We start from the raw sequence: 48,835 nt of genomic DNA on the forward strand, positions 1-48,835 counted from the left end.
GTGGCCCTGGCGCGCGGCGCGCGCCAGGGCCACGGTGAGCAGGATGTAGACGAGCGCGGCGAACGCCGACAGCGAGTAGGCCAGCGGCGCCTCGTCGAAACGCAGGACGACCTGCACGGCGGCGCGCGCCCCGGCGGCCAGCGCGAACAGCCCGTAGACCGCGAGCAGCGCCCGCCCCGGCCCCGTGCTGATGGGGGACGTCATGCGCCGCCCTGCCAGATCTGCAACAGCCGGCCCGTCATCACCGCGATCGCGAACCCGGCCACCACCAGGATCGCGGACCCCCACCGGCTCCGCTCGGCCAGCGCCAGCACGACCCCGGCGGGCGGGATCACGATCTGGCCGCCCACGTACCCGAAGAGTGTGACCTTGTCGGCCGGGCCCTGCCCGCCGGCCACGGCCGCGATCACGAAGCCCGCCTGGACCAGTACCGCGACCTCCAGCACGGCGAACCCGACGAGCAGGACCATGCCCATCGGCCGGTTGCGGATCGCGACGACCAGGCTCGCCACCGCGAGCAGCAGCGACCAGACGATCACGATCGTGGAAACGGTGGTGTTCATCGGGGGAAAGGCTATCGCCCGCGTAGGTCGCCCTCGATTCCGTCCAGGAGCCAGTTGAGCCCGCGCTCGTAGTTGTCGTCGAAGCCGGCGACCCCTCGCTCGATCATCGGCGCGAGCCGGGGGAACTCGCCACTGGCGATCAGCTCCCGCATGTAGGGCTCGGCGACCGCCGCGCGCTCGGCGTCGTTGACGCCGTCGGTGCGCGGCGCGGCGCGTTCGAGCGACTCCCGGATGGTGAAGCCCAGCGAGTAGTCGTCGATCGCGGCGAGGATGCGCCACTTGGTCAGCTCGTCCACGGCGAGCCCGTCGAGGGCGGCCAGCGACTGCTCCACGTGGCGCAGCCCGTTCGGCCCCACCGAGACGCGCTGCGGCACCAGGTCCACCCGCCACGGATGGCGCCGGACGGCCTCGCGCTCGCGGCGGGCGATCACCAGGGTCGCCTCGCGCCAGTCGGCGGGCAGCGCCTCCTCCACCAGCACCTCGGCGGCCACCTCGTCGGCCATCAGGTCGAGGAGGTCCTCCTTGCGCTCGATGTGCGTGTACAGGCTCATGGCCCGCGCGCCGAGTTCGGCGGCGACGCGCCGGATGGAGACGGCGGCCAGGCCCTCCGCGTCGGCGATGGCGACGGCCGCGGCCACGATCGCCTCACGGGTCAGCGCGGGACGCCGCTGCGGCGCAGGACGCGACCAGACAGAACTCATGCACCTCACGATACAGCGTACGGACATCGCTACACCTCCGCTTGGCCGCTACGCCGTAGCGGATGCCTGCTACGCTGTACGGCATGCGATACAGCGTAGCGCTCTCGCTTCGAACCACCGGTCTCGTCGTACTACTCGGCGTGATCATGACGATCCTCGACACGACGATCATGAACGTCGCCGTGAACGCCCTCACTCGCGACTTCCAGACGACCCTCGCCACCATGCAGTGGGTGATCACCGGCTACCTGCTGGCCATGTCGATGACGATCCCCATCACCGGCTGGGCCGTCGGACGGTTCGGCGCCAAGGGGGTCTGGCTGGCCTCGCTCGTGCTGTTCACCGGAGGGTCGGTGCTCAGCGCGGCGGCCTGGTCCGTCGGCAGCCTGGTGGCGTTCCGCGCGGTGCAGGGGCTGGGCGGCGGCCTGCTCATGCCGGTCGGCCAGGCAATGATCGCCCAGGCCGCCGGCCAGGAGCGGATGGGCAGGGGGATGGCCATGATCTCGGTGCCCGCCATGCTGGCCCCGGTCCTCGGCCCGGTGCTCGGCGGCGTGATCGTGGAGAGCCTCGACTGGCGCTGGCTGTTCCTGGTCAACGTCCCGGTCTGCGCCGTGGCTCTCCTGGCCGCGATCCTCCTCCTCCCGAACGCCGCCCCGACGAACACCGAACCGACACACAGCAGGCGGACGGACGCCGAGCAGCGGGGTGATGAGCACGCAGGCGGTGTACGCACGAATGGGCAACACACAGCAGGCCTGCACGCAGATGGCCAGGACACAGCAGCCGCGCACGCGGGAGGCCAGGACACGGAGGCCGCGCACGCGGAAGGGCAGCACGCGGGGGCCGAGCTTGTGGAAGACCAGCGCACGAGCGGTCGGCAGCGGCGCGGCGGGAGGCTCGACGTGGTGGGTCTCGTGCTGCTCTCCCCCGGGCTGGCCGGGCTGGTCTTCGGCCTGTCGGAGGTGGGCAACGGCGCCTCGCTCGCGCATCCGGCCGTGTGGATCGGGCTGGCTCTGGTGGCGGCCTTCGTGATCCGCGCCCTGCGCACCCCGGGCACTCTGCTCGACCTGCGGCTGTTCGGCGACCGGACGTTCGCCGCCGCCGTCGGCACACTGGTCTGCTACTCGGCCGCGCTGTTCGGCGTCACCGTGCTCGTGCCCCTGTACAGCCAGCTCTCCTCGGGCGGCAGTGCGCTGGACGCGGGTCTGCTGATGGCCCCGATGGGCGTCGGCGCCGCGCTGACCATGCCGATCGCGGGCAGGCTCACCGACCGCAGCGGCCCGCGCGGGGTCGGTGCGGCGGGCATCGCGGTGGCGGTCGCCGGGATGCTGGCCTTCGTCGCGTTTCCCGGGTACGTCCCGATGTTCGTGCTGGGGCTCGGGCACGGCCTGGTGGCGCCGTCGGTCGCGGCGGCGGCGTTCAAGACCCTCGACAGGGCGGCCATCCCCGCCGGATCGACGCTGAACAACATCGCGGTACGCCTGGCGTCGTCGTTCGGCGTGGCGCTCCTGGCCGTGCTGCTGCAGGTATTCACCAGGTCAGGAGTGGCGCAACCGTTCACGTACACGTTCTGGTGCGCGATCGCCCTGGCGGCCGTCTCGCTCGCCCCACTCACCCTGATCCGCCGCACCTAGAACCCCCGCCCACACATCAACCGACCAGCGCGGACACCCGCTCCACAGACAGCACCGCGCCACCGCACACGCCTCCAACCCGTCAGGCGCGGACGCCCCACGCCCAGCCGGCGGCCCGTGCCTCGCCCGTTGCACGCGCATAGGATCGACTACGTGGAACGGATCCTGGTCAGTGCCTGCCTGATGGGCCGGAAGGTGCGCTACGACGGTCGTGCGAAGACGAGCCACGACGCGCTGCTGGCCGCCTGGCGCGACGAGGGCCGTCTGGTGCCGTTCTGCCCTGAGGTGGAGGGCGGGCTGCCGATCCCCCGGCCCGCCGCCGAGATCGAGGGCGGCGTCGGCGGAGCCGCCGTGCTCTCGGGCGCGGCCCGGGTGCTGGCCACCGACGGGTCGGACGTGACGGCCGAGTTCCTGGCCGGAGCCCAGGCGGCGCTCGCCGTGGCCCGCTCGTCCGGTGTCAGGCTGGCGGTGCTGAAGGAGGGCAGCCCGTCGTGCGGCGCATTGTCGATCTACGACGGGACGTTCAGGGGCCACCGCACGCCCGGCAAGGGTGTCACCACCGCGCTCCTGGAGCTGAACGGGATCCGCGTGTTCAACGAGGAGCACCTCACCGAGGCGGCCGACTACCTGCGCACCCTCGAGACGTAGAAGGCGCCGCCGAGGCCGGCCGTGAGTAAGGTCGCCATGATGCGGTGGTACCAGGTGTTGAGGGTGGTGGCCTCCCCCGCGCCGAACGCCAGGGCCAGGATGCCGAGCAGCACCCCCGACAGCGCGCCGGCGTGCGTGTAGATCAGCCCGTCCCAGCCCCAGGGGCGCCCCGACAGCGCTCCGTACGCGCCGACGGCCACGGCCACGGCGCAGAGCGTCTCGGCGATCGTGGCCGGGGGGATCACCGGCTCGCTCAGCGGGCCGATCGCCACGCCGGTGTGCAGCACCGCACCGACGCAGAAGACCAGCGCGTACACCACCGAGAGGGCTCCCAGGGCTTTCCGCAGTGCGTCCATGCCGACGAGGTTCCCACCATGCGGAGGTCCGGCGAATCAGACTGTGGGCTGATCCTTCGGCTACACCCTCAGCAGTAGCGGCTCCCCAGCAAGAGACTGGAAATCGAAACATCCGGAATTACCGGAAACTTTGCCGCACCCCTAGGAGTCATATAAATGGGGCGCGTTGGAATTACCGGGATATCGGACTCATTCACAGCTAGCCGCGCTGTGCCCGATTCCCGATGACGCGACCAGGGGGCTCGGATCGTCGTCACGGGGAGAGGACTCGGCAATGCCTGTCGATCTGACCAACGCACAACCCCTGGCCTGGGACTCGGCCACGCTCGACACGGACACCAAGGTGATGCTGGACAACCTCCAGCCCAACATCCTGCGCGCGCACGTGCGCGAGCACTTGTCCGTCCTGTTCATCCGCTTCAATGACATTCCGGAGGGCCGGCGCTTTCTCCGGCACCTCGCCGAAACCAGGATGAAGTCGGCCCGCAAGCACCTGGAAGAGATTCGCGACTTCGCCACCAGCCGCACCAGCGGCAGCCCCTACGTGGGCGTCGGCATCAGCAAGGCCGGATACCGCGACCTCGGCCACTCGGTCGAGGACATGCGCAGATTCGGCGACAAGGCCTTCCGCGACGGCATGAAGCGCAGGGTCGCCGAGGTCAACGATCCGGCCGTGGAGCAGTGGGAGAACTGCTACCAGCGGGAGATCCACGCCGTGATCCTGATCGGCGACGCGACCCCCGAGCCGGTGGCCGCGCTGCGCGAGGAGATCCTGGGCGAGTTGCCCGCCGGCGCCAGGCTGCTGGGCGAGGAGACGGGCCAGGGCATGCGCAATCCGGCGGGCGACGGCATCGAGCACTTCGGCTACGTGGACGGCCGCAGCCAGCCGCTGTTCGTCAAGGACGAGGTGGACAGGGAGCCCAAGAAGCACTGGAACCCGGCGTTCCCGCTCGGCAACATCCTGGTGGCCGACCCGCTGGCCCCGAATCCCGGCAGGCACTTCGGCAGCTACTTCGTCTTCAGGAAGCTGGAGCAGGACGTCCGCGCGTTCAAGGTGATCGAGCAGGACCTCGCCGACACCCTGGGCCTGGCCGGCGCCGACCGCGACAGGGCGGGCGCCATGCTCATCGGACGCTTCAAGGACGGCACCCCGATCACCGCCAAGGCCAGGCCCGCGGGCGGCCCGGTGAGCAACGACTTCACCTTCGACGCGGACGACGGCGGCAAGTGCCCGTTCAGCGGCCACATCCGCAAGACCAACCCGCGCTCGTTCGGCCGTGAGGTGCTCATGGCCCGGCGGGGCCAGACCTACGGCGTGCGCACCGACGACCCGTGGGACGACTCCCCGCCGGAGACCCGCCCGAGCGGCGAGGTGGGGCTGCTGTTCATGGCGTTCAACTCCAGCCTGGTCAGCCAGTTCGAGTTCACCCAGCACACCTGGGCCAACAACCCGGACTTCCAGCAGCCGGGCACCGGCCACGACCCCGTCATCGGGCAGGGAGAGCGGGACGTCAAGGTCACCTTCCCGAAGGTGTGGGGAAGGCCGGAGCAGTCGCCCCCGCAGGCCCAGGTGGGCCAGACCGTCACGATGAAGGGCGGCGAGTACTTCTTCATGCCGTCCCTGGCGTACCTGCGCGCGCTGTAGAGGCGGACGCGGGCCGTCGAGTGCACGCTCGGCGGCCCGCGAGCGTCCGCCGTGCCCGGTCGTCACGGCACTCCCGCCTTGGCCACCGATCCAGTGGGGAGATCCCTGGCGCGTGTCGGCCGGCACCTGCAGCGTGCCACCGAACAGAGCGCAATGTCCGCGCCTGTCTGACCGACTGAACTGTACGAAAGGGGTAGCTCTAGGATCATCCGGGGGGTTTGGGCATGTTGCGGACGTTCTTCAAGACCGAGGCGGGCAGCACCAGCGTGCTGCTCGTCGCGACGGCGCTGGCGCTGCTGTGGGCCAACTCGCCGTGGGGTGACACCTACGAGACGTTCTGGCACACGCCCATGGGGCTGTCGTTCGGCGGCGCGGAGTTCTCACTGGACCTGCGCCACTGGGTCAACGACGGGCTGATGACGGTCTTCTTCTTCGTCATCGGGCTGGAGATCTCCTACGAGATGCGCCTCGGGCAGCTGCGGGACCGGCGGCTGATCGCCGTGCCGTCCGTCGCCGCGCTGGGCGGGATGCTGGTTCCCGCCGCCGTCTACCTGGCGCTGAACGCGGGCGGGCCCGGCGCGGGCGGCTGGGGTGTCCCCATCGCGACCGACACCGCGTTCGTACTGGGCCTGCTCGCCGTCGTGGGGGCGAGGTGCCCGGACCCGCTGCGCGCGTTCCTGCTGACGCTGGCCATCGTGGACGACGTGCTGGCGATCATCATCATCGCGCTCTTCTACACCGCCAGCCTGTCCATCCCCGCGCTGGTCACGGCGGCCGTGCTGCTGGCGGCGATCATGACGTTGCGGTGGCTGCGGATCTGGCGGGCGCCTGCCTACATCGTGCTCGGGTTCGCGCTGTGGGTGGCGACGCTGGAGAGCGGGGTGCACCCGACGCTGGTCGGCATCGCGCTGGGCGTCCTGGTGTTCGTGTACGCGCCCAGCGACCAGAAGCTGCTGCTGGCGGGCGAGGCCGTCCAGGAGTTCACCAGCGACCCGTCGGCGCGCGCCGCGCGGGAGGCGACCCGTCGGGTGCGGCTGGCCGTGTCCGTGAACGAGCGGCTCCAGCTCCGGCTGCACCCGTGGAGCAGCTACGTGATCGTGCCGATCTTCGCGCTGGCCAACGCGGGCGTCCGGCTCGACGCCGAGTCGCTGCGCACCGCCGTCACCTCGCCCATCTCCCTCGGGATCGTGGCCGGGCTGCTGCTCGGCAAGTTCGCGGGCATCTCGCTCGGCACCTGGCTGCCGCTCAGGTTCGGCTGGGGCGTGCTGCCGGGGAACCTGGTGTGGGGCCAGCTGCTGGGCGGCGCGGCGGTGTCCGGCATCGGGTTCACGGTGGCGCTGTTCATCGTGGACCTCGCCTTCGACGACCCGGCGGTGCAGAGCCAGGCGAAGATCGGCATCCTGGCCGGGTCGCTGCTGTCGGCGCTGTTCGGCTGGGTGATCTTCCGGATGGCGTGGGACCGGGGCGGGGTGTGCGCGCCGCCCGAGGCGGAGCCCGAGGAGGAACTGCCCGAGCTGCTGTCGGTGCCGGTCGGCTCCGGCGACCACGTGCGCGGGCCCGCCGACGCCAAGGTGACGCTCGTCGAGTACGGCGACTTCGAGTGCCCGTTCTGCGGACGGCTGCACCCCATCCTGGACGAGCTCCGCCAACGCCATCCCGAGCTGCGGACCGTTTTCAGGCACTACCCGCTGCGCACCCTGCACCCGAGGTCGGTGCCCGCCGCGCTGGTGGCCGAGGCGGCGTCCGACCAGGGCAGGTTCTGGGAGATGCACGACATCCTCTTCGACAACCAGCGCTTCCTGACCGACGCCGACCTGGCTCACTACGCCGCCGAGCTGAACGTGGAGCCCTGGACGGAGGTGCGCGAGCACAGGCGGCGGGTGGCGCGCGACGAGGAGTCGGGCATGGCGAGCGGAGTACGGGGCACGCCCACGCTCTTCCTGAACGGCAGGCGCTACCAGGGCGGACTGGACCTGGAGTCGATCAGCAAGGCAGTGGCGGAACTGATCAGATCCCCGTAACGTCGGTGCGGTCGGGCTTACATATGGAGACAAGGTATGGCGGAAGCGAGCGTGAGCATGGTCACCTTCCTGACCACCGGGATCTTCGTCCTGGTACAGGGCAGCGTGCTGGTCACCGGGATCGTGCTGACAATCGGGAAGAGACGCCAACACGGCAGGGCGGCGATGCTGGGCCTGGCCGGGTGCCTCGTCCTCCTGCTCGAGATCGTGTTCAACGTCGTCCGCAGTCTCACGTTCCCCTCCCTCGTCGACTCCATGGGCATCAAATCGGCGAACACCATCGTCGTGGTGGAGACGGCCGTCTCCAGCCTGCTCAGCGGAGTCGGCATCGGACTCCTGATCATGGCCGTGGTCGCCCGCCGCTCGTCGCCCCAGCAGCCGGCGGCTCCCGGCTGGCAGCAGCCGCCGCCCGCCTGGCCGCAGTATCCCCAGCAGGGAGAGCAGGGCCGACCGCCCGCGCCCGGCTGGCAGCCGTCCCAGCAGGGAGAGCAGGGCCAGCCGCCCGCGCCCGGCTGGCAGCCATCTCAGCCGGTAGAGCAGGGCCAGCCGTCCCCGCACGGCTGGCAGCCACCCCAGCAGGGAGAGCAGGGCCGGCCGTCCCCGCACGGCTGGCAGCCGCCTCAGGGCCTCTGAGCGAGGTACCCACCCCAGGTGATCTTCCCGGCGGGCTGCGCCGCCGTGGTCAGGTGCCCTGCCCTGAAGGCCCGTCCCAACCTGCCGGGCAGCCGCACCCGCAGCACGCGGCGCCGCAGCCCGCGCGCCCGCAGCCACTGCTCGGCCGCCTCGGCCATGGACAGCACCTCCGGCCCGCCGTACTCCTCGATCGTCTCGGCCGGGCCGCGCCGGACCGCGGTCAGCAGGCGGTCCGCGACGTCGCGCACGTCCACCGGCTGGGCGGGGACACCCGGGTCGGCGACCATGAACCCGAGCCGGGCGAGCCCGGTGAACGCCTGGTCGACGAACTGGTGGAACTGCGTCACCCGGACGATCGTCCACGGCACGCCGCCCGCCGCGACGAGCCGCTCGGCCCGCACCTTGGTCTGGAAGTATCCCCACTGCACCCGGTCCACGCCGACGATCGAGGTGTAGACGAGGTGCCTTACCCCGGCGTCGCGCGCCGCCGCGAGCAGCGCGGACGTCCCGCCCAGCTCGACCCTGCCGGTGTAGCGCCCCTTGTACGGCGCCGCCGCCAGGTGGACGACCACGTCCGCTCCCCTGACGGCCTCGGCGACACCCTTGCCGGTGGCGAGGTCGGCGACGAACCAGCGCACGCCGCCCGAGCCGGGTCGCGGGACGCGGCTCACCGCGCGCACGTCGAAGCCGGATTCCACCAGCCTGTCCAGGACGACCCGACCGAGCCGCCCGCTTCCACCTGTTACCAGAACGCGCATCATGCGCACTGGACGGAGCAGACGCTCCAGATGTGACAATGTTGCGGTAAAACAACCTGATGCGCGTCCGAGGGGACCATGACACCAGAGCACCCGGGAGACCAGGACCCCAACCGGACCGTCAGGCACCGCTGGCCCGCGCCTCCCGGACAGCGGCCCCCGCAGCGGCCCTCGCAGCAGCCCTCGCAGCAGCCCCTGAGCACCCGGCGCCTGCCGTACACGCCGGACATGTTCCCCGACGTGCACCAGTATGAGGCCAGGCCGTCGAGGTCCGGCTGGTGGTGGGTGATCATGATCGGCGGGCTGGCGTTACTGATGGCGGCGATCGCCATCGCCGCCATCCTGTGGCTGCGCGGCAACGCCGCCGCGCCCAGCAAGCCGAGCGCGGGTCCGCCGCGCATCGCCGACACCACGGCCCGCGTGTCCTATCTCCTGCCCGAGGGCTGGAAGCAGGCCGCGAGGCGGCCGTTCACCTCCGGCATCTCCGCGGGCGGATCGGTCGTGCTCGCCTTCCCGCAGCAGCAGGGCGGGGTCGGTGGCGTGCAGAGCTCCGTGCTGCTGCAGAGCCAGGCGAACGACGTCGCGCTGCAGACCGCGCGCACCCTCATGCCGGACGTGAGCAGCCGCGACGACCTGCGCACCCGGGCGCTCCAGCTCGGCGGTCGGCCCGCCGCGACGGCCTCCTTCCGGGTGCTGTTCAGGAGCGCCACCAAGGACCCTGCCTACGTCCGCATCGTGGCGGTGCACACGCCCGACGGCACGCTCTCCTACGTCTACGGCAGCGCCGCGCCCGACAGCGAGGCCGCCCGGCACGCCCTCGACCAGGTCCTCGACAGCGTCACACCCGCGTGAAGTCCATCGTCCAGTTGGTCTCCCAGCTCTCGCCGTCCTCCGCGTACGCCTGCTCCCAGCGGGCGGCGTCCCCGCCACGGACGGTCCAGATGAAACGGCAGCGCACCGGCCTGCCCTCGTGCTGGTCCTCGCCGTAGAACTCGCCTCTGTCGCCGTCGAACGCGCCGATCATGGGCGGCAGGTCGAGCACTCCTCTGACGCTGCTCGACCAGTAGATCGCCCACTGCTCGGTGGCCGGGTTGTAGACGCGCACGGTCAGGCCGGAGAACCCCTTGGTAGGGAAGGTGATCTCGTCGAAGCTGGCGGCTCCGTCGAAGTGCCGGGTGGCGACGCTGGTGGCGGGGAACTCGTCCCATTCGTCGCTGCCCGACAGCGGCTTGACGAGCCTGCGGTTGAGCACGTTCCAGGAGCCTGCGAGGAAGTCGAAGTCGTTCATGCCAGGACCGTAGGCCTGGGTCACTGACAGGTAATGTCAGTGGGTGCGCGCTTCCCGTCTCGTCTCGATCCTGCTGCTCCTGCAGACCCGCGGCCGGATGACCGCTCAAGACCTGGCAGAGCGGCTGGAGGTCTCGGTGCGCACGATCTACCGCGACGTCGAGTCGCTGCACTCCGCCGGCATCCCGTTGTACGGCGACGCCGGGCCGAGGGGCGGCTACCAGCTCCTCGACGGCTACCGCACCAGGCTCACCGGGCTCACCACCGACGAGGCCGAGTCGCTGTTCCTCGCCGGGTTGCCGGGGCCGGCGGCCGAGCTGGGGCTGGGCGCCGTGGTGACGGCGGCGCAGCTCAAGCTGATGGCCGCGCTGCCGGTCGAGCTGCGTGACCGGGCCGGACGCATCCAGGAGCGCTTCCACCTCGACGCCCCCACCTGGTACCGCGACCCCGAGCCCGTCACCCACCTGCCCGCCGTGGCCGACGCCGTGTGGAACGAGCGGCCGATCCAGGTCAGGTACCGGCGGTGGAAGGCGCCGCAGGAGGTGCAGCGGCGGCTGGAGCCGTACGGGCTGGTCATCAAGGCCGGGCGGTGGTACCTGGTGGCGCGCTCCGGCTCGGACGTGCGGACGTACCGGGTGTCGCAGATCCTCGACCTGCACCCGCTGCCCGGCCGCTTCGCCAGGCCCGGCGACTTCGACCTGTCGGCGTACTGGCAGGCGTACCTGGCGGAGTTCGAGGAGCGGCTGCGGTGGGGCGAGGCGGTGGTCCGGCTGTCGCCGCGCGGCGTGGAGCGCCTGGAGCTGGTGATGACGCCGGGCGTGGTGGCGGCGGCGCGGGCCACCGCCACGCCCGACGGGGAGGGCTGGACCCGGGTCACGGTCCCGATCGAGTCGATCGAGCACGCGCTGGGCGAGTTCCTGCGGCTCGGCACCGACGTGGAGGTGCTCTCCCCCGCCGAGCTGCGCGACGGCCTGGCCGCCACCGTCGCCGAACTAGCCGGGCGCTACGGGCGATAGCGCGTCGTCCTCGGCCGCCTGCCAGCAGTGCGTCCAGCGGCCCTCGCCCAGCTCGGTGCGTGCGGGCACCTCGGTGGAGCAGACCGGCAGCGCCACCGGGCAGCGTGGGTGGAACCGGCATCCGCCCGGCGGGTCGATCAGGCTCGGCGGCTCGCCGTGCCGCTTGCCCTCCGGTGGCGTCACCCGGTCCGGGTCGGGGGCCGAATCCAGCAGGAGCTGCGTGTAGGGGTGCCGTGGCGACTGGGTGAGCTGCTCGCTCGGCCCGCTCTCGATGAGCCGCCCGGCGTACATGACCGTGATCTCCTCGGCGAAGTACCGGGCGCTGGCGATGTCGTGCGTGATGTAGAGCAGCGCCAGGCCGCTCTCGTCCGCCAGCTTCTCCAGCAGCCGCAGCACGCCCAGCCGGATGGACACGTCCAGCATGGACACCGGCTCGTCGGCGATCAGCGCGACCGGCTGCACGGCGAGCGCGCGGGCGATGGCGACGCGCTGGCGCTGCCCGCCCGACAGCTCGTGCGGCAGCTTGTCCATGAACTGGTCCACCGGGGTCAGGCTGACCCGCTCGAGCAGCTCGGCGACCAGCTCGCGCTCGTGCGCCGCGGAGCGCGCGTGCCCGTGCACGCGCAGCGGCCTGGCCAGGTGGTAGCGGACCCGGTGGAACGGGTTCAAGGACGCGAACGGGTCCTGGAAGATCAGCTGCACCTGCCGCCGATAGTCGCGGAAGGCCGGGCCGCGGTGCGCCCGCACGGGCTCGCCGCGCAGCAGCACCTCTCCCGAGGTGGCCGGGTACACCTGGGCGAGCAGCCGGGCGACCGTGCTCTTGCCACAGCCGCTCTCGCCTACAAGCGCGGTCACCGACCCGGCCCGCAGCGCCAGCGACACGTCTTCGACCGCCCGCACGGGCGGGCGCTTGCCGAAGCTGCCGCGCGGCCCGCGCGCCGCCGTGAAGTGCTTGGTGAGGTTCCGTCCCTCCAGCACGATCTGTCCGCTCACGGCCCCTCCTGTCCTCCAGCCGGGACGGGAGCCACGCCGGCCCCGTCGTTGAGCAGGCACGCCGCCGCGCCCTCTGGCCCCTCCAGCAGCGCGGGACGGGTGACGGCGCACTCGTCCATCGCGTGCCGGCAGCGCGGGTGGAACGCGCACCCTCGGGGGAGCGACCGCAGGTCGGGCGGGGTGCCGGGGATGCCGAGCAGCTCCTCGCGCGGCCCGCGCAGCCGTGGGAACGACCGCAGCAGCCCCAGCGTGTACGGGTGCCGCGGCGCCCTGTGCAGGCCCTTGGCCGAGCCGGTCTCCACCACCCGCCCGGCGTACATGATCGCGATCCGGTCCGAGATCTCCATGAGCAGCGACAGGTCATGCGTGATGAACACGACCGCGAAGCCGTACTCCTCCCGCAACGTCCTGATCTCTTGGAGGATGTCGCGCTGGACCACCACGTCGAGGGCGGTGGTCGGCTCGTCCATGATGATGATCTCGGGGTTGAGCGCGAGCGCGATGGCGATCGCGGCGCGCTGGCGCATGCCGCCCGACAGCTCGTGCGGGTAGCTGCGCCGCCGGTCGGCGCTGATGCCGACGCGCTGGAGCAGTTCCACCGCCCGCTCGGCGCGCGCCTTGCGCGGCAGGTCCGGCGCGTGGACGCGCAGCACGTCGTCGATCTGCGCGCCGACGGCGCTGACCGGGTTGAGCGCGTTCATGGCGCTCTGGAAGACGACGGCCAGCTCCTTCCAGCGGAAGGAGCGCAGCTCCTCGCGCTTCAGCCCGAGGATGTCCACCTCGGTGCCGTCCCTGCGGTGGTAGACGACCGAGCCGGACGTGATCGCGGCGGGCGGGCGCAGCAGCCGGGCCACGGCGTTGGCCAGCGTCGACTTGCCGCTGCCGCTCTCGCCCGCCAGGCCGAGGATCTCACCGCGGCGCAGGTCGAGCGAGACGTCGGAGACCGCGTGGACGGCGCCCGAGTTCGACTGGTAGTCCACGCTGAGCCCGTGGATCTCGAGGATGTTCACGCCGTCGCCTCCGCCTTGCGCTTGCGCGGTGCCTTGATCGTGCGCAGCCGCGGGTTGGCCAGCTCGTCGATGCCGAAGTTGACCAGCGCGAGCCCGGTGCCGACCAGCGCGATGCACAGCCCCGGCGGGATGAACCACCACCACGCGCCGATCAGCAGCGCCTGCCCGGTCTGCGCGAAGTAGAGCATGGTCCCCCAGCTCACCGTCGACAGGTCGGCCAGGCCGAGGAACGACAGCCCGGCCTCGGCCAGGATCGCGCCGACCACGGTGGCCAGGAAGCTGGTGGCGATGACGGGCAGCAGCACGGGCAGGATCTCGAAGAAGACGATCCTGAACGGCCTCTCGCCGCTGGCCTTGGCGGCTTCGACGAAGTCGCGCCGCCGTACCGACAGGGTCTGGGCGCGCAGTACGCGCGCGCCCCACGCCCAGCCGGTGACGGCGATCACCACCGCCACCGAGGCGACGCCGCGCTGGGGCAGGTAGCCCGCCAGCACGATGATGAGCGGCAGCGCCGGCAGCACCAGGAAGATGTTGGTGAGCACCGACAGCGTCTCGTCGATCGCGCCGCCGAAGTAGCCGCCGACCAGGCCGACGGCGACGGCGAGGATCGTGGCGATCACCGCCGACAGCAGGCCGACGCCCATCGAGATCCGGGCGCCGTAGACGATCTGGACGAGGATGTCCTGGCCGGTCTGGGTGGTGCCGAGCCAGTGCTCGGCCGACGGCCCCTGGAGGCCGTCGCTGCTGGTGGCGGCCGGGTCGGCGCCGATGAGCAGCGGCCCGAGCAGGGCCATCAGGGTGAAGAAGACGAGGATGCCCGCCCCGATCTTGATCTTCATTGGCCCTCCTGCCTGGTTCTGGGGTCGAGCACCACGTACGCGAGGTCGGCCAGGAAGTTCGCGACGAGCACGGCCAGCGAGATGACGAGGAAGATGCCCTGCATGAGCGGGAAGTCCTCGTTCTCCACCCCTTTGAGGAGCATCGAGCCGATTCCCGGATAGGAGAAGACGATCTCCGTCAGCACCGAGCCGCCCACGACGAAGCCGAGCGACAGCGCGAAGCTGGTGATGTTCGGCAGGATCGCGTTCCGCGCCGCGTACGCCCACATGACCCGGCGGCTGGTCAGGCCCTTGGCCTCGGCCATCACCACGTAGTCCTCGCCGAGCGTGGTCACCATGACGTTGCGCATGCCGAGGATCCGGTCCGCCATCGAGGCGAGCACGATCGTGACCGCGGGCAGCACCGCGTGGTAGACCACGCTCCCGGCGAACTCGCCGGTGAGGCCCGGCTCGACCTCCAGACCGTAGGCGCGGCTGGCCGGAAACCAGCCCAGTGTCACGCCGAAGACGAACGCCAGCGCCAGCGCCACCCAGAAGTACGGCACCGCGTGCAGGAACGTGGCGGCGGGCAGCACCCCGTCGAGCCAGGTGCCGCGCTTCCACGCCATGAGCACGCCGAGCGAGGTGCCCACCAGGTAGCTGATCAGCGTCGCGACGCCGACCAGGCCGATCGTCCACGGCAGGCTGTCGGCGATGACCGTGGACACCTCGGTGGGGAAGAACGTGATCGATCGGCCCAGCTCCCCGTGCGCGAGGTTGGACAGGTAGCCGAGGTACTGCTGCCACAGGTTCGCGTCGCTGATCCCGAACGCCCGCTTCATCGCGTCGATGGCGGCGGGGTCCACGTTGCCCTTCATCCGGGCGACCAGCAGGTCCACCGGATCCCCCGGCATGAGCCGGGGGATCAGGAAGTTGAGCGTGACGGCGGCCCAGGCTGTCAGGATGTAGAAGCCGAGCCGCCTGGCCAGAAACCTCACTTGGCCGCCGGCTTCAGGTGCAGCAGGACCACGGCCGCGTCAGGCGAGGTGTACGGCGACGGCATCGCGTACGGGTCCTGCTCCGACGGCCAGCCGACGTACTTGGTGGTGCGGAACTGCGCCCACGAGGGGCTGTAGAACAGCGGCACCGCCGGCAGCTTCTCCACCATGATCTTGCCGAGCCCCTGGGTGGCCTCCTGCTGCTTGGCCAGGTCCTCGGAGGCCGCGTACGCGTCGATGAGCTTGTCGGTCTCGGCGTCCTTCCACCGCTCGTAGTTGCCGGTCGCGGACTTGCCGACCGGCGTGGCCAGCCCGCTGTAGAGCAACGTGCGCATCTGGTAGTACGGCGTGGGCCCGGCCGGGGTCGACCTGATCGACAGGTCGTAGTCGCCCTTGCCGACCTTGGACACCCAGTCGGCGAACGCCACGCCGCGAGTCTCGATCTTGATGCCGACCTTGGCCAGGTCCTCCCTGATGAGCTGGGCGACGTTGACCCAGTCGGTGAACGGCGAGGGCACCAGCAGGGTGAAGCTCAGCTTGGCCGGGTCGACGCCCTTGAGCAGTTCCTTGGCCTTCTCCACGTCCACCTTGAAGGCGGCGTCCTTGTACTCGGGCGGCAGGTAGGACTCGCCGCCGGGCATCGGCACGGTCGTCGGGTGGGCCACCTTGGTGTAGCCGCGCTCGGCCACCTGCACGATCTTGTCGCGGTCGATGGCCAGGCTGATCGCCTGCCGTACCTCGGGCTTGGCCAGGATGGGGTTGGTCAGGTTGGGCAGCAGGTTGACCACGCCCTCGGGCGGGAAGAAGAACTTGTTCTGGTCCGGCTTGCCCTGGACGTAGATCTTCTGCATGTCGGGCACGAAGGCGCCGGCCCAGTCGAGCTCGCCCTGCTGGAGCGCCGTCTGCACCGCGTTGGCGGTGTAGGCGGGGAACTTCAGCTTCGGCACCTCGGGCTTGCCCGGCTGCCAGTAGTTCGGGTTCTTGTCCATCTCGTAGAGCTGCGCGCTGAACTTCGACAGCTTGTACGGCCCGGTGCCGACCGGCTTGGGGTTGGTGAAGGTGACCGGGTCCTGCTCCTTCTCCCAGATGTGCTTGGCCACGATCGGCGAGCTGCCCGCGATGTTGAACAGCTTGGCGTACGACGTGCTCTTGAAGTCGATCTGCACCTTGTCGGGCGCGAGGACCTTGGTGCCGGCGATCTCCAGCGCGCTCTTGTTCAGCTCCGGGTGCTTCAGCAGCAGGTCGAAGGTGAAGGCCACGTCGTCGGCGGTGAACGGCTGGCCGTCGGTCCACTTCACGCCCTGGCGCAGGGTGAAGGTGAGGGACTTGCCGTCGTTGGACCACTCATGCTTGAGCGCCAGCCACGGCGTGATCTCGCCGGGCTTGAGCTTGTTGAAGAACTCGAGCGTCTCGTAGATCATCCCGCTCGTCCCGAAGTTCACGCCTTCGAGGTGGAACGGGTTGAAGTCCTCCTGGAACGTGCCCGCGTCCACGGCGTGGATGACCAGCGGCGGGGCGTTCGAGCTGCTCTTGCCGGTGGAACCGGAGCTGGAGCAGCCCGCGATCGCGAGGGTCAGGGCCGTGACGGCCACCAGGGTTCGTCTCATTGGGGGGTTGCCTTTCCGAAGTAGCTCGTCCGGAGGTTCCGCGAGCCCTTCGGGGCGGCGAAGGCCTGCGCTCGGCGGAATCCGGCGGGAGCGCCGCGCACGATCGTGAGTGCGCGGTAGTAGTCGACGTACGGGAAGCCGTAGGTCTCTCCTCTGGCGTACGCGTACCCCGTGATCGCCTGCGACCAGACCTCGTAGGCCTCCTCGCTCAGGTCGACGAAGACGTCAGGCGTGTAGCCCTCGGCGTCCTCCCAGTTGTCCGCGTAGTACAGCTCGCCCGCCCAGTAGGCGGGCAGGTCGCGTTCGAGCGTCTTCAGCCCGCCGTAGAAGCGGGCGTCCTCCACGATCCGGTGGGTGCGGGCGTGGTCCTTGTGGATGGAGGCGCTCCAGTGGGTCAGGATGACGTCCGTCCGCAGCTCCCTGATCAGGTCGCCGACACGCATCTTGACGTCCTCGTCCTCGGGCAGCAGGCCGTCCTCGTAGTCGAGGAAGCGGACGCCCGCGCCGATCCTGTCGGCGAACGTCTCCGCCTCGTCGCGTTTCTGCTTGGCGTAGTCGGCGACCGACATGCGGGGGTGACCGCGCTCGCCGAGGGTCAGGTGCAGGAGCGTCGCGCGGTCGCCGCGCATGACGTGCTGGGCGAGCACGGCGCCCGCCGTCAGATCGAGGTCGCCCGCGTGGGCGCCGATGGCCAGGACATGCGTCGTGCTCTGGTCAGACTCGCTCACTGGACCGCCTCATCACGTGGAACCGCCTGGTGATCTCGTAGCCCGCCCGGGTGTAGAGGTGGCCCGCCGGGCTGGTCTCGCCGGTCCACAGGAACCAGGACGAGTGCAGGCCCTCCGCCCGCATCCTGGTCATGGTGAGGTGCAGCAGGATCTTGCCGAGCCCGGTGCCGCGCAGCTCCGGATCGACGCCGAACGGCCCGAACCGCTCGGGGATCCCGCGGTAGGCGCCGTACAGGGCGAACCCGGCTATCCGCTCCCTCTTCGCGATGATCATGCGCCTGGGGTCGCGGTGGTGCCTGATCGCCTCACCCCAGTCGGGGTTGAAGACGTCCGCGGCGTAGCGGATGAGCTCGGGCAGCTCGCCGTCCTCGGGGCTGCGGAAGACGTACCCCTCGCTCTCGCGCTTGGCTCGTAGTTCGTGGACGTCGTCCGGCGTCGCGTAGCCGACCAGCGTGCGGTCCATCGCGACCGGCGAGTAGAGCGTCCTGAAACCCAGCGCGCCGAGCAGCCGGAACCCGTCGGGATACAGCTCCTGATCGGCACCCGGCAGCACGTAGTTGGGCGTGTAGGAGGCGAAGTCGATCCGTGTCCTGCCCTGCTCTTCCAGGAAGGCCAGCGCCTGGCCGACCAGCCGCCGCCCGAGCCCGCCGCCCCGGTGTTCCGGCGCCACGAAGAAGAACGGGATCCAGCCCGTCTCCGGCTCCAGATCGGTTCCGGGGGCGAGCGGCGTCAGCCTGCGCACGGCGTAGGCGCAGCCCACCACCCGCTGGTCCACCACGGCGACGCGGAGGCCCTCGGGGTCGAAGTTCGGGTCGAGCAGCACGCAGTCGCGTAGCCACCCGGAGGTCGTGGGATCGCCTGGCATGCTCCGGTTCCATGCGTCAACCAGGGAGCTCTCATCACCTGAGACGAACGCGCGGACTGTGACCATCGGGGTCCTTTCGCAGGTCTCTCCTGGCCCAGCTTTCCCTCCTGTTTACGGTCAGGTCAATAAGTTCGGGGAAGAAAGTTTCTCTGATGGACGCCCTCTAGAAACTTTCCTTCGCGTGCGGTAGACATGATCTCCGGCGTCTCCACCCCCATCTCCACCATCTGGCGGTGCCACTCCACCCGTCCCGGTTCCTAGCGTTGCCTGCGTGAACAGACACGATCTGATCAGGCACGCGGCAGACAAGATCATGGAATCGAACCGGGGAGGAAAGATGAGCGGCAAGAGCTGGATCGCGGTGGCGGCGATCGGCGCCGTCGTGGTGGTGGGGTTCATCGCGTACCGGCTGATCCTCATCGAGTTCATCACCCGTATCCACTGACGGCTCCGGCGCCTGGTGGAATCGACCTGTGAGAAGACGGACCCTGACGAGACAGGCGCTGACCGGGCGGGCGCTGCCTGACACCATCGCGCCCGGCTGGCTCGTCGTGCAGGTGTTCGGCACGGTGTTCATCGCCGTCACCCTGCTCACCGCGCGGGAGGACGCCGCGCCGGTCTGGGCCCTGTACGGCGCCGCCGCCGGGTGCTGGCTGGCGTTCGTGGCCCTCGACAGGCGCCGTCCGGGGCCGGCGGCCGTCTGCCTGGCCATGGGCGCGCTGCTGTCGGCGGCGGCGCTCGGGCCCGCCGGGGACGGCTCCGCGATCATCCTGACCGCGGTCGTCCTCGGCCGGTTCGCCGCGCTCGCGGTGCCATCCGTGGCCGCGATCATGGCGACGGGCGTGGCGGCGATGGCGCTGTCCGTCCTGAGCTGGCCCCTCTACGGCGCCTCGGCCGCCGACGCGTTCGGGCAGGCGGCACTGCTGCTGGCGCTCACACTCATCGGGATCAACCACCGCCAGCACGTCGTCCAGCGGCGGCACGCGGAGCTGTTGCTCGAACAGACCCGCCGCGCGCAGGCCGAGCACGCCCGCGCGGCGGCGCTCGACGAGCGCACCAGGATCGCCCGCGAGATCCACGACGTGCTGGCGCACTCGCTCGGCGCGCTGGGCGTCCAGCTGGAGCTGGCGGAGGCGGTGCTGGAGGAGCGCCGTGACGTGCCCACCGCGCTGGTCACCATCAGGCGCGCGCGCAGGCTGGCCACCGAGGGCCTGGCCGAGGCCCGCAACGCGGTCGCCGCGCTGCGCCAGGACATCCCTGCCCTGAGCGACGCCCTCGCCGCGCTCGCCGAGGCGCACCGGCGCGACCACCGCTCCGCCGTGCGCTTCGACCCGTCCGGCACACCGCGCCCGCTGTCGTCGGGGGCGGCCGTCTCGCTGCTCGGGACCGCGCGGGAGGCGCTCACGAACGCGGCCAAGCACGCGCCGGGCGAGCCCGTCTCCATGACACTGGACTTCACCGGCGACCGGGTGCGGCTGCGCGTGGCCAACCCGCTCACCGGCGGCGGTGCCCCCGCGGAGTCCGCCGGATTCGGCCTGGCCGGAATGCGGGAACGCCTCGCGCTGGCCGGTGGCACACTGACGTCCGGACAGGACGGCGGGCAGTGGCAGGTGACAGCGGAGGTGCCTGAGTGATCACCGTGGTCGTGGTGGACGACCAGCAGCTGATGCGCGAGGGGCTGGCGGCGCTGCTCGGCATGCTCGGCGACGTCGAGGTCCTGGGCACCGCCGCCGACGGCCGGCAGGCGCTCGACCTGCTCGCCGCCCGCCCTGCGGACGTCGTCCTGATGGACCTGCGCATGCCCGTGATGGACGGCGTCGAGGCCACCCGCCGGATCGTCCGCGACCATCCGGGCACCGCCGTCGTGGTCCTGACCACCTACACCGACGACGAGTCGATCGTCCAGGCCCTGCGCGCGGGCGCTCGCGGCTACCTGACCAAGGACGCCGGACGGGCCGAGATGGCGGCGGCACTCCGCTCGGCGGCCGCCGGCCAGTCCACCTTCGACGCCAAGGTCTCCGACCGCCTGGTGGCGGCCCTCGACCGCCTTCCCCCGCGCCCGCCGATCACCCTGCCGGACGGCCTGACCGCCCGCGAGGCCGAGGTGCTCGGCCTGATCGCCCGCGGGCTGAGCAACCAGGAGATCGCCGGCGTCCTGTTCATCGGTGAGGCCACGGTCAAGACGCACATCAACAACGCGTTCGCCAAGATCCACGTCCGCAACCGCGTGGAGGCCACCCGCTACGCCGCCGACCACGGCCTCGGCCTTTGACACGGCGCCGAGGACGCGCGAACCCCCGCCCCGCCATGCCCGCCGATTTCCGCACTGTCGACCCGGCTCCTGCGACAGGGAGGCTACCCGGACTTCTCGGGCACGTAGCGGAGCAGGTCTCCAGGCTGGCAGTCGAGGACCTCGCACAGCCTGATCAACGTGGAGAACCGGATGGCCTTGCCCTTGCCGGTCTTCAGGATGGAGAGGTTGGCGATCGTCACCTCAACCCGGTACGAGAGCTCGGTCAGGGTCATACCCCGCTCAGCGAGCAGTTGGTCGAGGCGGATCTCGATGCGGCCGCCCGACTCGCCTGGCGGCATTCAGATCGTGCCTTCAAGCTCGTCGAACATGACCATCCCCCGCCGGATCACCTCTGCCACGGCGAACACCCCCACCCCTGCGAACACGGCGAGCACCGGCAGGTCACCCACGCTGGGAAGCACGTACCCGTCATTCATCATCATCCGGGTCGCCACGGCCTTGGCACCGGCGTCCAGCAGGAAGGACACCAGCGACCCGATGACGAGAACCGCGCCGATCCTGCGCAGTTGGGAGATGGTGACCTGAGAGAACAGCGCCCGGTCGCTGAACCGGCAGTGCCTGGTGATCCGGCGCAGCGAGAAGCAGACCAGCAGCGCGGTCAGCGCGCCGGGCATCCAGGTGAGCAAGGAGAGCACCGCGATCACGGGCGCCTGCCCGGCGTTGTACAGGCTGAGGTGGACCTTCGTCTGGACGACCTCGGTCCCGCGGGTCAGCACCCCGTCGAGCGACACCCTGGCCCCCTCCGGCCACAACCCCTCGACCCCGAAGTCGCGACTGCCCGGCAGCACCATCAGGACGCCGGCGACCACCCCCGCCACCAGCCCCAGCACACCGATGGCCAGAGCGGCCTGAAGCAGCGCATCCAGCCTCCCAAACCACCGGCTACTCCTCAGAACCTGCGCACCCGACCGACTCGAGGCGGCGTCCACCACGATCACCCCATATCGTTTTTCGATGAAACCTAGGGATCAGCGTAGCATCGAAAAACGATAAACCAAGAGCGATCGGCGTACACCAGCGCCCACAGGCAAGGAAGAACGCCCGAGCGAAGCGAGGCCCTACAGGAGTCGGGCCCCCGGCCCGAAGAACCGGCCTGAGCCGACAACGCGCGAAGCGCCGCCCGGCGAAGCCAAAGCAGTGCGCCAAAGGCGCCAAAAAAGAAACAGCCCGAGCGAAGCGAGGCCCATCGGCCCGACGCTGGGGGGCCGGGGGGTTATCCCCCCGTTTAAACGACGAGGGGACCGAGGGAGCCAGCCCAAAAGGCTGGCGACCATAGGTCCCCTGTCACCCGAGTGGAGCTATGGGGATTCGAACCCCAGACCTCCTCCATGCCATGGAGGCACGCTACCAACTGCGCCATAGCCCCTGGTCACCGCTCGAAGCACACTCCTTGCGGCGCTCCGAGAGCATATAGCCATCCGCACGATTCGCCTAATCGCGTCTCGTCCGTCCCGCCTGTTCCACCAGAACCACTCGCGGGCCTGCGAGAACAGCCGGGCCACAGCCTGTGCGGTGGGAGCCGCTCAGGCTGTGAGGCCTTCCACGTCGGGGCTGTCGTCGCTGCTGATCGGTTCCGGCAGTGTGCCGGCGTTGTGTTCGAGCAGGCGCCAGCCTTTTCGTCCTTCCTCCAGCACCGACCACGAGCAGTTGCCGAGCCCGCCGAGGGCGGACCACAGCTGTTCGGGCAGCCCGAGCAGCTCGCAGATGCCGAGCCGCAGCGCGGCCCCGTGGGAGGCGACGACCAGCAGGCCGTCGTCGCCGAGTTCGGCGGCCCAGCGCCGCAGGGCCGTGGCGACGCGCGCGGCGACGTCGGTCACCGGCTCGCCGTCGGGGGCTTCCCAGGCCAGGTACTCGTCGGGCCAGCGCGCGGCGATCTCCTCGCGGGTCAGGCCTTCCCACTGGCCGCCGCCGCGTTCGCGGAACTGTTTGTCGACGGCGACGTCGAGGCCGACGAGGCGGCCGAGCGCGAGCGCGGTGTCGTTGGCCCGTTGCAGGTCCGAGGAGACGATGAGGGTGGGACGCAGCGACGCGAGCAGTGAGGCCGCCCTGGCGGCCTGGGCGTGCCCGATCTCGTCGAGGGGGATGTCGGAGTGCCCCTGGAAGCGATGTTCTACATTCCACAGCGTCTGCCCGTGACGCAGGCAGACGATCCGCTTGCTCACGCGCGGGCCCGCTGGATGTTCGCCTGCACGACGCTTTCGGGCAGCGTGATGGCCGGGCAGTCCTTCCACAGCCGCTCCAGGGCGTAGAAGGTGCGGTCTTCCTCATGCTGGACGTGCACGACGATGTCGATGTAGTCGAGCAGCACCCAGCGGCCTTCACGCTCGCCCTCGCGTCGCACGGGCTTGGCGTCGGCCTCGGTGCGCAGCCGGTCTTCGATCTCATCGACGATGGCGCGGACCTGGCGGTCGTTCGTGGCGGAGCAGAGCAGGAAGGCGTCGGTGATGACGAGCTGCTCGCTGACGTCGTAGGCGAGGATGTCGTCGGCCAGCTTGTCGGCCGCGGCCTCGGCGGCGATCTGGACGAGCTGGACGGCTCTGTCGGATGCGGTCACGATGCGGGTCGGTCCTCCTGTGTCGGCAATATGCCCTACGTTGAGGGTACCCGTTGGGCGTCCGACGCCCCACGTCCGGCACGACGACGCATTCAGCCCCCGGCGTGGTAAAGACCCCTTTTGTTGATGTATTGCACGATTCCGTCCGGTACGAGGTACCAGATGGGCTCGCCCTTCGCCACGCGCTGCCTGCACTCCGAGGACGAGATCGCCAGCGCCGGGATCTCCAGCAGGGTCACCTTTCCCTCGGGCAGACCGGGGTCGTGCAGGGTGTGCCCGGGGCGGGTGCAGCCGACGAAGTGGGCCAGCTCGAACAGCTCGTCGACGTCCTGCCAGGTGAGGATGGCCCCCAGGGCGTCGGCTCCGGTGATGAAGTAGAGGTCGGCGTCCGGCCCGTAGATCTCCGCGATGTCGCGCAACGTGTCGATGGTGAAGGTCGGCCCCGGACGGTCGACGTCCACGCGGCTGACGGAGAAGCGCGGGTTCGAGGCGGTGGCGATCACCGTCATCAGGTAGCGGTCCTCGGCCGCCGACACCTCGCGCTCGGACTTCTGGTACGGGCGTCCCGTCGGCACGAAGACGACCTCGTCGAGGTCGAAGTGGTGTGCCACCTCGCTGGCGGCGACCAGGTGACCGTGGTGGATGGGATCAAACGTCCCACCCATCACGCCCACACGCCGCTTTCCCCGGACACCGGGCGCATTCATCATGAAACGGACCTTACGCGGATGCCATCTCACAACATGACGGCACCCCCCGGGGTGATGACCGCGCATCACTCCCGTTGCGGACGTAGCATGCCGGGCATGACGACCACCCCGGACCGCAACCGCGTCCAACTGCCCGGCATCTCGTCCCGTGCCTACGAACACCCCGCAGACCGGTCCGCCCTGGTCGCTCTGCGTAAGTTGAGTGGGTTTGACACGGTTCTCAAGCAGATGTCCGGTCTCATCAGCGAGCGCCGCCTGCGCCTGATGTACCTGGCCTCGGCCGTGCGCGTGAGCGAGACCCAGTTCCGCTCTCTCTACGACATGGGCCGCGACGCCGCATACACGCTCGACCTGCACCGGGTCCCCGAGATCTACGTCCAGCAGGATCCGCAGGTCAACGCCAAGGCGATCGGCTTCGACGACCCGTTCATCGTGGTGACCACCGGTCTGCTCAACCTCATGAACGAGGAGGAGCAGCGCTTCGTCATCGGCCACGAGACCTCGCACATCCTGTCGGGTCACGCCGTCTACCGCACGATGCTCGACATTCTCACCCGCCTCGCCTCCCGCGTCGCCTGGATCCCGCTCGGCTACATCGGCCTGCGCGCGATCGTCGCCGGCCTGGAAGAGTGGTACCGCAAGTCCGAGCTCTCCTCCGACCGCGGCGGCCTGCTCACCAGCCAGGACCCCGAGGCGGCCAAGCGCGCGCTGATGAAGCTCGCCGGCGGCGACTACACGCACGAGATGAACATCGAGGCGTTCCTGGAGCAGTACCAGGAGTACGACACCGCGGGCGACCTGCGCGACGGCTTCCTCAAGGTGCTCAACCTGCTCGGCACCACCCACCCGTTCGCCGTGGTGCGCGTGGCCGAGCTCGACAAGTGGCAGCGCAGCGGTGAGTACGACCGCATCCTGGGCGGCGACTACCCGCGCCGCGAGGACGACGCCGACGCCAGGGTGACCGAGGAGATCAAGGCGGCGGCCGAGTCGTACCGCACGTCGTGGTCGCAGTCGCAGGACCCGTTCATCGGCGTGCTGCGCGACGTCGCGGAGGGCGCGGTCAACGCGGGCGAGCGCATCTTCAACCGCTTCTCCCGCCGCGACGGCTGAGCAGGGGCCTCACAGCAGCAGGGCGATCGCGCGCACGGCCGCCGCGCACAGGGCGACGAACCCGCCCAGCACGGCCAGCGCGCGCAGCCCTTCACGGCGCAGATCGGGCAGCCGGGCGCCGATCCGTTCGATCTCGCGGCCGGTGATGCCGCCGCACAGCATGCCGAACACCACGCCCGCCGCCGTGACCGGCGCGGGCTGCTGCCACCAATCGGAGCTGATCTGGCCGCCGCCGGTGAGCCAGAGCGCCCCGGCCGCCGCCACCGCGACGGGCGCGCCCGGCCAGACCACGCAGGTCAGGGCCGCGCCCGACAGCGCGCCCGGGAACAGCAGCACCCGCAGGAACACCCGCATCCGGCGTGACGTGCGCTTCTTGACCATCCAGTGGCTCATCCAGACGGTCCTGGTGAGCACCACGAACGCGGCGGTGATGCCGATCGTCGCGATCGGCCAGATCACCGAGGCCACCACGCACGGCACGGCCAGCACGGCGAGCATCAGCAGGGCCGCGTTGCCCGCCGGCAGCGTGGTGGCGCTCGTCTCCGACCGGTTCGCGGCAGTCCGCGCCTTGCCCGTGGTCCGGCTCCTGGACCCCGCCGCCTCGGCGCCGGCGCGGGTCCGCGGCGTGGGGGTCTTGCCTTCCGCGCGGCTCCGCGTGGAGGTGATCTTGCGCGGCCCGGTGGTCTTCCCGTCCGTGCTGGTCCGGCTCCGGGGCGCGGGGACCTTGCCGTCAGCGTTCGTGCGGGCCCGTGCGACGCCGGCCCCTCCGTCCGTGCCCGTCCTGCTGCGCGGCGTGGCGGCCCCTCCGTCCGTGCCTGTCCGGGCTCGGGGCGTGGCGGCCGATCCGTCCGTGCCTGTCCGGGCTCGGGGCGTGGCGGCGGATCCGTCCGTGCTCGTACGCGCCCGTGGCGTGACGGGCTTCGCCTCCTCGCCCGCCCGCTTGGCCTCCTCCCCCGTACCTGGACGCGACGCGTCATCGGCGGTGGTGGCGCGGCCGCGTTCCTCGGCAGCACGGGCGCTCTTGGCCGGGGCGTCGGCGTCGGCAGGGCTGGTGGCCTTGGCCAGCCGCGACAGCCGGTCGGCGAGCAGCGCCGCGGTCGGCCGCTTGCCCGGCTCCCGGTTGAGCGCGGCCCGCACCAGCGGCAGCAGCGCCACCGGTACGCCCTTCAGGTCGGCCTGCCCGTTCAGCACCGCGTACATCTGCGCCTCGGCCGTGCCCCGCCCGAACGTGGGACGCCCGGTCGCGGCGAACGCCACCGTCGCTCCCCAGGCGTGCACGTCGGCGGGCGAGTTGACCTCCTCGTCGGCGAAGATCTCGGGAGCGGTGTAGCCGGGGGTGCCGAGGAAGGTGCCGGTCATGGTGAGCCGGGTGGCGTCGAGCACCTGCGCGATGCCGAAGTCGATGAGGACGGGCCCCTCGGCTCCCATGATGACGTTGGCGGGCTTGAGATCGCGGTGCACCACCCCGGCCGCGTGAATGATCGCCAGCGCGGTCGCCAGGCCCTGCGCCAGCTCGACCAGCTGGGCGACGTTCAGCGGGCCGTCCTGCCGGACTCGGTCGAGCAGGTTGGCGCCGTCGATGTGGTCCATGACCAGGTAGGGACGGGCACAGTCGAGGTCGGCGTCGAGCACCTTGGCCACGTACGGGCTCTCGACCCGGCGCAGCGCGCGAACTTCGCGTTCAAGCCTTATCCGGGAGGAATCGTCCTCCGACAGGTTGTGCAGGACCTTGAGCGCGACTCTCTCGCCTCGGCGGGCACTGGCGAGGTAGACCTCGCCCATGCCGCCCCGGCCGAGCCGCTCGACCAGGGTGTAAGGCCCGACCTTGCCGAGCTTGCTCACCAACCCTCCCCGCCCGGCGCGCCCATAGGGGACACAACCCTAGCGCCGGTACAGCGGAGAACGCCTGCGACGCGCCGAAGCTTTACCCCTGCGACTGGTCGGACAGCATGCCGTCGATCCCGGTCGTCGGCTCCTCCGACAGGTCCTTGCGGCCCTTCCTGCGCCAGTTGACGTGGCCACGACTCTCCAGCCAGAGCATCAGCCGGTCGGCCCCGAACAGCACGGCGACTGAGGAGGCGAGAGCGAGGACGATCTCCATGCCTCCCAGTCAAGCCAGCGACCGCGTCACCAGACACCCGACACGCCGACCCGCGCCCGATCCGGTCAGCTCCCTGACCGAGCGATGACCGTGCCCTCCGACGTGCGCAACTGGCCCTCGCCTGTGTACACCCATTTGGTGGACGTCAGCTCGGGCAGCCCCATCGGGCCGCGCGCGTGGAGCTTCTGGGTGGAGATGCCGATCTCCGCGCCGAACCCGAACTCGCCGCCGTCGGTGAACCTGGTGGACGCGTTCACCGCCACGGCCGCCGAATCGACCAGCGACACGAACCTGCGGGCCGCCCCCTGGGAGCGGGTGACGATGGCGTCGGTGTGGCCGGAGCCGTACCGCCTGATGTGCGCCACCGCCTCCTCCAGCGAGCCGACCACCGCGGCGGCGATGTCGAGCGACAGGTACTCGGCGTAGAAGTCGTCCTCGGTGACGGGCACGACCTCGCCGAACCGGGCGATCTCGGCATCACCGTGGACGGTCACCCCGGCCTCCCCCAGCGCGGCGAGGGCCTTGGGCACGAACTCAGCCGCGACGCCGGAGTGGACCAGGAACGTCTCTGCCGCGTTGCACACCGACGGCCGCTGCGCCTTGGCGTTGACCAGGATCTCCACCGCCAGATCGACGTCGGCGTCGGCGTCGACGTACACGTGGCAGTTGCCGACGCCCGTCTCGATCACCGGCACGGTCGACTCCTCGACCACCGAGTTGATCAGGGACGCGCCGCCGCGCGGGATCAGCACGTCCACCAGCCCGCGGGCGCGCATGAGCTCCTTGACGGAGTCGCGGGTGAGGCCCGGCACCAGCTGCACGGCCCCGGACGGCACCTCGGTGCCGTCGAGCGCCTCCTGCATGATCCGCACCAGCGCCGTGTTGGACGCGTACGCGCTTGAGGACCCCCGGAGCAGCACCGCGTTGCCGCTCTTGAGGCAGAGCGCCGCCGCGTCGACGGTCACGTTCGGCCGCCCCTCGTAGATGATCCCGATCACGCCGAGCGGCACCCGCAGTTGCCGCAGCTCCAGCCCGTTGGGCAAGGTGCTGCCGCGCACCACCTCGCCGACGGGGTCGGGCAGGTCGGCCACCTGCCGCACGGCCTCCGCGATGGCCGCGATCCGCGCCTCGTCCAGCCGCAACCGGTCGATCATCGCCTCGGACGTGCCCTGCTCCCTGGCCCGCTCGACATCCTCGCCGTTGGCCGCGATGATCTCGCCCGCGCGGGCCACCAGAGCGTCGGCGACCGCCCGCAATGCCCGGTCCTTCGGCGCCCGAGGCAGCGGAGCCAGCTCAGCGGCGGCCTCCCGTGCCGCCCCGGCCACTTTCAGGAACTCCTCGGACATCACACGCTCCTCGTAAACGCCCCGCAAGGCGAGGCAGGCTCAGTTGTGGGCTTCCAGTATGACGATGTCGTCGCGGTGAATCAGCTCGCGCTCGTACTCCGGGCCCAGCGCGCTGCCCAGCTCCCGCGTGGACCGTCCGAGCAGCTCGGGAATCTCCCCCGCGTCGAAGTTGACCAGCCCCCGGGCCACCACCAAGCCGCGCGGCTCGCACAGGTCCACCGGATCGCCCGCCGCGAAGTCTCCCTCGACCGAGGTCACCCCGGCCGGCAGCAGCGACTTGCGGCGAGTCACGATCGCCTCGACCGCGCCGTCGTCGAGGTGCAGGCGGCCGCGCCCGGTGGTCGCATGGGCCAGCCACAGCAGCCGGGTGCCGGGATGCCGCCCTCCCGGATGGAAGTAGGTGCCGACGTCGGCTCCCGCCAGGGCCTGAGCGGCGTGCGCGGCGGCGGTGAGCACCACCGGCACTCCCGCCCCGGTGGCGATCCGGGCGGCCTGCACCTTGGTGACCATCCCGCCGGTGCCGACGGCGGCCCCGTTCCTGCCCAGCTCGACCCCGACCAGGTCTTCCGGCCCCCGGATCTCGCCCAGCCGCTTGGACCCGGCGCGGCTGGGCGGCCCGTCGTAGAGCGCGTCCACGTCCGACAGCAGCACCAGCGCGTCGGCGTGGACCAGGTGGGCCACCAGCGCCGCCAGCCGGTCGTTGTCGCCGAAGCGGATCTCGTCGGTGGCCACGGTGTCGTTCTCGTTGACGATCGGCGTGATGCCCAGCTCGAGCAGCCGGTTGAGGGTGCGCTGGGCGTTGGCGTGGTGAGCGCGCCGCATCATGTCGTCGGCGGTCAGCAGCACCTGCCCGACGCGCACGCCGTACCGGGCGAAGGAGGACGTGTAGCGGGCCACCAGCACCCCCTGGCCAACGGAGGCCGCCGCCTGCTGGGTGGCGAGGTCGCGCGGTCGCGCGGGCAGCCCGAGGGGGCCGAGGCCCGCCGCGATCGCCCCCGACGACACCAGGATGATCTGCGACCCGGCGCGCCGGCGTGCCGCGAGCACGTCCACGAGCGCGTCGACCCGGTCGACGTCGATCGTTCCCTGGGGGGTCGTGAGCGACGACGAGCCGACCTTGACGACGACCTTCGACGCTGAGCTGATCCGTTCCCGCACATGGGAAGCCTATCCGAGGTCGGCAGCACGATATCGACCGCTTTTCCCGAGACAACCCTCTCAGGCCTGGACGGCGCTCCTGTGCGCCTAGCCGAGCCTGCTGTCGGTGCCGCGCGGCCCGGAACGGACGGACTCGGCGTTCAGCGTGGGCTGCCAGTCGAAGACGTACCCGCCCTCCATCGACCCGATGACGACCTCGGCCCCGGCGGTGGCACCGGCCTTGGCCAGCTGCTCCTCCACGCCGAGCCGCTCCAGCCTGTCGGCCAGGTACCCCACGGCCTCGTCGTTGCTGAAGTCGGTCTGCCTGATCCAGCGCTCCGGCTTCTCGCCGGTGACCTGGAACAGGTTCTCGTTGACCTTGCGGACGGTGAACCCGGCCTCGCCGAGCTGCTTCGGCCTGATGACCAGCCGCGTCGGCTCCTCCACCGGCCTGTTGGCCCTGGCGGCGGCCACCCAGTCACCCATGGCGAAGGTCAGCTCCCGCAGCCCGTCATGGGTGGCCGCGGAGATCGTGAAGACGCGCAGCCCCCGCTCCTCGAACTCGGACCTGACCAGGTCGGCCAGCTCGCGCGCGTCGGGAACGTCGGCCTTGTTCAGCACCACCATGCGGGGACGCCCGTCGAGCTTCCCGTACGCCTCCAGCTCCGCCTCGATCACCTCGAAGTCGGTGATCGGGTCGCGTCCGGGCTCCATGGTGGCGCAGTCGATGACGTGGACCAGCATGTCGCACCGTTCCACGTGGCGCAGGAACTCGTGCCCCAGCCCCTTGCCCTGCGAGGCCCCCGGGATCAGGCCGGGCACGTCGGCGACGGTGAACACGGTCTCGCCCGCGGTCACGACGCCCAGATTGGGGATCAGCGTGGTGAACGGATAGTCGGCGATCTTCGGACGGGCGGCGCTGAGCGCGGCGATCAGCGAGGACTTGCCGGCGCTCGGGAACCCGACCAGCGCCACGTCGGCGACGCTCTTCAGCTCCAGCATGATGTCGAGCCCGTCGCCCGGCTCGCCCAGCAGCGCGAAGCCGGGGGCCTTGCGCTTGGCGCTGGCCAGCGCCGCGTTCCCGAGCCCGCCGTGGCCGCCCTGGGCGATCACATAACGGGTGCCGGCTCCCACGAGGTCGACCAGCACCTCCCCGGTGTCGGCGTCCTTGACCACGGTCCCGTTGGGGACGGCCAGGATGACGTCGCCGCCGTTGGCGCCGTCGCGGTTGGACCCCTGGCCCTGCTTGCCGTTCTCGGCCTTGCGGTGCGGCCTGCGGTGGTAGTCGAGCAGCGTGGCCGTGTTGGGATCGACCTCCAGGATCACGTCACCCCCGCGCCCGCCGTTGCCGCCGTCGGGCCCGCCGAGCGGCTTGAACTTCTCCCGATGGATGGAGGCGCAGCCGTTCCCTCCGTCACCGGCCCTGACATGCAGGACCACCTGGTCCACGAAGTCCGGCATTTCCGCCCCTCTCTCCACCCTCGCCCGAGGGCCACATCTCTGTTCAGCCGTACGGACGAGGACGCGGCGCGCCACATCCCGGCAAGCCGCACAAAACCCCAAAAAACATGACAAAGGGGTGGATCAACATAGATCCACCCCTCGTGTAACGCCCTGTGGCGGCGGATTACTCCGCGACCGGGACGATGCTCACGGCGCGACGGCCGCGCTTGACGCCGAACTGCACGTGGCCCGCGGCCAGCGCGAACAGCGTGTCGTCGCCACCGCGACCGACGTTGTCGCCGGGGTGGAAGTGCGTGCCACGCTGACGGACGATGATCTCGCCCGCGTTGACCAGCTGGCCGCCGAAGCGCTTGACGCCCAGGCGCTGGGCGTTCGAGTCACGGCCGTTCCGGGTGGACGACGCGCCCTTCTTGTGTGCCATCTCTCAAACTCCCGATCAGGCCTGGTCGATACCGGTGATCTTCACCTGGGTGTACCGCTGACGGTGCCCCTGGCGCTTCTTGTAACCGGTCTTGTTCTTGTACTTGAGAATGCGGATCTTGGGGCCCTTGGTCTCACCGAGGATCTCGGCGCTGACCGTGAACCTGCCCGCCTCCGTGGTCACATCGCCGTCGTTGACGACGAGCACCGTCGGCAGCGAAACCGAAGAACCGACCTCGCCGGCGACCTTGTCCACCTCGAGGACGTCACCGACGGAGACCTTCTGCTGCCTGCCGCCGCAACGAACGATCGCGTACACCGCGGAACCCTTCTACTGTCTACTGTTGCGATCACCGACCGCTCCGGAGGAACGGCCACTGACTGCCGAGTGCTGCGCCCGCACTGGCATCCTGTCTGGAACCAACGAACCTAGTGGGGCGCGCCAACAGGGCACATCACCTGACGCACCGGCTCTCTAGGGTACCGGATTGACAGCACCCTAGGCGAACCGGACGGATCGTCGGACAATCAGCCGAGCAGCGTTCCGTTACTCGGCTGACCTGGCTCGGCGGGAACGTCGCCGCCCCCTGCCGGAAGTCTGGCCGGCCTGGTCGTCCTCAGCAGGGACGTCTTCAAGCGCACCGGTCACGGTATCACGGCTTGAGGCGTCCTTGGCCGCGGAGACCTTCTCCGAGACCGCCTTCTCCACTGCCATCTTCCCCTGCGTGCCGCGCGGCTCCGGCTTGGCCTCGACCGGCTCGGTGTGCACGATCAGGCCGCGACCGTTGCAGCACTCGCACGGCGTCGAGAACGCCTCCAGCAGCCCCTGACCGACCCGCTTACGGGTCATCTGGACCAGGCCTAGCGAGGTGACCTCGGCCACCTGGTGCTTGGTCCTGTCGCGCGCCAGGCACTCCAGCAGCCGCCGCAGCACCAGGTCGCGGTTGGACTCGAGCACCATGTCGATGAAGTCGATGACGATGATGCCGCCGATGTCGCGGAGCCTGAGCTGCCTGACGATCTCCTCGGCCGCCTCCAGGTTGTTCCGGGTGACGGTCTCCTCGAGGTTGCCGCCCTGGCCGGTGAACTTCCCGGTGTTGACGTCCACGACGGTCATCGCCTCGGTGCGGTCGATGACCAGCGAACCGCCGCTGGGCAGCCAGACCTTGCGGTCCATCGCCTTGCCGAGCTGCTCGTCGATGCGGTACTGCTCGAACACGTCGCCCTGCTCGCCGTCCCACCGCGACAGGCGCTCGGCCAGGTGCGGCGCGACGTACTTGACGTACTCGTCGACCGTCTCCCAGGCCTCCTCGCCCTGCACGACCAGCGAGGTGAAGTCCTCGTTGAAGACGTCGCGCACCACGCGGATGGTCAGGTCGGGCTCGGCCGAGAGCAGCTCCGGCGGGCTGGCCGACTTGGCCTTCTTCTGGATGTTCTCCCACTGCGCCGACAGGCGGGCCACGTCGCGGGCCAGCTCGTCCTCGGACGCGCCCTCGGCGGCCGTGCGGACGATCACGCCGGCGTTCTCCGGCATGACCTTCTTCAGGATGCTCTTGAGCCGGGTGCGCTCCTTGTCGGGGAGCTTGCGGCTGATGCCGGTCATCGACCCGTCGGGCACGTAGACCAGGTAACGGCCGGGAAGGCTGATCTGCGAGGTCAGCCGGGCTCCCTTGTGGCCGATCGGGTCCTTGGTGACCTGCACGAGCACCGACTGGCCGGACTTCAGCGCCGCCTCGATCCGCTTCGGCTGCCCTTCCAGCCCCGCCGTGTCGAAGTTCACCTCACCGGCGTACAGGACGGCGTTGCGGCCCTTGCCGATGTCGACGAACGCCGCCTCCATCGACGGCAGGACGTTCTGCACCTTGCCGAGGTAGACGTTGCCCACGTAGGACTGGCTGGCCTCACGGTTGACGTAGTGCTCGACGAGGACGCCGTCCTCCAGCACCGCGATCTGCGTGCGGTCGCCCTGGCGGCGCACCACCATCATCCGGTCGACCGACTCACGCCTGGCCAGGAACTCCGACTCGGTGATGATCGGCGGACGCCTGCGGCCCAGCTCGCGGCCCTCGCGGCGGCGCTGCTTCTTGGCCTCGAGCCTGGTGGAGCCGCGCACGCTCTGGACGCCGTCGGTGGCCGTGTCGAGCGCGGACGCGCGGCCGGAGCGGGGCGCGCGGATGCGCACGACCGTGTTCGGCGGGTCGTCGCTGGACGGCTCGGCGCCCTCGTCGGAGCCGCGGCGGCGACGCCGGCGACGGCGACGCGAGCTGGACGCCTCCTCTTCCTCGGCCTCCTCGCCCCGCTCCTCGTCGCCTTCGTCCTCGGACTCGTCGGACTCGTCGGACTCGTCACGCTCGCGTGCCTTGCCACGCCCTCTGCCGCCGCGGCGGCGGCGACGGCGGCGGCCGCCGCCCTCGTCCTCCTGCTCCTCGGCGGTCTCGCCCTCGATGTCCTCCTCGTCGACGCTCTCGTCGAGCGGCTCCTCGGGCTCGGCGACGGGCTGCGGCGGCTCCGGACGCGCGGGCTTGGCCTGGGTGGGGTCGGGCGCCTGGAACAGCGGCGCGAAGATCGCGGCGGGCCGCTGGAACGCGGTGCCCGGCTGCTCGTCCTTGCGGCCGGTGAAGCCGAACGGGTCGGCCAGCAGGCTCGGCCGGTCGATCTCCTCGTCGAGGTCCTCCCCGGCGGGCTCGTCGTCGAGCGGCTCGTCCTCGGGCAGGCCCTCCAGGATCTCGTCTTCCTCGGCCTCGCCGACCGGGCCGGTCGTGTCGTCGGCGACGCTCGCCGCCTCTACGGGCGCCTCAGCCTCCGGCTCCGCCTTCTTCCTGGTACGGCGCCGCTTCGGCGCAGCCTCTTCCGCGGCCTCCTCGGCGGGCGCGCCGGCGGGACGCCGGACCGTCCGGGTCACGGAGCCCTGGACCGGCTCCTCCACGACCACCGGAGCCCCGGCCGCACGCGTGACGGCAGCCTCAACAGGCTCCTCCACCTCGACAGGCGCACCCGCAGGACGACGCACCGCACGAGTCGCGGAACTCTGAACCGGCTCCCCCACAACCGACGGAGCCCCAGCCGCACGCGTGACGGCAGCCTCAACAGGCTCCTCCACCTCGACAGGCGCACCCGCAGGACGACGCACCGCACGAGTCGCGGAGCCCTGGACCGGCTCGTCCACGACCGAGGCAGCCCCGGCCGCACGCGTGACGGCAGCTTCGACGGGCTCGTCCACCTCGGCGGGCGCTCCAGCGAGGCGGCGGGCCGCGTCTGCGGTTTCGGGCGTGTCGGACGCCGGCAACGCGGCCGGCTCCGCCGAGGGCGGCTCGCCGTCGGTCTCGGCGGCCTTCTTGGTGGTACGGCGGCGCGTCGTGGTGGCCGTCGATCTGGTTCTGGTGGCCCGCTTGGGCTTCTCCTCGACCGCCTCGGCGACGGCCTCGCCCACGGCCTGTGCGGCCGCGGCCTCGACCGGGCTCTCCGCCGTGACGGCGGGCGCGGGCTCGGTGATCGGCGCGGTGATCGGCGTGGCGGCCGACTCGTCGGGCACTTCCGGCGGCGGGCCGGCCGGGCGGCTCGCCGAGCGGCGGCGCCTGGTCACCTTGAGCTGTTCTGTTGTCTCCCCGTCAGGGCCGTTGGCCCCGCCGTTGGGCTCGTTCTCGAGCATGCGGGCGTTCTCCCGTCAGCTCCCGGGCGCGTCGCCGCGCCGCGCAGGAGCTCTCGTGTCTCATTGTCCGCCCGCGCCCCCGTGAGAGGGCGCAGGCGCCAAGTCCTGTCAGCGGTCGAGCCTCGCTCGCGCAAGGCGCTCCCTTAACCGGCGACGTACTCACCCGCCGGTCCCGCTTCGCCGCCGCGCGTGGTCTCGCGGTCAAGGTCGAACGGGTCGGCAAGCGCACCGGTGCTTACGTCGAGCGGCCCCTGCGCCAGCCTGGTCACCTCGGGGGGAACCGGCGGCGCGAAGTCGGCCACAAGGCGCAGCCCTGTGAGCACATCGTCGGGTCGAACGGCCGGAGTCACGTGCCGAACAACCATGCGCAGTATGACACACGACTCTCCGGGCACCTGAGCTGCGGTTCTGCCTGTTCCCTCGGGCACCGTGAGCGTCAGCACGGCCTCCCGTGCGTCGAAGCGCCGGGGCCCCTTCTTGGTGAGACGCTCGACCTCCACCGCACCGGCGGCGAGGAACTTCTCCACCGCCACCTCGGCCGGCTCACGGTCGGCGCCGGGCAGCCGCACCTCCCATTCGGAGGCCTCCAAGCGGTCGGCCAGCCCTCCGGCGCCCGCCTCGACGACGTCGACCACATCGAGACCCGGCGGCAGAGAGCCGTCGAGGTCATCGCGGATGCGCTCGGGGTCGCATGGCGTGGTGACGCCGATCTCAAGGTATTCGGCCTCGCTGGCGACACCGGTCGGCGCCGCGCCCGCGTAGGAGATCTTCGGGTGGGGCGAGAAGCCCGCGCTGTACGCCACCGGAATGCCGGCACGGCGAACCGCCCTCTCGACGGCTCGCGAGATGTCGCGGTGGCTGGTGAAGCGCAGACGGCCACGCTTGGTGTAGCGCACGCGCAGGCGCTGCACCGTTGGCGCTGGCGGAGGCCCATCGGGAACAGGTTTCAGAGCTTGTCGTCCTTCCCGTGTCAGAGTTCCTCACCCCAGGATAAGCCGCCCTGACGCGTGAACTGCTCACGATCATGTACGGCGAGGTACCGCCCGGCCACTGAGCGCCGCTAGACCACCGTGAGGGGAAGGAGTTTCCTGCCCGTCGGGCCGATCTGGATTTCCGTTCCCATAGTGGGGCAGACGCCGCAGTCGTAGCAGGGGGTCCAGCGGCAGTCCTCGACCTCGCCGCCAGAGACGGCCTCCTGCCAGTCCTGCCAGAGCCACTCCCGGTCGAGCCCGGCGTCGAGATGGTCCCACGGCAGGACTTCGTTCTCGGCCCGCTCACGCACGGTGTACCAGTCGACGTCGATGCCTGCCTTCTCGGCCGAGGCCATCCACCGCTCGTAGGAGAAGTGCTCGCTCCAGCCGTCGAAGCGCCCGCCGTCTTCCCAGACCGCGCGGATGACGACGCCGACCCGGCGGTCGCCGCGCGAGAGCAGCCCCTCCACGATGGACGGCTTGCCGTCGTGGTAGCGGAACCCGACGGCCCTGCCGTACTCCCTGTCACCCCTGAGCGAGTCGCGCAGCGCCTTGAGCCGCCGGTCGACGGTCTCGTGGTCGGCCTGCCCGGCCCACTGGAACGGAGTGTGCGGCTTGGGCACGAACCCGCCGATGGAGACCGTGCAGCGGATGTCGCGCGAGCCGGTGCTCTCGCGGCCCGCCTTGATGACCTTCCTGGCCAGATCGGCGATGCCCAGGACGTCCTCGTCGGTCTCGGTGGGCAGCCCGCACATGAAGTACAGCTTCACCTGCCGCCAGCCCTGCGAGTAGGCGGTGCTGACGGTGCGGATGAGGTCCTCTTCGGTGACCATCTTGTTGATCACCTTGCGCATCCGCTCGGAGCCGCCTTCAGGAGCGAAGGTCAGACCGGAGCGACGGCCGTTCCTGGAGAACTCGTTGGCCAGGTCGATGTTGAACGCGTCGACCCTGGTGGACGGCAGCGACAGCGAGGTGTTCGTGCCCTCGTACCGGTCGGCCAGGCCCTTGGCGACCTCGCCGATCTCGGAGTGGTCGGCGGACGACAGCGACAGCAGCCCGACCTCGTTGAAGCCCGACTCCTTGATGCCGTTCTCGACCATCGCGCCGATCGTGGTGATCGACCGCTCACGCACCGGACGGGTGATCATGCCCGCCTGGCAGAACCGGCAGCCACGCGTGCAACCGCGGAAGATCTCCACGCTGAACCGCTCATGGACCGTCTCGGCCAGCGGCACCAGCGGCTTCTTCGGGTACGGCCACTCGTCGAGATCCATCACCGTGTGCTTGTGCACCCGCCACGGCACGCCGGGCGTGTTGGGCGCGACCCGCTTGATGCGCCCGTCGGGGTGGTACTCCACGTCGTAGAACTTCGGCACGTAGACGCCGCCGGACTCGGCCAGCCGCATCAGCAGCTCGTCGCGCCCGCCCGGCCTGCCCTCGGCCTTCCACTCGCGGACGACCTCGGAGATGGCGATCGAGATCTGCTCGCCGTCACCCAGGACGGCCGCGTCGAGGAAGTCGGCGATCGGCTCCGGGTTGAACGCCGCATGGCCGCCGGCCAGCACGATCGGGTCGTCGTCGCCCCGCTCGGCGGCCATCAGCGGGATGCCCGCCAGATCGAGCGCGGTCAGCAGGTTCGTGTAGCCGAGCTCCGTGGAGAAGGACACACCGAGAACGTCGAAGGCCCGCACGGGACGATGCCCGTCGACGGTGAACTGCGGCACGCCCTCGGCGCGCATCAGCGCCTCAAGGTCGGGCCAGACCGCGTAGGTGCGCTCGGCCAGCGTCGCGGGCAGCTCGTTGAGGATCTCGTACAGGATCGCGACGCCCTGGTTGGGCAGCCCGACCTCGTACGCGTCGGGGTACATCAGCGCCCATCGCACGTCGGCGGAGTCCCAGTCCTTGACCGTCGAGTTGAGCTCACCGCCGACGTACTGGATCGGCTTCTGCACCTTGGGCAGCAGCGCTTCCAGGCGAGGAAAAATCGACTCGACAGGCATGGGACCCAGCGTAGCGGCGCTCAGACCGTGGCTGGTCCGGGGATGTCGATGTCGTTGCCGCTGAGCACGACGATGCGGTGGCCCTCGTAGCAGGTCAGCTCGACGGCGATGACGCCGCTGGCGAGGTTGTGGACGGCGGTGACGTGACTGGCGGGCAGCAGGAAACGCTCCTCGCACTCGTCGCAGCAGGCCAGGAACATACCTCTAATTGAACGTCTGCTGCCTGATCCTTATCGCCTGTAGCAGGCCGATCGCCATCAGATTCGCAAACGTGGCGGTTCCTCCGTAGGACACGAACGGCAGCGGCAGCCCGGTGATCGGCATGATCCCGATCGTCATCCCGATGTTGACGAACGTCTGGAACGCCAGCCAGCACACGACCATGCCCGCAACCAGCGTCCCGAACCTGTCGTCGCATAGCCTGCCGATCTTCAGCCCGCGCAGCAGCACCACGCCGAGCAGCAGCACGACCGTCACGGAGCCGAGGAAGCCGAACTCCTCCCCAGCCACCGTGAAGATGAAGTCGGTGTGCTGCTCGGGCACGAACCTTCCGGTCGTCTGCCCGCCGTCGAGCAGCCCCTTGCCGAACAGCTGCCCGGAGCCGATCGCGATCAGCGCCTGCGTGCTGTTGTAGCCCACCCCGCGCGGGTCCACGCCCGGATCGACGAACGCGGTGAACCGCGCCACCTGGTACGGCTCCAGCATCTGGAAGAAGAACACGCAGAACACCCCGACGCCGGCCAGCAGCGTCAGCAGCATGATCCACCGCTTGCGCACTCCGGCGATCACCAGCCCGGACGCCGTGATCACGGCCAGCACCAGTGTGGTGCCGAGGTCGGGCTGGAGCATCACCAGCCCCATCGTCACCAGCGCGGCGAACAGCGCCAGCCAGACGTCCAGCCCGCGCGGCCTGTCGCTGCCCTCGGCGGGCTGCGCGAGCAGCATCGCGATGATCAGCAGCAGCCCGACCTTGGCGAACTCCGACGGTTGCACGGCGAAGCCGCCGCCGAGCAGGATCCACGAGTGCGACCCGTTGATCGTCGCGCCCAACGGCGTGATCACCAGGCCGAGCCCGACCAGCGAGACCAGGAACACCAGCGCCGCGTACGCCCGCATCGCCCGGTGGTCCACCATCGCCACCACGGAGAACAGCACCAACCCGATGACCTCGTTGAGCACGTGCTTCTTGACCAGCCCGGTGGACCCTGGCGCCCACGTCCTGGTGGACGACCACACCAGCAACGTGCCGATCACGCAGAGGGCGGCGACCGCGACCAGCATCACCCCGTCGAGCCGCCACACCGCCGACTCCGCGCCCACGGCCCGCCGGGCGAACGAGCGCCGCCTCACCACCACGGAACGGTCGGTCATTCCCCTTCCACCGTCCCGTCAGGTGCGAAGCGCGGCAGCGCACTGGCCGTGCGGCCCTGCGGGAGCGCGGGCGGGCGCTTGATGCCGAAGATGCCCTCGTAGATCTCGCGGGCGGCGGGCGCGGCGGTCGAGGCGCCCATGCCGCCCTGCGAGACCATGACGACCACGACGAAGCGAGGGTGCTGCGTGGGCGCGAACGAGGCGAACCACGACGTGTCCTCCTTGCCCCACACCTCCGCGGTACCGGTCTTGCCGCCGATCCGGATCTTGTCCATCGGCCAGCCGGTGAACGCGCCGGCCGCGGTGCCGTCGGAGGGGACCTGGCTGAGCGCGTCCTTGATGTAGAGGCGCTCCTTCTCGCTGAGCGGCAGCTTGCCGACCACCGGAACCGGGATGCGCTTGACCAGCTTGCCGTCGGGCCGCACGGTCGCCCAACCGATGCGCGGGCTGCGCAGCTTGCCGTCGCTGACCAGCGCCGCGTAGGCGCGGGCCAGCTGCAGCGGCGTCACCAGGACGTCGCCCTGCCCGATGGAGAAGTTGGCCGAGTCACCGGCCCGCAGCAGGAAGCCTTCCAGGCAGTTCTCGTTGGCCAGCCGCTTGAGGAAGTCGGCGCGCGCCTTGTCGGCCACCTCCGGGTAGCCGGTCTTCGCGCGCTTGCAGGCGGTGCCGCTGGTCTGCGTCCACATCTCCTTCTTCCAGGCCCGGTCGGGGATGCGGCCGGAGGACTCCCCCGGCAGGTCGATCCCGGTGCGCTTGCCGAACCCGAACGCCCTGGCCGTGTTCGCGAAGACCTCCTTCGGCGGCTTGCTGGGATGCAGCCCGCCGTCCTTGAGCCACTGCTCGTACCCGGACCTGTAGAAGATCGTGTCGCACGACTTGACCAGCGCGGTGTGCAGGTTCATCGGGCCCAGACCGATGCCGTGGAAGTTGTTGAACGGCCGGTCACCCACCATGAACGAGCCGGGGCAGTCATAGGTGCCCTTCAGCGGGTACCCGGCCCGCAGCATGGCCGTCACCGACGACACCTTGAACGTCGAGCCGGGGGCGAACTGCCCGTTGAGCGCCCGTGACACCAGCGGCTTGCCGGTGGCGTCCGACAGCAGCCGCTGGTACCCGCTCGCCGAGATGCCGCCCGCCCAGACCGCCGGGTCGTAGCCGGGCGCGCTGGCCAGCGCGATCACCCGCCCCGTTCGCGGGTCGAGCACCACTCCGGCGGCGCCGTCGGCCTTGGGCGCGTTCTTCATCGCGTGCTGCAACGCCTCCTCGACCACGGCCTGCACGCGCGAATCGATGCTGGTGACCAGCGTGTCGCCGCTGACCGGCGGCACCTCCTGCTCCACCCCGAGGGCCTTGCCCATCCGGTCGACCTGCACGCGGCGCATCCCCGGCTTGCCGCGCAGGACGTCGTCGTAGACGTACTCGAGGCCGTCGCGTCCGACCAGGTCCACGCCGGAGAAGACGGCCTTGAGCCCCTCACGCTTCTCCAGCTCGGCCTGGGTGACCGGCTGCAGGTAGCCGAGCATCTGCGCCCCGGCCTCGCCTCCCGGGTACTGCCTGACGGAGTGCACCTCGGCCGTGATGCCGGGGAACTCCTCCTGCCGCTCCAGGATCTGCAGCGCCTCGCGGGTGTTGACCTTGTCGTCGATCGGGATCGGCTGGTACGGCGAGCCGGTCCAGCACGGCTTGCCCACCCCGGGGCCGCACGGCGTGATCCGCTTCTGCAGCAGCTTGACCGGCTTGTCGAGGACGGCGCCAAGCTTCTTCAGCACGCTCAGCCCGCCGTCGGGCATCCTGATCAGCCCGATCCTGTCGACCGAGACGACCAACGCGGTGTGGTTGCGCACCAGCGGGCGGCCCGCGGCGTCGAGGATCTGCCCCCGCACGGCCGGCACCATCACGGTCCTGGTCCTGGTCTCGGCCGCCCTGGTGACGAACTCCTGACCGCGCACGACCTGCACCTGGTAGAGCCGCACGGCCAGCACGGCGAGCAGGGTCAGCACCAGCACGTGCAGCACGAGCAACCGGGCATGCATCCTGTTCACGTCCCGTACCTCGCCAGCCATTGACGGGTGACCAGCCAGATCACGAACGGGGCCACCACCAGCGTGTAGACGATCGTGAGCGGCACCTGCGCAGTCAGCGTGGACGCCGTCACCCGCGGATCGGAGATCAGCCCACCCATCGCCGCCGCCACCAGCGGCGCGGCCAGCACGCAGAGCACGACGGTGGTGACCGGGCCTCCCAAGCCCCGCCCCGCCACGTAACCCACCAGGGCCAGCACGAACGCGTACTGCCCCACCAGGTGCGCGGTCGGCGGCACGACGTCCACCAGCAGCCCGGCGCAGAACCCGATCAGCGCCCCGGCGGCGGCCCCGCGCGCCTGCGCGATTCCGACCACGGCGAGCAGCACCAGATCGGGCGCGGCGCCCGCGGGCAGCGGCACCCGGTTCACCAGCATCACCTGCACCAGCACCGCCGCCACCACGAACAAGGCGGGCATCAGCGCGCTCCCTCCTTCGCCGGCAGCACCGAGTCGCGCGGGTCACGCTTGGGCCCCTCCACCACCACCCCCACCACGTCAAGCGCCGTCAGATCCGCGTAGGGCCTGGCGTACGCGATGCGGGTCAGCTCGCCCGGCGTCGCCTCCACCCGCTCGATCACCCCGATCGGCACCCCCGGCACGTACGGCCTGCCGTTCTGCGAGCCGAAGCTGACGATGCGCCCACCGCGGGCCAGCGGCGCGGTCGAGTCGAGCAGCTTGAACTGGATAAGTCGCCCGTTCTCCCCCACCCCGTGCACGACCCCGATCTCCTGGCCGCCCTCCAGCCTGGCGCCGGCGGCCGAGCCGGGGTCGCTCAGCAGCACCACGGTGGAACTGCTCACCGTCGCCTGCACGACCCGTCCGATCAGCCCCTCGCCGTTCAGCACCGTCATCTCCGGGTGGACGCCGTCAGCGGTGCCGACGTCGAGCTCGACGGCGTCCTCGAAGCCCGGCTGGCCCCGCCTGGCGACCACGTTGGCGGGCACGACCCGGTAACCGCCGAGCCCCGCCAGGCCCAGCATCCGCCGCAGCTCCGCGGACCTGACCTGGTCGAGCCGGTTCGCCGCCAGGCTCGCGCGCAGCCTGGTGTTGTCCGCCTTGAGCCGGGCGATCTCGTCCTGGGCACTGGGGGCCGCGGCCACCGCGTGGACGAAGCTGCCGATCGGGCGCAGCGTGGCGCCGGCGAACCGCTCCACCCCGCCGAAGAGCCACGCACCCGCCCCGCGCAGCGAGGCGAGCGGGGAGCCCGCACCGGAACGGTGATCGACGGTCAAAGTGACCAGCGCCGCTGTCAGCAGCGTTCCGAGGATCAGCCGGGCGCGGCGCGAGTCTCGCATCAGCGTCGCGACTCCGGCACCAGAACCTGCTGCAGCGCCTCGAACTCCTCGACGCACCTGCCGGATCCGAGCGCGACCGAGTCAAGGGCGTTCTCCACCAGATGGATGGGCATGCCCGTCTCCGCCTTGATCCGCTCGTCCATGCCCTTGAGCAGCGCGCCACCGCCCGTCAGCGCGATGCCGCGGTCCATCAGGTCGCCGGACAGCTCCGGCGGGCACTTGTCGAGCGTGGTCTTGACCGCGTCGACGATCGAGTTGACCGGCTCCTCGATGGCCTTGCGGATCTCCGCGCCCGACACCACGATCGTCTTCGGCAGCCCGCTGACGAGGTCGCGTCCGCGCACCTCGGCGTGCGACTCCTCGGTTCCCGGGCAGGCGGAGCCGATCGCGATCTTGATCTCCTCCGCGGTGCGCTCGCCCAGCATCAGCGAGAACTCCTTCTTCGCGAAGGTGATCACCGCCTGGTCGAGCTCGTCGCCGCCGACCCTGATCGACTGGCTGGTGACCACGCCGCCCATCGAGATGATGGCCACCTCGGTGGTGCCGCCGCCGATGTCGACCACCATGTTCCCGGTCGGCTCGTGCACGGGCAGCCCGGCGCCGATGGCGGCCGCCATGGGCTCCTCGACGATGTAGACCTTGCGCGCCCCGGCCTGGTAACCGGCCTCCTTCACCGCCCGCTGCTCGACCCCGGTGATGCCGCTGGGCACGGCGATGATGATGCGCGGCTTAGCAAAGTGCCGTCTTTTGTGCACCCTTTGGATGAAATATCGCAGCATCCGCTCGGTTACGTCGAAATCGGCGATCACACCATCTTTGAGCGGCCGCACGGCGACGATGTTGCCGGGCGTCCGGCCGATCATCCGCTTCGCCTCGATGCCGACCGCCACGATCTTCCCCGTGGTGGTGTTGATGGCGACAACTGACGGCTCGTTCAGCACGATGCCGCGGCCCCGCACGTACACGAGCGTGTTGGCGGTGCCGAGATCGACCGCCATGTCACGGCCGAGAAACGCGAGCTTGCTGCCCATGGGGAACGGAGCCTTCCGTAACGTCGTTCGCGATGACTACGGATCGAATTCGAATCGTAACGTGACGTACCCACCGGTGCCCGCAATGAGCCCCTGCGCCCCCCAAAATTCTTCACCCCCTCCCCAAAGCCACCCTTTACTACCCATACCTGCATACCGTCCCCACCACCGCTGGATACTCCATCCATCTCTCCAGCCGCCACAAACACCCCCAGGACCACCGGTGCCGGCGCGGCGGGCGAGCAAGCCCCGCAGATCCCTCACAGAACCGCTCAGCGACGCCCAGCGCCTCCGCAGACCGCGCCAGGACCATCAATCCCACCAACGCCCTGCACGCGCGCTGAGGCCCCACAGACGCTCCCAGCCCATCCCCTGCCGGACGCTCCGCGCCGGTGCCGCTGTCAGGCCGCCTGCCGGCGCCCGCAGAAAGAAGATCGTCCCCAGAAACGACCAGTGCCCGCCAGCAGCGGCTGGCGGGCACCGGGAGCAGGTTGGGCTGATCGAGCCCAGCTCGGAAGAGGTCAGAAACGGTCGGGGAAGAAGATCTTGATCTCCCGAGCCGCCGACTCGGGCGAGTCGGAACCGTGGACGACGTTCTCACCGATCTCCAGCGCGTGGTCACCGCGAATCGTTCCCGGAGCGGACTTGACCGGGTCGGTGAGGCCGGCGAGGGCGCGGAACGCCTCCACCGCGCGCGGCCCCTCGAGCACGAGGGCGACCAGCGGCCCGGAGGTGATGAACTCGACCAGTTCGCCGAAGAAGGGACGCTCGGCGTGCTCGGCGTAGTGCGCCTTGGCGGTGTCGGCGTCGAGGGTGCGCAGGTCCATCGCCACGACCTTGAGGCCCTTGCGCTCCACGCGGGCGATCACGTCACCGATGAGGCCGCGCTTCACCCCGTCGGGCTTGATCAGGACAAGAGTGCGCTCGGACACGAGAGGTTCTCCTTCGAACAGGTCGGGTGGCTGTGGGGCCGCGCCGCGCATGGTCGCGGCTGCGCTTAGCCTACCGTCCCGCCGCCATGGGACCGTTTGCTATGAGCCTTCCGGGGACTGCGCCGGAGGCGGGACGGGAGGGATCAGATCGGTGTCGTCTCCTTCCTCCTCTTTCACGGGCTTTCCCTGCTCGGGAATCTCCGCGGGCTCGCCCTCCGGCAGCGGGGACGGCTCCGCCCCGACGACCGCGGCAGGCGCGTGCGCGTAGGCATGGGCGGGTTCCGGCTGGTCAGGCTCCTGCACCCCACCGGAGGCCACCGAGGACCGCCTCGCCAGCAACGCGGACAGGACGATCACCGCCACCACCAGGAACCCGCCGATCAGCGACCACAGGTGCAACGCCCCGACGAACTTGTCGACCAGCTGCTGCGCGGAACCGACCCCGCGCAACATCATCACCTGCACCCCGGTTCCGAGCAGGTAGCCCGCGAGCACGCCAGGGAAGCACAGCGCCAGGCCGAACAGCGTCGCGCCGACGCCCACGTGGCTCAGCGCCGCGGTGAGCGCCACCGCCGCGCCCACGGCCAGCAGCGTGAACGGCACCATCAGCACCAGCCCTTCCGCGGCCGGCACCACGACCCGGACCGAGCACAGCCCGACCACCATCGCCAGCAGCCCCAGCGGCGTGAGCCACCTGGACGAGTCGGCCGCGAACACCCGCACCAGCACGGCCGCGACCAGCGCGAGCACGCCTGCCACGACGAACGGCACCCACAGCCCCTTCAGCCCAGGCCCGCCCAGGCCGCCCAGTTCCACGTACGTCACCTGGGCGATGCTGGGCAGCAGCACGACGCCCACCGCGATCATGGCGTAGGACAGCGTGCGCCCTTCGCGGCTGCCGATGGAGGCGAGCGCGAGCAGCGCCACGATCGCCAGCACCGCCAGCAGGATCACCAGGCTGGCGGTCCAGTCCTCGCTGGCCGTGCTGAGGGCCACCACCGCGATGCCCGCCGCGGGAACCGTCGCGAGCAACAGCCGGCCACGTTCCCTGGCCGTGCCGCTCGGAGTCGACGGCTGCCCTTCCAGCATCCAGATCAGCAGGTAGACGGCCGCCAGCGCCAGCGCGATGCCGGTCACCAACGGGTACGGCTGCAGCGTGACCTGCCACCTGCGAATCCCGTCGAGCGGCCACAACGCCAGCGCCTGCGCGCTCAGCAGGCTCAGCGCGAGCATCCCGACCCACAGGCCACGCAGCACCGCGGATCGCTCCCAAACCGCCACCAGCGTGGCCGGGACGAGCAGGCCCGCCCCGATGCCGTGCAACACGCGCAGCACCCCGACCAGCGACGCCGAACCCGCGTAGCCCCCGGCGGCGTCGGCCAGCGCGAGCACCACGAGCCCGCCCACCAGCACGTGCGCCGGCCTCAGCCGCCGCAGCGCCACTGCCGCGAGCGGCACGGTCAGCATCATCGCCGGGAGCGCGAGCCCGTGCGCCCGCATCAGCCCGACCCGGTCGATGTCGCCCGGCAGCAGCTCGGCGACGACGGAGACGGTGTTGGGGATGGCGACGATCGCCAGCGGGAGCACGACGACGACGAGCAGCCCGAGCACGACATCGAGCAGCCCCGGGAACCTCGCGCGCTGGAGTCGCTGGACTGGCTGGATTAGGGGGACGGCCATGGTGCCCGACTTTAGCGGGAAGTCACGCCCTCGACACGGCGAGCGACGAATATCGCCGTGATCCACAGCGCCGTGAAGATCCCTCCGAGGAAGAACATGGTCGGAACCAGGAATCCGGTGCAGATCGCAAGAACCTGCACCACACTGCCTGCGATGTATCCGAAAGGCCGCTTCAGCAGCCCCGCGGAGATCACGCACAGCACGGCCAGCCCAATGCCCGCGGTCACCGCCAGCGCCGGCCGGACACCGTCCACCATGATGGCCACCGGCGTGATGAGACCCGCGACGATCGCCTCCATGCCCAGCACGCTGGCGCCGAGCCGCCGCATCCCCGGAGTGACCTGGAAGCTCATCATGTCCCCTCCGCCCGGAGCAGGTGACGCGCGTCTCCCGCCGTCACCACCGAGCCCGTGATCAGCACACCCGTACCGCTGAACTCGCCCTCCGCGTCGGCGATCCCGATGCCCCTGTCGAGCGCCTCGTCCAGCCTCTCGACGACGTGCACACGGTCCTCTCCGAACAGGGGGACGGCCAGCGCCGCCAGATCCTCGGGCGACATAGACCGGGGCGAGGAGTTCCGGGTGACGATGATCTCGTCCACCATCGGTTCGAGCAGCTCCAGCAGCGCGTCGACGTCCTTGTCGCGCATCACCGCGACCACGCCGACGACCTTGGCGAAGTCGAACGCCTCGTGTATGCCCTCCAGCGTGGCCTGCATGCCCCCGGGATTGTGCGCGGCGTCGACCACGACCGTCGGGTTCCGCCGGAGGACCTCCAGCCGCCCCGGCGAGGACGCCTGCGCGAGCGCCTGCCGCACCAGCTCCACGTCGAGCGGGTCGTCACCGCCCGTCAGCGCCTCGACGGCGGCCAGCGCCGTCACCGCGTTGCTCGCCTGGTGGGCGCCGTAGAGCGGGAGGTAGACGTCCTCGTAGACGCCCTTGAGCCCGCGCAGGGTCAGCAGTTGGCCGCCCATGGCGACCTCGCGGTTGAGCACGCCGAACTCCAGGCCCTCGCGGGCGACGACCGCCCCGACGTCGGCGGCCCGCCGCATCAGCACCTCCGCCGCCTCCAGCTCCTGCTGGGAGAGGATGGCGGTGGCGCCGGGCTTGATGATGCCCGCCTTCTCACCGGCGATGCTCGGGATGTCGGGGCCGAGGCGGTCGGTGTGATCCAGAGAGATCGGAGTGACGACCGCGACGGTGCCGTCGGCGACGTTGGTGGCGTCCCACGAGCCGCCCATGCCGGCCTCGACGACCGCGACGTCCACCGGAGTGTCGGCGAACACCGCGAAGGCCATGGCCGTGAGCAGCTCGAAGAACTGGATACGCCGCCCCTGCGTGTCGACCAGATCGACGTAGGGCGCGATCTCCTCGTACGCCTGGGCGAAGCGCTCCTCACTCAACGGCTCGCCGTCGACCGTGATGCGCTCACGAACCGACACCAGGTGAGGGCTGGTGAAGCGCCCCACACGCAGGTTCCGCTCCCGGAGCAGGGCCTCAGTCAGCCGCGCTGTACTCGTCTTGCCGTTCGTGCCCGCGATGTGAATGACCGGGTACGCCTGCTGCGGCGAGCCGAGCACGTCCATGAGGGCCGCGATCCTGTCGAGCGTCGGTTCGAAGTCCCACTCGACGCCACGATCCATGATCGCGCGTTCAACCGCACGATAGTCCACCCCTCAACCCTACTGACCGCACGGACCGCTCCACCGCGCCGGGCGAACCGATTCCACGCCAGGACGCAACCTCCGCCTCCCACCAGCAACCAGCGACAAGAAGGCGCGAGAAGACCCCAGTCCCGGCGCACGACTCACAGACGCGTCCAAAAGTCCACAGAAACCAGCGAACGCCCCCTCCACCCCCCACGCCAAAGAGCCAGCGAGCCGGCAGATGGCTCCCGACCTCAGACACCCGAAGGAGCCTCCGAAGCCCAACGAGCGGATCCCTCCCCGCGCGCATCCAACAGGGGAGAGCCCACAGGCAGACCACGCCCGCCCTGAACGCCAAGGAGACAAAGGAAACGCGGCTTCAACACGAAAGATGAGACCACCCGCAAGCGGAACCCGCCGCCCAACACCCGCAGAAGACGAACCCCAGATCAACACCAACAGAAGCCATGAAACCGCCCAAAGACAGGCGCGCTTCTAACACCAGAAACAGCAACCAGACAGAGCGACCAGGGCCAGACAGAGCGATCAGAAAGTGCGGCCAACCAGAGCCGGCAACTCTTCAAAACAGAAAGTTTCAGCGCACAAAAGCAGAAAGGGCGGGAAGAGAACCCCACAAAGGGATCCTCTTCCCGCCCTCACCAAAAGATTGTCCGGCGGTGACCTACTCTCCCACACCCTCCCGAGTGCAGTACCATCGGCGCAGGGAAGCTTAACTTCCGG

Annotated in this window: 48 protein-coding genes, 1 tRNA gene and 1 pseudogene; 11 read left to right on the forward strand and 39 right to left on the reverse strand. The window is 70.4% G+C overall.

From position 1 onward, the window contains the following. From ABZ297_RS25195 to ABZ297_RS25205, 3 genes and pseudogenes are all read right to left on the reverse strand, one after another. Positions 1-204: pseudogene (locus tag ABZ297_RS25195) on the reverse strand (hypothetical protein); the annotation flags it as partial. Beyond that, positions 201-563, reverse strand: a complete 363-nt coding sequence (locus tag ABZ297_RS25200; RefSeq protein ID WP_355350633.1) for a hypothetical protein — start codon at positions 561-563, stop codon at positions 201-203. The pseudogene ABZ297_RS25195 and the gene ABZ297_RS25200, both read right to left, overlap by 4 nt. Positions 564-574: 11 nt before the next feature. Next, the gene (locus ABZ297_RS25205; RefSeq protein ID WP_355350635.1) at positions 575-1,264 is read right to left on the reverse strand and encodes a TetR/AcrR family transcriptional regulator C-terminal domain-containing protein; all 690 of its coding nucleotides are present in this window, start codon (positions 1,262-1,264) and stop codon (positions 575-577) included. An 83-nt stretch (positions 1,265-1,347) separates the two neighbouring features. Between ABZ297_RS25205 and ABZ297_RS25210 the strand changes: the two genes are divergently transcribed. Beyond that, complete coding sequence (locus ABZ297_RS25210) at positions 1,348-2,898, forward strand: MFS transporter (RefSeq protein WP_355350637.1); 1,551 nt, start codon at positions 1,348-1,350, stop codon at positions 2,896-2,898. Positions 2,899-3,051: 153 nt separating this feature from the next. After that, on the forward strand, positions 3,052-3,546 hold the full coding sequence (locus tag ABZ297_RS25215) for a DUF523 domain-containing protein (RefSeq protein ID WP_355350639.1): 495 nt from the start codon (positions 3,052-3,054) through the stop codon (positions 3,544-3,546). Here the strand turns inward: ABZ297_RS25215 and ABZ297_RS25220 are convergent. Beyond that, on the reverse strand, positions 3,522-3,902 hold the full coding sequence (locus ABZ297_RS25220) for a hypothetical protein (protein ID WP_355350641.1): 381 nt from the start codon (positions 3,900-3,902) through the stop codon (positions 3,522-3,524). The two genes, ABZ297_RS25215 and ABZ297_RS25220, sit on opposite strands and share 25 nt — an antisense overlap. A gap of 274 nt (positions 3,903-4,176) precedes the next feature. Between ABZ297_RS25220 and ABZ297_RS25225 the strand changes: the two genes are divergently transcribed. From ABZ297_RS25225 to ABZ297_RS25235, 3 genes are all read left to right on the forward strand, one after another. Then, the gene (locus ABZ297_RS25225) at positions 4,177-5,547 is read left to right on the forward strand and encodes a hypothetical protein (protein WP_355350643.1); all 1,371 of its coding nucleotides are present in this window, start codon (positions 4,177-4,179) and stop codon (positions 5,545-5,547) included. 224 nt (positions 5,548-5,771) lie between these two features. Then, positions 5,772-7,568, forward strand: coding sequence for a Na+/H+ antiporter NhaA (nhaA, locus tag ABZ297_RS25230; RefSeq protein WP_355350645.1), 1,797 nt, complete (start codon positions 5,772-5,774; stop codon positions 7,566-7,568). A gap of 36 nt (positions 7,569-7,604) precedes the next feature. Further along, a complete protein-coding gene (locus ABZ297_RS25235) occupies positions 7,605-8,201 on the forward strand; it encodes a hypothetical protein (protein WP_355350647.1) in 597 nt (198 codons plus the stop codon). Here ABZ297_RS25235 and ABZ297_RS25240 read toward each other — a convergent pair. Then, the gene (locus tag ABZ297_RS25240; protein WP_355350649.1) at positions 8,189-8,959 is read right to left on the reverse strand and encodes an NAD(P)H-binding protein; all 771 of its coding nucleotides are present in this window, start codon (positions 8,957-8,959) and stop codon (positions 8,189-8,191) included. The two genes, ABZ297_RS25235 and ABZ297_RS25240, sit on opposite strands and share 13 nt — an antisense overlap. A 78-nt stretch (positions 8,960-9,037) precedes the next feature. Between ABZ297_RS25240 and ABZ297_RS25245 the strand changes: the two genes are divergently transcribed. Further along, positions 9,038-9,811 (forward strand): hypothetical protein, encoded by a 774-nt coding sequence (locus ABZ297_RS25245; RefSeq protein ID WP_355350651.1) that lies wholly within the window; start codon positions 9,038-9,040, stop codon positions 9,809-9,811. On the opposite strand, the gene ABZ297_RS25250 is transcribed toward ABZ297_RS25245, so the two are convergent. Continuing rightward, the gene (locus ABZ297_RS25250) at positions 9,798-10,247 is read right to left on the reverse strand and encodes a hypothetical protein (protein ID WP_355350653.1); all 450 of its coding nucleotides are present in this window, start codon (positions 10,245-10,247) and stop codon (positions 9,798-9,800) included. The genes ABZ297_RS25245 and ABZ297_RS25250 overlap by 14 nt on opposite strands. A 43-nt stretch (positions 10,248-10,290) precedes the next feature. Between ABZ297_RS25250 and ABZ297_RS25255 the strand changes: the two genes are divergently transcribed. Continuing rightward, entirely contained in the window at positions 10,291-11,262 is a 972-nt protein-coding gene (locus ABZ297_RS25255) for a YafY family protein (protein WP_355350655.1), read from the forward strand. Here ABZ297_RS25255 and ABZ297_RS25260 read toward each other — a convergent pair. From ABZ297_RS25260 to ABZ297_RS25290, 7 genes are read right to left on the reverse strand one after another with little or no spacing between them, the layout of a single operon-like run. Beyond that, positions 11,239-12,255 carry an ABC transporter ATP-binding protein gene (locus tag ABZ297_RS25260; protein WP_355350657.1) on the reverse strand — a complete coding sequence of 339 codons (1,017 nt, stop codon included), beginning with the start codon at positions 12,253-12,255 and terminating at the stop codon, positions 11,239-11,241. The genes ABZ297_RS25255 and ABZ297_RS25260 overlap by 24 nt on opposite strands. Further along, positions 12,252-13,265, reverse strand: a complete 1,014-nt coding sequence (locus ABZ297_RS25265; protein WP_355350659.1) for an ABC transporter ATP-binding protein — start codon at positions 13,263-13,265, stop codon at positions 12,252-12,254. Before ABZ297_RS25265 ends, ABZ297_RS25260 begins: the two co-directional genes overlap by 4 nt. Beyond that, the gene (locus ABZ297_RS25270) at positions 13,262-14,104 is read right to left on the reverse strand and encodes an ABC transporter permease (protein WP_355350661.1); all 843 of its coding nucleotides are present in this window, start codon (positions 14,102-14,104) and stop codon (positions 13,262-13,264) included. Before ABZ297_RS25270 ends, ABZ297_RS25265 begins: the two co-directional genes overlap by 4 nt. Further along, positions 14,101-15,081 carry an ABC transporter permease gene (locus ABZ297_RS25275; protein WP_355350663.1) on the reverse strand — a complete coding sequence of 327 codons (981 nt, stop codon included), beginning with the start codon at positions 15,079-15,081 and terminating at the stop codon, positions 14,101-14,103. The genes ABZ297_RS25270 and ABZ297_RS25275 overlap by 4 nt, the downstream gene beginning before the upstream one ends. Beyond that, positions 15,078-16,688: an ABC transporter substrate-binding protein gene (locus tag ABZ297_RS25280; protein WP_355350665.1), complete on the reverse strand. Its 1,611-nt coding sequence runs from the start codon at positions 16,686-16,688 to the stop codon at positions 15,078-15,080. The genes ABZ297_RS25275 and ABZ297_RS25280 overlap by 4 nt, the downstream gene beginning before the upstream one ends. Then, positions 16,685-17,416, reverse strand: a complete 732-nt coding sequence (locus ABZ297_RS25285; protein ID WP_355350667.1) for a PIG-L family deacetylase — start codon at positions 17,414-17,416, stop codon at positions 16,685-16,687. The genes ABZ297_RS25280 and ABZ297_RS25285 overlap by 4 nt, the downstream gene beginning before the upstream one ends. Further along, positions 17,403-18,281 (reverse strand): GNAT family N-acetyltransferase, encoded by an 879-nt coding sequence (locus ABZ297_RS25290; protein ID WP_355350669.1) that lies wholly within the window; start codon positions 18,279-18,281, stop codon positions 17,403-17,405. The genes ABZ297_RS25285 and ABZ297_RS25290 overlap by 14 nt, the downstream gene beginning before the upstream one ends. Positions 18,282-18,552: 271 nt before the next feature. Between ABZ297_RS25290 and ABZ297_RS25295 the strand changes: the two genes are divergently transcribed. From ABZ297_RS25295 to ABZ297_RS25305, 3 genes are read left to right on the forward strand one after another with little or no spacing between them, the layout of a single operon-like run. Then, positions 18,553-18,726, forward strand: coding sequence for a hypothetical protein (locus ABZ297_RS25295; RefSeq protein WP_355350671.1), 174 nt, complete (start codon positions 18,553-18,555; stop codon positions 18,724-18,726). 28 nt (positions 18,727-18,754) lie between these two features. Then, the gene (locus ABZ297_RS25300; RefSeq protein WP_355350673.1) at positions 18,755-19,915 is read left to right on the forward strand and encodes a histidine kinase; all 1,161 of its coding nucleotides are present in this window, start codon (positions 18,755-18,757) and stop codon (positions 19,913-19,915) included. Beyond that, positions 19,912-20,553 (forward strand): response regulator transcription factor, encoded by a 642-nt coding sequence (locus ABZ297_RS25305; RefSeq protein WP_355350675.1) that lies wholly within the window; start codon positions 19,912-19,914, stop codon positions 20,551-20,553. The genes ABZ297_RS25300 and ABZ297_RS25305 overlap by 4 nt, the downstream gene beginning before the upstream one ends. 83 nt (positions 20,554-20,636) lie before the next feature. Here the strand turns inward: ABZ297_RS25305 and ABZ297_RS25310 are convergent, their stop codons facing one another. The 6 genes from ABZ297_RS25310 to nadD form a co-directional block, all read right to left on the reverse strand. Further along, positions 20,637-20,873, reverse strand: a complete 237-nt coding sequence (locus ABZ297_RS25310; RefSeq protein WP_355350677.1) for a helix-turn-helix transcriptional regulator — start codon at positions 20,871-20,873, stop codon at positions 20,637-20,639. Further along, complete coding sequence (locus ABZ297_RS25315; RefSeq protein ID WP_355350679.1) at positions 20,874-21,413, reverse strand: hypothetical protein; 540 nt, start codon at positions 21,411-21,413, stop codon at positions 20,874-20,876. 475 nt (positions 21,414-21,888) lie between these two features. After that, positions 21,889-21,961 (reverse strand) — tRNA-Ala (locus ABZ297_RS25320). Positions 21,962-22,118: 157 nt separating this feature from the next. Next, positions 22,119-22,757, reverse strand: a complete 639-nt coding sequence (locus ABZ297_RS25325) for a histidine phosphatase family protein (protein ID WP_355350681.1) — start codon at positions 22,755-22,757, stop codon at positions 22,119-22,121. Next, the gene (gene rsfS / locus ABZ297_RS25330) at positions 22,754-23,149 is read right to left on the reverse strand and encodes a ribosome silencing factor (RefSeq protein WP_350810254.1); all 396 of its coding nucleotides are present in this window, start codon (positions 23,147-23,149) and stop codon (positions 22,754-22,756) included. The genes ABZ297_RS25325 and rsfS overlap by 4 nt, the downstream gene beginning before the upstream one ends. A gap of 92 nt (positions 23,150-23,241) precedes the next feature. Continuing rightward, positions 23,242-23,859 (reverse strand): nicotinate-nucleotide adenylyltransferase, encoded by a 618-nt coding sequence (gene nadD, locus ABZ297_RS25335; RefSeq protein ID WP_355350684.1) that lies wholly within the window; start codon positions 23,857-23,859, stop codon positions 23,242-23,244. 96 nt (positions 23,860-23,955) lie between these two features. Here nadD and ABZ297_RS25340 point away from each other — a divergent pair, with 96 nt between their 5' ends. Next, positions 23,956-24,969, forward strand: a complete 1,014-nt coding sequence (locus tag ABZ297_RS25340) for a M48 family metallopeptidase (RefSeq protein WP_355350686.1) — start codon at positions 23,956-23,958, stop codon at positions 24,967-24,969. A gap of 9 nt (positions 24,970-24,978) precedes the next feature. On the opposite strand, the gene ABZ297_RS25345 is transcribed toward ABZ297_RS25340, so the two are convergent. The 20 genes from ABZ297_RS25345 to ABZ297_RS25440 all read right to left on the reverse strand — a co-directional run bounded on the left by ABZ297_RS25345 (position 24,979) and on the right by ABZ297_RS25440 (position 48,091). Next, a complete protein-coding gene (locus ABZ297_RS25345; protein ID WP_355350688.1) occupies positions 24,979-26,811 on the reverse strand; it encodes a protein kinase in 1,833 nt (610 codons plus the stop codon). An 82-nt stretch (positions 26,812-26,893) separates the two neighbouring features. Next, complete coding sequence (locus ABZ297_RS25350) at positions 26,894-27,070, reverse strand: hypothetical protein (protein WP_355350690.1); 177 nt, start codon at positions 27,068-27,070, stop codon at positions 26,894-26,896. Positions 27,071-27,135: 65 nt separating this feature from the next. Further along, positions 27,136-28,416: a glutamate-5-semialdehyde dehydrogenase gene (locus ABZ297_RS25355; protein WP_355350692.1), complete on the reverse strand. Its 1,281-nt coding sequence runs from the start codon at positions 28,414-28,416 to the stop codon at positions 27,136-27,138. A gap of 39 nt (positions 28,417-28,455) precedes the next feature. Beyond that, positions 28,456-29,574: a glutamate 5-kinase gene (proB, locus tag ABZ297_RS25360; protein WP_355350694.1), complete on the reverse strand. Its 1,119-nt coding sequence runs from the start codon at positions 29,572-29,574 to the stop codon at positions 28,456-28,458. 87 nt (positions 29,575-29,661) lie between these two features. Continuing rightward, positions 29,662-31,014, reverse strand: coding sequence for a GTPase ObgE (gene obgE, locus ABZ297_RS25365; RefSeq protein WP_355350696.1), 1,353 nt, complete (start codon positions 31,012-31,014; stop codon positions 29,662-29,664). Between the two features lie 166 nt (positions 31,015-31,180). Continuing rightward, positions 31,181-31,438, reverse strand: coding sequence for a 50S ribosomal protein L27 (gene rpmA / locus ABZ297_RS25370; protein ID WP_012893687.1), 258 nt, complete (start codon positions 31,436-31,438; stop codon positions 31,181-31,183). Positions 31,439-31,453: 15 nt separating this feature from the next. Beyond that, positions 31,454-31,756, reverse strand: a complete 303-nt coding sequence (gene rplU, locus ABZ297_RS25375; RefSeq protein ID WP_270159450.1) for a 50S ribosomal protein L21 — start codon at positions 31,754-31,756, stop codon at positions 31,454-31,456. Positions 31,757-31,984: 228 nt separating this feature from the next. After that, the gene (locus ABZ297_RS25380; RefSeq protein ID WP_355350699.1) at positions 31,985-35,086 is read right to left on the reverse strand and encodes an Rne/Rng family ribonuclease; all 3,102 of its coding nucleotides are present in this window, start codon (positions 35,084-35,086) and stop codon (positions 31,985-31,987) included. A 143-nt stretch (positions 35,087-35,229) separates the two neighbouring features. After that, positions 35,230-35,997 carry a TIGR03936 family radical SAM-associated protein gene (locus ABZ297_RS25385; protein ID WP_355350701.1) on the reverse strand — a complete coding sequence of 256 codons (768 nt, stop codon included), beginning with the start codon at positions 35,995-35,997 and terminating at the stop codon, positions 35,230-35,232. Positions 35,998-36,146: 149 nt separating this feature from the next. Beyond that, a complete protein-coding gene (locus ABZ297_RS25390) occupies positions 36,147-38,057 on the reverse strand; it encodes a TIGR03960 family B12-binding radical SAM protein (RefSeq protein WP_355350703.1) in 1,911 nt (636 codons plus the stop codon). A gap of 20 nt (positions 38,058-38,077) precedes the next feature. After that, positions 38,078-38,257 (reverse strand): hypothetical protein, encoded by a 180-nt coding sequence (locus tag ABZ297_RS25395; protein WP_355350705.1) that lies wholly within the window; start codon positions 38,255-38,257, stop codon positions 38,078-38,080. Positions 38,258-38,261: 4 nt separating this feature from the next. Next, positions 38,262-39,428 (reverse strand): rod shape-determining protein RodA, encoded by a 1,167-nt coding sequence (gene rodA, locus ABZ297_RS25400; protein WP_355350707.1) that lies wholly within the window; start codon positions 39,426-39,428, stop codon positions 38,262-38,264. After that, complete coding sequence (gene mrdA / locus ABZ297_RS25405) at positions 39,425-41,461, reverse strand: penicillin-binding protein 2 (protein WP_355350721.1); 2,037 nt, start codon at positions 41,459-41,461, stop codon at positions 39,425-39,427. Before mrdA ends, rodA begins: the two co-directional genes overlap by 4 nt. A gap of 5 nt (positions 41,462-41,466) precedes the next feature. Continuing rightward, positions 41,467-41,928: a rod shape-determining protein MreD gene (mreD, locus tag ABZ297_RS25410; RefSeq protein WP_355350709.1), complete on the reverse strand. Its 462-nt coding sequence runs from the start codon at positions 41,926-41,928 to the stop codon at positions 41,467-41,469. Further along, a complete protein-coding gene (mreC, locus tag ABZ297_RS25415; RefSeq protein WP_355350711.1) occupies positions 41,928-42,806 on the reverse strand; it encodes a rod shape-determining protein MreC in 879 nt (292 codons plus the stop codon). The genes mreD and mreC overlap by 1 nt, the downstream gene beginning before the upstream one ends. After that, on the reverse strand, positions 42,806-43,837 hold the full coding sequence (locus tag ABZ297_RS25420) for a rod shape-determining protein (RefSeq protein WP_355350713.1): 1,032 nt from the start codon (positions 43,835-43,837) through the stop codon (positions 42,806-42,808). Before ABZ297_RS25420 ends, mreC begins: the two co-directional genes overlap by 1 nt. 521 nt (positions 43,838-44,358) lie before the next feature. Next, positions 44,359-44,769: a nucleoside-diphosphate kinase gene (ndk, locus tag ABZ297_RS25425; RefSeq protein ID WP_355350715.1), complete on the reverse strand. Its 411-nt coding sequence runs from the start codon at positions 44,767-44,769 to the stop codon at positions 44,359-44,361. Positions 44,770-44,868: 99 nt separating this feature from the next. Then, a complete protein-coding gene (locus tag ABZ297_RS25430; protein WP_355350717.1) occupies positions 44,869-46,449 on the reverse strand; it encodes a hypothetical protein in 1,581 nt (526 codons plus the stop codon). 11 nt (positions 46,450-46,460) lie between these two features. Continuing rightward, positions 46,461-46,805 carry a DUF4233 domain-containing protein gene (locus tag ABZ297_RS25435; protein WP_355350719.1) on the reverse strand — a complete coding sequence of 115 codons (345 nt, stop codon included), beginning with the start codon at positions 46,803-46,805 and terminating at the stop codon, positions 46,461-46,463. Further along, a complete protein-coding gene (locus tag ABZ297_RS25440; RefSeq protein ID WP_355350723.1) occupies positions 46,802-48,091 on the reverse strand; it encodes a folylpolyglutamate synthase/dihydrofolate synthase family protein in 1,290 nt (429 codons plus the stop codon). The genes ABZ297_RS25435 and ABZ297_RS25440 overlap by 4 nt, the downstream gene beginning before the upstream one ends. Positions 48,092-48,835 lie beyond the last annotated feature (744 nt).

Origin of the sequence: Nonomuraea sp. NPDC005983 (genome assembly GCF_040614375.1) — a bacterium.
In the GTDB taxonomy this organism is placed as follows: domain Bacteria; phylum Actinomycetota; class Actinomycetes; order Streptosporangiales; family Streptosporangiaceae; genus Nonomuraea.

What these genes read in the sequence shown, in the direction of transcription:
- ABZ297_RS25200 (WP_355350633.1), bottom strand. Translation starts at nt 563, where the DNA reads ATGAACACCACCGTTTCCACGATCGTGATCGTCTGGTCGCTGCTGCTC.
- ABZ297_RS25205 (WP_355350635.1), bottom strand. Translation starts at nt 1,264, where the DNA reads ATGAGTTCTGTCTGGTCGCGTCCTGCGCCGCAGCGGCGTCCCGCGCTG.
- ABZ297_RS25210 (WP_355350637.1), top strand. Translation starts at nt 1,348, where the DNA reads ATGCGATACAGCGTAGCGCTCTCGCTTCGAACCACCGGTCTCGTCGTA.
- ABZ297_RS25220 (WP_355350641.1), bottom strand. Translation starts at nt 3,902, where the DNA reads ATGGACGCACTGCGGAAAGCCCTGGGAGCCCTCTCGGTGGTGTACGCG.
- ABZ297_RS25225 (WP_355350643.1), top strand. Translation starts at nt 4,177, where the DNA reads ATGCCTGTCGATCTGACCAACGCACAACCCCTGGCCTGGGACTCGGCC.
- nhaA (WP_355350645.1), top strand. Translation starts at nt 5,772, where the DNA reads ATGTTGCGGACGTTCTTCAAGACCGAGGCGGGCAGCACCAGCGTGCTG.
- ABZ297_RS25235 (WP_355350647.1), top strand. Translation starts at nt 7,605, where the DNA reads ATGGCGGAAGCGAGCGTGAGCATGGTCACCTTCCTGACCACCGGGATC.
- ABZ297_RS25240 (WP_355350649.1), bottom strand. Translation starts at nt 8,959, where the DNA reads ATGCGCGTTCTGGTAACAGGTGGAAGCGGGCGGCTCGGTCGGGTCGTC.
- ABZ297_RS25245 (WP_355350651.1), top strand. Translation starts at nt 9,038, where the DNA reads ATGACACCAGAGCACCCGGGAGACCAGGACCCCAACCGGACCGTCAGG.
- ABZ297_RS25250 (WP_355350653.1), bottom strand. Translation starts at nt 10,247, where the DNA reads ATGAACGACTTCGACTTCCTCGCAGGCTCCTGGAACGTGCTCAACCGC.
- ABZ297_RS25270 (WP_355350661.1), bottom strand. Translation starts at nt 14,104, where the DNA reads ATGAAGATCAAGATCGGGGCGGGCATCCTCGTCTTCTTCACCCTGATG.
- ABZ297_RS25280 (WP_355350665.1), bottom strand. Translation starts at nt 16,688, where the DNA reads ATGAGACGAACCCTGGTGGCCGTCACGGCCCTGACCCTCGCGATCGCG.
- ABZ297_RS25290 (WP_355350669.1), bottom strand. Translation starts at nt 18,281, where the DNA reads ATGCCAGGCGATCCCACGACCTCCGGGTGGCTACGCGACTGCGTGCTG.
- ABZ297_RS25310 (WP_355350677.1), bottom strand. Translation starts at nt 20,873, where the DNA reads ATGCCGCCAGGCGAGTCGGGCGGCCGCATCGAGATCCGCCTCGACCAA.
- nadD (WP_355350684.1), bottom strand. Translation starts at nt 23,859, where the DNA reads ATGATGAATGCGCCCGGTGTCCGGGGAAAGCGGCGTGTGGGCGTGATG.
- ABZ297_RS25340 (WP_355350686.1), top strand. Translation starts at nt 23,956, where the DNA reads ATGACGACCACCCCGGACCGCAACCGCGTCCAACTGCCCGGCATCTCG.
- ABZ297_RS25350 (WP_355350690.1), bottom strand. Translation starts at nt 27,070, where the DNA reads ATGGAGATCGTCCTCGCTCTCGCCTCCTCAGTCGCCGTGCTGTTCGGG.
- ABZ297_RS25355 (WP_355350692.1), bottom strand. Translation starts at nt 28,416, where the DNA reads ATGTCCGAGGAGTTCCTGAAAGTGGCCGGGGCGGCACGGGAGGCCGCC.
- obgE (WP_355350696.1), bottom strand. Translation starts at nt 31,014, where the DNA reads ATGCCGGACTTCGTGGACCAGGTGGTCCTGCATGTCAGGGCCGGTGAC.
- rpmA (WP_012893687.1), bottom strand. Translation starts at nt 31,438, where the DNA reads ATGGCACACAAGAAGGGCGCGTCGTCCACCCGGAACGGCCGTGACTCG.
- ABZ297_RS25380 (WP_355350699.1), bottom strand. Translation starts at nt 35,086, where the DNA reads ATGCTCGAGAACGAGCCCAACGGCGGGGCCAACGGCCCTGACGGGGAG.
- ABZ297_RS25390 (WP_355350703.1), bottom strand. Translation starts at nt 38,057, where the DNA reads ATGCCTGTCGAGTCGATTTTTCCTCGCCTGGAAGCGCTGCTGCCCAAG.
- ABZ297_RS25395 (WP_355350705.1), bottom strand. Translation starts at nt 38,257, where the DNA reads ATGTTCCTGGCCTGCTGCGACGAGTGCGAGGAGCGTTTCCTGCTGCCC.
- rodA (WP_355350707.1), bottom strand. Translation starts at nt 39,428, where the DNA reads ATGACCGACCGTTCCGTGGTGGTGAGGCGGCGCTCGTTCGCCCGGCGG.
- mrdA (WP_355350721.1), bottom strand. Translation starts at nt 41,461, where the DNA reads ATGCATGCCCGGTTGCTCGTGCTGCACGTGCTGGTGCTGACCCTGCTC.
- mreD (WP_355350709.1), bottom strand. Translation starts at nt 41,928, where the DNA reads ATGCCCGCCTTGTTCGTGGTGGCGGCGGTGCTGGTGCAGGTGATGCTG.
- mreC (WP_355350711.1), bottom strand. Translation starts at nt 42,806, where the DNA reads ATGCGAGACTCGCGCCGCGCCCGGCTGATCCTCGGAACGCTGCTGACA.
- ABZ297_RS25420 (WP_355350713.1), bottom strand. Translation starts at nt 43,837, where the DNA reads ATGGGCAGCAAGCTCGCGTTTCTCGGCCGTGACATGGCGGTCGATCTC.
- ABZ297_RS25430 (WP_355350717.1), bottom strand. Translation starts at nt 46,449, where the DNA reads ATGGCCGTCCCCCTAATCCAGCCAGTCCAGCGACTCCAGCGCGCGAGG.
- ABZ297_RS25435 (WP_355350719.1), bottom strand. Translation starts at nt 46,805, where the DNA reads ATGATGAGCTTCCAGGTCACTCCGGGGATGCGGCGGCTCGGCGCCAGC.
- ABZ297_RS25440 (WP_355350723.1), bottom strand. Translation starts at nt 48,091, where the DNA reads ATGGATCGTGGCGTCGAGTGGGACTTCGAACCGACGCTCGACAGGATC.